This window comes from Thauera sp. (assembly GCF_034003485.1).
Lineage (GTDB): Bacteria > Pseudomonadota > Gammaproteobacteria > Burkholderiales > Rhodocyclaceae > Thauera.
On record NZ_JAVEYL010000011.1, the window covers coordinates 55772 to 109936 of the forward strand.

General features: G+C 66.6%; 57 protein-coding genes (2 of these 57 only partly in view). 24 read left to right on the plus strand and 33 right to left on the minus strand.

Features of this window, described 5'->3' with window-relative positions; all coding sequences use genetic code 11:
• The 10 genes from paaC to paaN all read right to left on the minus strand — a co-directional run.
• Window positions 1-262 carry the 5' portion of a 1,2-phenylacetyl-CoA epoxidase subunit PaaC gene (paaC, locus tag RBT54_RS08040; protein WP_320365937.1) on the minus strand. Its footprint begins 521 nt before the window's first position, so the window shows 262 of its 783 coding nt (coding positions 1-262); the start codon lies at window positions 260-262; its stop codon lies off the left edge, out of view.
• Window positions 262-558 (minus strand): 1,2-phenylacetyl-CoA epoxidase subunit PaaB, encoded by a 297-nt coding sequence (gene paaB / locus RBT54_RS08045; protein ID WP_320365938.1) that lies wholly within the window; start codon window positions 556-558, stop codon window positions 262-264. The genes paaC and paaB overlap by 1 nt, the downstream gene beginning before the upstream one ends.
• Complete coding sequence (gene paaA / locus RBT54_RS08050) at window positions 555-1562, minus strand: 1,2-phenylacetyl-CoA epoxidase subunit PaaA (protein WP_320365940.1); 1008 nt, start codon at window positions 1560-1562, stop codon at window positions 555-557. Before paaA ends, paaB begins: the two co-directional genes overlap by 4 nt.
• Window positions 1563-1673: 111 nt before the next feature.
• Entirely contained in the window at window positions 1674-2459 is a 786-nt protein-coding gene (locus tag RBT54_RS08055; RefSeq protein ID WP_320365942.1) for an enoyl-CoA hydratase/isomerase family protein, read from the minus strand.
• Between the two features lie 16 nt (window positions 2460-2475).
• Window positions 2476-3696 carry a 3-oxoadipyl-CoA thiolase gene (pcaF, locus tag RBT54_RS08060; RefSeq protein WP_320365944.1) on the minus strand — a complete coding sequence of 407 codons (1221 nt, stop codon included), beginning with the start codon at window positions 3694-3696 and terminating at the stop codon, window positions 2476-2478.
• Between the two features lie 10 nt (window positions 3697-3706).
• Window positions 3707-5032: a phenylacetate--CoA ligase PaaK gene (gene paaK / locus RBT54_RS08065; protein WP_320365946.1), complete on the minus strand. Its 1326-nt coding sequence runs from the start codon at window positions 5030-5032 to the stop codon at window positions 3707-3709.
• Window positions 5033-5084: 52 nt separating this feature from the next.
• Window positions 5085-5552 carry a hydroxyphenylacetyl-CoA thioesterase PaaI gene (gene paaI, locus RBT54_RS08070; RefSeq protein WP_320365948.1) on the minus strand — a complete coding sequence of 156 codons (468 nt, stop codon included), beginning with the start codon at window positions 5550-5552 and terminating at the stop codon, window positions 5085-5087.
• Window positions 5545-7083, minus strand: coding sequence for a 3-hydroxyacyl-CoA dehydrogenase PaaH (gene paaH, locus RBT54_RS08075; RefSeq protein ID WP_320365949.1), 1539 nt, complete (start codon window positions 7081-7083; stop codon window positions 5545-5547). Before paaH ends, paaI begins: the two co-directional genes overlap by 8 nt.
• The gene (gene paaG / locus RBT54_RS08080; protein ID WP_320365951.1) at window positions 7080-7877 is read right to left on the minus strand and encodes a 2-(1,2-epoxy-1,2-dihydrophenyl)acetyl-CoA isomerase PaaG; all 798 of its coding nucleotides are present in this window, start codon (window positions 7875-7877) and stop codon (window positions 7080-7082) included. The genes paaH and paaG overlap by 4 nt, the downstream gene beginning before the upstream one ends.
• A 9-nt stretch (window positions 7878-7886) precedes the next feature.
• On the minus strand, window positions 7887-9554 hold the full coding sequence (gene paaN / locus RBT54_RS08085; RefSeq protein ID WP_320365953.1) for a phenylacetic acid degradation protein PaaN: 1668 nt from the start codon (window positions 9552-9554) through the stop codon (window positions 7887-7889).
• Window positions 9555-10086: 532 nt separating this feature from the next.
• Between paaN and paaX the strand changes: the two genes are divergently transcribed.
• Window positions 10087-11019, plus strand: coding sequence for a phenylacetic acid degradation operon negative regulatory protein PaaX (gene paaX / locus RBT54_RS08090; protein WP_320365955.1), 933 nt, complete (start codon window positions 10087-10089; stop codon window positions 11017-11019).
• A gap of 28 nt (window positions 11020-11047) precedes the next feature.
• Here paaX and paaY read toward each other — a convergent pair whose 3' ends face one another.
• Window positions 11048-11671: a phenylacetic acid degradation protein PaaY gene (paaY, locus tag RBT54_RS08095; protein ID WP_320365956.1), complete on the minus strand. Its 624-nt coding sequence runs from the start codon at window positions 11669-11671 to the stop codon at window positions 11048-11050.
• Between the two features lie 63 nt (window positions 11672-11734).
• Between paaY and RBT54_RS08100 the strand changes: the two genes are divergently transcribed.
• The 9 genes from RBT54_RS08100 (at window position 11735) to RBT54_RS08140 (ending at window position 21810) form a co-directional block, all read left to right on the plus strand.
• Entirely contained in the window at window positions 11735-12538 is an 804-nt protein-coding gene (locus tag RBT54_RS08100) for an IclR family transcriptional regulator (RefSeq protein ID WP_320365957.1), read from the plus strand.
• 464 nt (window positions 12539-13002) lie between these two features.
• Window positions 13003-14151 carry an ABC transporter substrate-binding protein gene (locus RBT54_RS08105; RefSeq protein ID WP_320365960.1) on the plus strand — a complete coding sequence of 383 codons (1149 nt, stop codon included), beginning with the start codon at window positions 13003-13005 and terminating at the stop codon, window positions 14149-14151.
• 115 nt (window positions 14152-14266) lie between these two features.
• Window positions 14267-15304, plus strand: coding sequence for a branched-chain amino acid ABC transporter permease (locus RBT54_RS08110; RefSeq protein WP_320365962.1), 1038 nt, complete (start codon window positions 14267-14269; stop codon window positions 15302-15304).
• A complete protein-coding gene (locus RBT54_RS08115) occupies window positions 15301-17094 on the plus strand; it encodes a branched-chain amino acid ABC transporter ATP-binding protein/permease (RefSeq protein ID WP_320365964.1) in 1794 nt (597 codons plus the stop codon). The genes RBT54_RS08110 and RBT54_RS08115 overlap by 4 nt, the downstream gene beginning before the upstream one ends.
• A gap of 14 nt (window positions 17095-17108) precedes the next feature.
• Window positions 17109-17906 (plus strand): ABC transporter ATP-binding protein, encoded by a 798-nt coding sequence (locus RBT54_RS08120; protein WP_320365967.1) that lies wholly within the window; start codon window positions 17109-17111, stop codon window positions 17904-17906.
• A 40-nt stretch (window positions 17907-17946) separates the two neighbouring features.
• Window positions 17947-18549 (plus strand): hemerythrin domain-containing protein, encoded by a 603-nt coding sequence (locus RBT54_RS08125; RefSeq protein WP_320365969.1) that lies wholly within the window; start codon window positions 17947-17949, stop codon window positions 18547-18549.
• Window positions 18550-18823: 274 nt separating this feature from the next.
• Window positions 18824-20107, plus strand: coding sequence for an amino-acid N-acetyltransferase (gene argA / locus RBT54_RS08130; RefSeq protein WP_320366092.1), 1284 nt, complete (start codon window positions 18824-18826; stop codon window positions 20105-20107).
• Window positions 20108-20169: 62 nt separating this feature from the next.
• Entirely contained in the window at window positions 20170-21534 is a 1365-nt protein-coding gene (locus RBT54_RS08135) for a diguanylate cyclase (RefSeq protein WP_413788431.1), read from the plus strand.
• 3 nt (window positions 21535-21537) lie between these two features.
• Window positions 21538-21810: an oxidative damage protection protein gene (locus tag RBT54_RS08140; protein WP_320365972.1), complete on the plus strand. Its 273-nt coding sequence runs from the start codon at window positions 21538-21540 to the stop codon at window positions 21808-21810.
• Window positions 21811-21895: 85 nt separating this feature from the next.
• Here RBT54_RS08140 and phoU read toward each other — a convergent pair whose 3' ends face one another.
• From phoU to RBT54_RS08160, 4 genes are all read right to left on the minus strand, one after another.
• Window positions 21896-22591, minus strand: a complete 696-nt coding sequence (gene phoU / locus RBT54_RS08145; RefSeq protein WP_320366094.1) for a phosphate signaling complex protein PhoU — start codon at window positions 22589-22591, stop codon at window positions 21896-21898.
• Window positions 22592-22678: 87 nt separating this feature from the next.
• The gene (rpiA, locus tag RBT54_RS08150) at window positions 22679-23341 is read right to left on the minus strand and encodes a ribose-5-phosphate isomerase RpiA (protein WP_320365974.1); all 663 of its coding nucleotides are present in this window, start codon (window positions 23339-23341) and stop codon (window positions 22679-22681) included.
• A 27-nt stretch (window positions 23342-23368) separates the two neighbouring features.
• On the minus strand, window positions 23369-24619 hold the full coding sequence (gene glp / locus RBT54_RS08155; RefSeq protein ID WP_320365977.1) for a gephyrin-like molybdotransferase Glp: 1251 nt from the start codon (window positions 24617-24619) through the stop codon (window positions 23369-23371).
• Between the two features lie 130 nt (window positions 24620-24749).
• Window positions 24750-25379 carry a c-type cytochrome gene (locus RBT54_RS08160; RefSeq protein ID WP_320365979.1) on the minus strand — a complete coding sequence of 210 codons (630 nt, stop codon included), beginning with the start codon at window positions 25377-25379 and terminating at the stop codon, window positions 24750-24752.
• A 122-nt stretch (window positions 25380-25501) separates the two neighbouring features.
• Between RBT54_RS08160 and yihA the strand changes: the two genes are divergently transcribed.
• From yihA to RBT54_RS08175, 3 genes are all read left to right on the plus strand, one after another.
• Window positions 25502-26188: a ribosome biogenesis GTP-binding protein YihA/YsxC gene (yihA, locus tag RBT54_RS08165; RefSeq protein ID WP_320366096.1), complete on the plus strand. Its 687-nt coding sequence runs from the start codon at window positions 25502-25504 to the stop codon at window positions 26186-26188.
• A gap of 256 nt (window positions 26189-26444) precedes the next feature.
• The gene (hemB, locus tag RBT54_RS08170) at window positions 26445-27461 is read left to right on the plus strand and encodes a porphobilinogen synthase (protein WP_320365981.1); all 1017 of its coding nucleotides are present in this window, start codon (window positions 26445-26447) and stop codon (window positions 27459-27461) included.
• A gap of 29 nt (window positions 27462-27490) precedes the next feature.
• Window positions 27491-27994, plus strand: coding sequence for a GNAT family N-acetyltransferase (locus RBT54_RS08175; RefSeq protein ID WP_320365983.1), 504 nt, complete (start codon window positions 27491-27493; stop codon window positions 27992-27994).
• A 27-nt stretch (window positions 27995-28021) separates the two neighbouring features.
• Here the strand turns inward: RBT54_RS08175 and RBT54_RS08180 are convergent, their stop codons facing one another.
• The 3 genes from RBT54_RS08180 to bioB are packed head-to-tail and all read right to left on the minus strand — an operon-like array spanning window position 28022 to window position 30624.
• Complete coding sequence (locus tag RBT54_RS08180) at window positions 28022-28672, minus strand: pyrimidine 5'-nucleotidase (protein ID WP_320365985.1); 651 nt, start codon at window positions 28670-28672, stop codon at window positions 28022-28024.
• Between the two features lie 21 nt (window positions 28673-28693).
• Window positions 28694-29623: a methyltransferase domain-containing protein gene (locus RBT54_RS08185; protein WP_320365987.1), complete on the minus strand. Its 930-nt coding sequence runs from the start codon at window positions 29621-29623 to the stop codon at window positions 28694-28696.
• Window positions 29624-29634: 11 nt separating this feature from the next.
• Entirely contained in the window at window positions 29635-30624 is a 990-nt protein-coding gene (gene bioB / locus RBT54_RS08190) for a biotin synthase BioB (protein ID WP_320365989.1), read from the minus strand.
• Between the two features lie 108 nt (window positions 30625-30732).
• Between bioB and RBT54_RS08195 the strand changes: the two genes are divergently transcribed.
• Window positions 30733-31401, plus strand: a complete 669-nt coding sequence (locus RBT54_RS08195) for a ComF family protein (RefSeq protein WP_320366098.1) — start codon at window positions 30733-30735, stop codon at window positions 31399-31401.
• A 20-nt stretch (window positions 31402-31421) separates the two neighbouring features.
• Complete coding sequence (locus RBT54_RS08200) at window positions 31422-31892, plus strand: tRNA (cytidine(34)-2'-O)-methyltransferase (protein ID WP_320365992.1); 471 nt, start codon at window positions 31422-31424, stop codon at window positions 31890-31892.
• A gap of 39 nt (window positions 31893-31931) precedes the next feature.
• On the opposite strand, the gene RBT54_RS08205 is transcribed toward RBT54_RS08200, so the two are convergent.
• From RBT54_RS08205 to RBT54_RS08230, 6 genes are all read right to left on the minus strand, one after another.
• Complete coding sequence (locus tag RBT54_RS08205; RefSeq protein ID WP_320365994.1) at window positions 31932-32924, minus strand: NAD(P)H-dependent glycerol-3-phosphate dehydrogenase; 993 nt, start codon at window positions 32922-32924, stop codon at window positions 31932-31934.
• On the minus strand, window positions 32921-33400 hold the full coding sequence (locus tag RBT54_RS08210; RefSeq protein ID WP_320365997.1) for an SH3 domain-containing protein: 480 nt from the start codon (window positions 33398-33400) through the stop codon (window positions 32921-32923). The genes RBT54_RS08205 and RBT54_RS08210 overlap by 4 nt, the downstream gene beginning before the upstream one ends.
• Before the next feature lie 10 nt (window positions 33401-33410).
• Entirely contained in the window at window positions 33411-33863 is a 453-nt protein-coding gene (gene secB, locus RBT54_RS08215) for a protein-export chaperone SecB (RefSeq protein ID WP_320365999.1), read from the minus strand.
• A 102-nt stretch (window positions 33864-33965) separates the two neighbouring features.
• Window positions 33966-34235, minus strand: a complete 270-nt coding sequence (grxC, locus tag RBT54_RS08220) for a glutaredoxin 3 (RefSeq protein ID WP_320366001.1) — start codon at window positions 34233-34235, stop codon at window positions 33966-33968.
• Between the two features lie 2 nt (window positions 34236-34237).
• Window positions 34238-34654: a rhodanese-like domain-containing protein gene (locus RBT54_RS08225; protein ID WP_320366003.1), complete on the minus strand. Its 417-nt coding sequence runs from the start codon at window positions 34652-34654 to the stop codon at window positions 34238-34240.
• Between the two features lie 32 nt (window positions 34655-34686).
• Window positions 34687-35016, minus strand: a complete 330-nt coding sequence (locus RBT54_RS08230; protein WP_320366005.1) for a metalloregulator ArsR/SmtB family transcription factor — start codon at window positions 35014-35016, stop codon at window positions 34687-34689.
• Between the two features lie 268 nt (window positions 35017-35284).
• Here RBT54_RS08230 and RBT54_RS08235 point away from each other — a divergent pair, with 268 nt between their 5' ends.
• From RBT54_RS08235 to RBT54_RS08250, 4 genes are read left to right on the plus strand one after another with little or no spacing between them, the layout of a single operon-like run.
• On the plus strand, window positions 35285-36625 hold the full coding sequence (locus tag RBT54_RS08235; RefSeq protein WP_320366008.1) for a murein hydrolase activator EnvC family protein: 1341 nt from the start codon (window positions 35285-35287) through the stop codon (window positions 36623-36625).
• Between the two features lie 49 nt (window positions 36626-36674).
• Complete coding sequence (locus RBT54_RS08240; RefSeq protein ID WP_320366010.1) at window positions 36675-38105, plus strand: S41 family peptidase; 1431 nt, start codon at window positions 36675-36677, stop codon at window positions 38103-38105.
• The gene (locus RBT54_RS08245; protein ID WP_320366012.1) at window positions 38083-38532 is read left to right on the plus strand and encodes a hypothetical protein; all 450 of its coding nucleotides are present in this window, start codon (window positions 38083-38085) and stop codon (window positions 38530-38532) included. Before RBT54_RS08240 ends, RBT54_RS08245 begins: the two co-directional genes overlap by 23 nt.
• Before the next feature lie 5 nt (window positions 38533-38537).
• Window positions 38538-39299 (plus strand): molybdopterin-synthase adenylyltransferase MoeB, encoded by a 762-nt coding sequence (locus RBT54_RS08250; RefSeq protein WP_320366014.1) that lies wholly within the window; start codon window positions 38538-38540, stop codon window positions 39297-39299.
• A 9-nt stretch (window positions 39300-39308) separates the two neighbouring features.
• On the opposite strand, the gene ribD is transcribed toward RBT54_RS08250, so the two are convergent.
• From ribD to RBT54_RS08285, 7 genes are all read right to left on the minus strand, one after another.
• Complete coding sequence (gene ribD / locus RBT54_RS08255) at window positions 39309-40406, minus strand: bifunctional diaminohydroxyphosphoribosylaminopyrimidine deaminase/5-amino-6-(5-phosphoribosylamino)uracil reductase RibD (protein ID WP_320366016.1); 1098 nt, start codon at window positions 40404-40406, stop codon at window positions 39309-39311.
• Window positions 40387-40899 (minus strand): transcriptional regulator NrdR, encoded by a 513-nt coding sequence (nrdR, locus tag RBT54_RS08260; RefSeq protein WP_320366019.1) that lies wholly within the window; start codon window positions 40897-40899, stop codon window positions 40387-40389. The genes ribD and nrdR overlap by 20 nt, the downstream gene beginning before the upstream one ends.
• Window positions 40900-40959: 60 nt before the next feature.
• The gene (gene glyA, locus RBT54_RS08265) at window positions 40960-42210 is read right to left on the minus strand and encodes a serine hydroxymethyltransferase (protein WP_320366020.1); all 1251 of its coding nucleotides are present in this window, start codon (window positions 42208-42210) and stop codon (window positions 40960-40962) included.
• 143 nt (window positions 42211-42353) lie between these two features.
• Complete coding sequence (locus tag RBT54_RS08270; protein WP_320366023.1) at window positions 42354-44183, minus strand: TRAP transporter large permease; 1830 nt, start codon at window positions 44181-44183, stop codon at window positions 42354-42356.
• Entirely contained in the window at window positions 44180-44776 is a 597-nt protein-coding gene (locus tag RBT54_RS08275; protein ID WP_320366024.1) for a TRAP transporter small permease subunit, read from the minus strand. The genes RBT54_RS08270 and RBT54_RS08275 overlap by 4 nt, the downstream gene beginning before the upstream one ends.
• Before the next feature lie 143 nt (window positions 44777-44919).
• Entirely contained in the window at window positions 44920-46002 is a 1083-nt protein-coding gene (locus RBT54_RS08280; RefSeq protein WP_320366026.1) for a TRAP transporter substrate-binding protein DctP, read from the minus strand.
• Between the two features lie 126 nt (window positions 46003-46128).
• Window positions 46129-46803: a histidine phosphatase family protein gene (locus RBT54_RS08285; protein ID WP_320366100.1), complete on the minus strand. Its 675-nt coding sequence runs from the start codon at window positions 46801-46803 to the stop codon at window positions 46129-46131.
• 132 nt (window positions 46804-46935) lie between these two features.
• Between RBT54_RS08285 and RBT54_RS08290 the strand changes: the two genes are divergently transcribed.
• Together RBT54_RS08290 and RBT54_RS08295 are read left to right on the plus strand one after the other, a co-directional pair.
• Window positions 46936-47535 (plus strand): TRAP transporter small permease subunit, encoded by a 600-nt coding sequence (locus RBT54_RS08290; protein WP_320366028.1) that lies wholly within the window; start codon window positions 46936-46938, stop codon window positions 47533-47535.
• The gene (locus RBT54_RS08295) at window positions 47532-49175 is read left to right on the plus strand and encodes a TRAP transporter large permease subunit (RefSeq protein ID WP_320366030.1); all 1644 of its coding nucleotides are present in this window, start codon (window positions 47532-47534) and stop codon (window positions 49173-49175) included. The genes RBT54_RS08290 and RBT54_RS08295 overlap by 4 nt, the downstream gene beginning before the upstream one ends.
• A 134-nt stretch (window positions 49176-49309) precedes the next feature.
• On the opposite strand, the gene RBT54_RS08300 is transcribed toward RBT54_RS08295, so the two are convergent.
• Together RBT54_RS08300 and pmbA are read right to left on the minus strand one after the other, a co-directional pair.
• A complete protein-coding gene (locus RBT54_RS08300) occupies window positions 49310-50416 on the minus strand; it encodes a TRAP transporter substrate-binding protein (RefSeq protein ID WP_320366032.1) in 1107 nt (368 codons plus the stop codon).
• 106 nt (window positions 50417-50522) lie between these two features.
• Window positions 50523-51869 (minus strand): metalloprotease PmbA, encoded by a 1347-nt coding sequence (gene pmbA, locus RBT54_RS08305; protein ID WP_320366034.1) that lies wholly within the window; start codon window positions 51867-51869, stop codon window positions 50523-50525.
• Window positions 51870-51933: 64 nt separating this feature from the next.
• Here pmbA and yjgA point away from each other — a divergent pair, with 64 nt between their 5' ends.
• From yjgA to RBT54_RS08320, 3 genes are all read left to right on the plus strand, one after another.
• Window positions 51934-52530, plus strand: a complete 597-nt coding sequence (yjgA, locus tag RBT54_RS08310; protein WP_320366036.1) for a ribosome biogenesis factor YjgA — start codon at window positions 51934-51936, stop codon at window positions 52528-52530.
• 125 nt (window positions 52531-52655) lie between these two features.
• Window positions 52656-53246, plus strand: coding sequence for a molybdopterin adenylyltransferase (gene mog, locus RBT54_RS08315; RefSeq protein ID WP_320366040.1), 591 nt, complete (start codon window positions 52656-52658; stop codon window positions 53244-53246).
• 5 nt (window positions 53247-53251) lie between these two features.
• Window positions 53252-54165, plus strand: partial view of a class I SAM-dependent methyltransferase gene (locus RBT54_RS08320; protein WP_320366102.1) — the 5' portion only. Its footprint extends 304 nt past the window's final position; the window shows 914 of its 1218 coding nt (coding positions 1-914); it begins with the start codon at window positions 53252-53254; the stop codon falls past the right edge of the window.

Sequence of the window (54165 nt, forward strand, 5' to 3'; positions counted from 1 at the left end):
GCGGCAGCTCCAGCAGCGTGTAGTTGCGGAACTCGTGCGGGTCACGGAAATAGGCCAGCTTGTCCTCGGTGGCGTCGCCGCCCTTCATCTCGGCCGCGCGCTGGTAGAGCAGGCGCGCCTGGCCGATGAGGTCGAGGCTGACGTTGGCCAGCGCCATGTCTTCTTCGAGGATGGGGCCGTGCCCGCACCATTCGGCGTTGCGCTGACCGAGCACGACGGCGTTGTCGGCCAGGTGCAGCAGGTAGTCGATCGGCGTGCTCATTACATGTGCCCCACTTCTTCAGGGATTTCGTAGAAGGTCGGATGGCGGTAGATCTTGTCGGCGGCGGGGTCGAAGAGTTCGCCCTTGTCGTCCGGGTTGCTGGCGGTGATGGAGACCGAGGGCACCACCCAGATGCTCACGCCTTCCTGGCGGCGGGTATAGACGTCGCGCGCCATGTGCAGGGCCTGGGCGGCGTCGGCGGCGTGCAGGCTGCCACAGTGCTTGTGCTCGAGGCCTTGCTTGCTGCGGACGAAGACTTCCCAGAGCGGCCAATCCTTGAGTGCGGGGGTGTTCATGCTGCCTCCTTCAGTGCGCGTTCTTTTTGTTTGCTGGCATAGGCCTGGGCCGCGTCGCGGACCCACTGGCCATCGTTGTGAGCCTTGACCCGGGTGGCCAGGCGCTCCTTGTTGCACGGTCCGTTGCCTTCGACGGTGTTCCAGAACTCGGCCCAGTCGATCTGGCCGTAGTCGTAGTGGCCGCGCGCCTCGTTCCATTTCAGGTCGGGGTCGGGCAGGGTCACGCCCAGCACCTTGGCCTGCGGCACGGTGGCGTCGATGAACTTCTGGCGCAGGTCGTCGTTGCTGATGCGCTTGATGCCCCAGCGCATGCCTTGCGCGCTGTGCGGGCTGTCGGCGTCCGGCGGCCCGAACATGGCGAGGCACTTCCACCAGTAGCGGTTGACCGCGTCCTGCACCATGGCCTTCTGTTCGGCGGAGCCCTTCATCATCACCAGCAGGGCTTCGTAGCCCTGGCGCTGGTGGAAGGATTCTTCCTTGCACACGCGAACCATGGCGCGCGCATAGGGGCCATACGAGCAGCGGCACAGCGGGACCTGGTTCATGATCGCCGCGCCGTCGACCAGCCAGCCGATCACGCCGACGTCGGCCCAGTTCAGGGTCGGGTAGTTGAAGATCGAGCTGTACTTGGCCTTGCCGGAGTGCAGGCCGTCGAGCATCTGCTCGCGGCTGGTGCCCAGGGTTTCGGCGGCGGAGTACAGGTAGAGGCCGTGGCCGCCTTCGTCCTGGACCTTGGCGATCAGGATGGCCTTGCGCTTGAGGCTCGGCGCACGCGAGATCCAGTTGCCTTCGGGCAGCATGCCGACGATCTCGCTGTGGGCGTGCTGGCTGATCTGGCGCACCAGCGTCCTGCGATACGCGTCGGGCATCCAGTCCTGCGGTTCGATGCGGCCATCGGCATCGATGCGGGCCTCGAACGCGGCCTCCTGGTCGCTCGGCGCATTCGCGACCGAAGCCAGCTTCTTACCGGACTCGTCCGGCATGTCCATTGCTTGGGTATACATGTGTTTCCTCCTGGCAAACACCGCTCCGGGAAATACCGGGGCGGAACGCGGGACGTTGATGCGGCCCGCCCTCTCCTCAATGCTCCGCCGCGCGCAGGGCGCGACGGGTATTCATGCCATCCATGCCGGCGCGCGCTTGTCGAAGAAGGCCGCGAAACCTTCGCGGGCCTCCGCCGTGGCGCGTTGGCGGGCGATGCGGGTGGCGGTTTCCTCGCCGACGGCGTCGTCGATCGGGCGCCCGGTGAGCGCGGCGATCAACTGCTTGGCGGCGAGCTGGGCTTGCGGCCCGCAGGCGAGCAGGGCCTGGACCAGGCGGTCCACCGCGGCGTCGAGCTCATCCAGCGTGACCACCTCATTGACCAGTCCCATGGCTTTGGCCTCCAAGGCGCCGAAGCGTTCAGCGCTCTGGAAGTAACGCAGCGCATGACGCGGGCCGATGGCGCGCAGCACGTAGGGGCTGATGACCGCGGGGATGATGCCGAACTTGACCTCGGAGGTCGCGAAGCTGGCGTCGTCGGCCGCAATCGCCATGTCGCAAGCCGCCGCGAGGCCGGTGCCACCGCCGAGCGCGGCGCCCTGCACACGGGCGATGGTCGGCTTCGACAGCCCGGACAGCGCGCGCAGCATGGCGGCGAACTTGCGCGAATCGGCGAGGTTCTCGGCCTCGGTGCTGTCGGCGGCGCGGCGCATCCAGTTGAGGTCGGCGCCGGCCGAGAAGTGCTTGCCGCGGCCGGCCAGCACCACGACCCGCACCGCGGCGTCGGCATCGAGCTCCGTGCAGGCGGCGGCGAGCTCGGCGATCAACTGCTCGTTGAAGGCGTTGAACACCTCGGGGCGGTCCATCCAGATGGTGGCGACCGCGCCGCGGCGTTCGATGGCGAGGGTTTCGTAGCTCATGTCGCTGTCCCGTGCCTCAGACGCGCTCGATGATCATGGCGATACCCTGGCCGACGCCGATGCACATCGTGCATAGCGCGTAGCGACCATTGCGCCGCTGCAGCTCGTACGCCGCGGTGGTGACCAGGCGCGCGCCGCTCATGCCCAGCGGGTGGCCCATGGCGATCGCGCCGCCATTGGGGTTCACGCGGGCTTCGTCGTCGGCGAGGCCGAGGTCACGCAGCACGGCGAGGCCTTGTGCCGCGAAAGCCTCGTTCAGTTCGATCACATCCATCTGATCGAGCGTGAGCCCGGCCTTGGCCAGCACCTTGCGCACCGCGGGCGCGGGGCCGAAGCCCATGATGCGCGGCGGCACGCCGGCGGTGGCCATGGCGACGACGCGGGCGCGCGGCGTCAGGCCATGCTTCACGGCGGCGGACTCCGAAGCCAGCACCAGCGCGCAGGCGCCGTCATTGACGCCCGAGGCGTTGCCGGCGGTGACGCTCAGGTCCGGGCCATTGACGCCCTTGAGCCTGGCCAGCATCTCGAGCGTGGTTTCGGGACGCGGGTGTTCGTCGGTGTCGAACACGATTGGCTCGCCCTTCTTGCGCGGGATCTCCACCGGCACCAGCTCGTCCTTGAAGCGGCCGGCGGCGTTCGCGGCGGCCCAGCGCTGCTGCGAGCGCAGCGCGAAGGCGTCCTGATCGGCGCGCGAGATGTTGAACTCGGCGGCGACGTTGTCCGCGGTCTGCGGCATCGAGTGCGTGTCGTAGAGCTTCTTCATCTGCGGGTTGGGGAAGCGCCAGCCGATGGTGGTGTCGTAGATCGCAGCCTGGCGCGAGAAGGCCGACTCGGCCTTGCCCATCACGAAGGGCGCGCGCGACATGCTCTCGACGCCGCCGGCGATCATCAGCTCGGTCTCGTCCGACTTGATCGATCGCGCGGCCAGACCGATCGCGTCCATGCCCGAGCCGCACAGGCGGTTGACCGTGGTGCCGGGCACTTCGATCGGCAGCCCGGCGAGCAGGCCGGACATGCGGGCGACGTTGCGGTTGTCCTCGCCGGCCTGGTTGGCGCAGCCGTAGATGATGTCTTCCACCGCGGCCCAGTCGACCTGCGGGTTGCGCGTCATCAGCGCCTTGAGCGGAACGGCGCCGAGGTCGTCGGCGCGCACGGCGGCCAGGGTGCCGCCGTAGCGGCCGATCGGGGTGCGGATGGCGTCACAGATAAAGGCTTGGGTCGTTGAGGCTAGAGTCATCGTGCGCTCCTCAGAGCTGCTTCGGGCGCTGGTCGATGACGCGGCGAGCCTTGCCGGTCAGCGTGCGCGGAATGGTGTCGAATTCCATCACGTTCACCTTGGTGGTGATGCCGATGATGGTCTTGATGTGATGCTGCAGTTCGCGCGCGATGGTCTCGGTCTCGGTGCGGCTGAGTGATCCCGACAACTCGCGTTGCACCTCGCAGCGGATCTCGACGTTGTCCATGTGGCCATCGCGGGTGAGCACGATCTGGTAGTTCCCGGACAGACGCTTGTCGCGCAGGATCTGCTCCTCGATCTGGGTCGGGAACACGTTCACGCCGCGGATGATCAGCATGTCGTCGGAGCGCCCGGTGATCTTGCCGATGCGACGGAAGGAGCGCGCGGTCGGCGGCAGCAGGCGGGTGAGGTCGCGGGTGCGATAGCGGATGACCGGGAAGGCTTCCTTGGTCAGCGAGGTGAACACCAGCTCGCCTTCCTCGCCGTCGGGCAGGACTTCGCCGGTTTCGGGGTCGATGATCTCGGGGTAGAAGTGGTCTTCCCAGATCACCGGGCCGTCCTTGGTCTCGATGCATTCGCAGGCCACGCCCGGGCCCATGACTTCGGTGAGGCCGTAGATGTCGATGGCGTCGATGCCGAGCTTGCGCTCGATCTCGGCGCGCATGCCTTCGCCCCAGGGCTCGGCGCCGAAGACGCCGATCTTCAGCGAGATTTGATCCGGGGTGATGCCCAGACGCTCGAATTCCTCGGCGATCACCAGCGAGTACGAGGGCGTGACCATGATCGCGTCGGGGCGGAAGTCCATGATCTGCTGAACCTGCTTCTCGGTCTGGCCGCCGGACATCGGCACCGCGGTGCAGCCGGCACGCTCGATGCCGTAGTGCGCACCGAGGCCGCCGGTGAACATGCCGTAGCCGTAGGCGTTGTGCACCATGTCGCCGGCGCGCACACCAGCGGCGCGCAGCGAGCGGGCGACGACGTCGGCCCAGTTGCCGAGGTCGTTCAGGGTGTAGCCCACGACCACCGATTTGCCGGTGGTGCCGCTCGAGGCGTGCAGGCGGGCGACCTTGTCGCGCGGTACGGCAAAGAGGCCGAAGGGGTAGTTGTCGCGCAGATCCGTCTTCGTCATGAAGGGGAACTTGGCGAGGTCGGCGAGCGACTTGAGGTCGTCGGGGTGCACGCCCGCTTCCTCGCAGCGCTTGCGGTAGGGGGCGACGTTGTCGTAGGTGTGACGGATCGACCACTGCAGGCGCTGCAGTTGCAGGGCGGAAATTTCGTCGCGGCTGGCGGTCTCGATCGGGTCGAGGTCGCCGGGGCGGGGGCTCTTCACTGGCATGTTGTTCTCTCCTCCTTCTCTCTCTGGGTGTGTGCGGCCGTTAAGGCCCGCTTCAGACCGTCTCTGCGGCGAGTCCGGCGATCACCTCGCCGGCAATGCGGTAGCTCTTGCCACGGAACAGGGCGATGGTCTTGCCGGCGCTGTCGCGCACGGTGATGTCATAGACGCCGGTGCGGCCCGACAGTGCGCGCTCGACCGCTTCGGCCTGCAGCGTGTCGCCTTCGCGCCCCGGGGCGACGAAGTCGATGTTGCAGCCCGAGGCCACGGTGTTGCGGTTGTAGGCGTTGCAGGCGTAGGCGAAGGCGGTGTCGGCGAGGCTGAAGATGAGGCCGCCGTGGCAGATGTGATGGCCATTCACCATGTCACCGCGTACCAGCATGCTGAGCGTGGCGGTGCCGGGGCCGACGGCCTCGATGCGGATGCCGAGCGCCTGGGCGGCGCGGTCGCGCGACCACATCGCGGCGGCGACGGCCTCGGCCAGCGCCTGCGGATCGGTGGGGATGTCGTGCTTGTCAGTCATGGATCTTCTTTCCGGCAAAGACGCGCTGCTGGATCAGCGGCGAGACGCGGTAGCGATCCTCGCCGTAGAAGCGGGCGAGGTTGGCGAGCACGGTGCAGATGGTCGGCAGACCGACGCGATCGGCCCATTCCAGCGGCCCGCGCGGGTAGTTCACGCCCAGCTGCATGGCGGAGTCGGCCGCAGCCGCATCGCAGACGCCCTGGTTCACCGCGTCGGCGGCTTCGTTGGCGAGCATCGCGACCGTGCGCATCACCGCCAGGCCTGGCGTGTCGCCGAGGCGACAGACCTCGAAGCCGGCGGCCTGGAGCAGGCCGATCGCCGCGCCCAGGGCCGGGGCCCAGCAGTTGATCGAAGCACCGACCGCGATGCGGGTGGCGCTGGCATAGTCCTGCGCAAGGTCGATCAGCACCACGTTGTCGATGCAGGTCTCGGCCGCGCGCTGGGTGGCGGTGCGCCCGTCGGTGACGAAGATGACGGCGCCGCCGACTTCGGCGATCCGGCCATCAATGGCCTCGCCCCAGGTATGGGCGATATTGCGCTCGAACAGGCGGTCGGCGATCGCATGCACCGCAGCCGAATGGCCGTGCAGCACGATCTCGGCGGGTGCGTTCTGCGCCACCGCGACCTGCGGCTCGGGGCGAGGTACGCCTTCGCGGTAGTCGTAGAAACCACGGCCGGACTTGCGGCCGTAAAAGCCAGCATCAACCAGCTCCTGCTGGATCAGCGACGGGGTGAAGCGCGGATCGTTGTAGAAGGCGTTCCACACCGAGCGGGTCACGGCGAAATTCACGTCGTGGCCGATCATGTCCATCAGCTCGAACGGTCCCATGCGGAAGCCGCCGGCGTCGCGCATCAGTGCGTCCAGCGTGGCGCAGTCGCCGCCGCCCTCATTGAGGATACGCAGCGCCTCGGCGTAGTAGGGGCGGGCGACGCGGTTGACGATGAAGCCCGGCGTCGAGCGCGCATGCACCGGCGTCTTGCCCCAGGCCGCGGCGGTGGCGAACAGGGTGTCGGCAACCGCGCGGTCAGTGGCGAGGCCGGAGACGATCTCGACCAGTTTCATCAGTGGCGCGGGGTTGAAGAAGTGCAGGCCGGCCAGGCGCTCGGGGCGCTTGAGCGCGGCGCCGATCGAGGTCACCGAGATCGACGAGGTGTTGGTGCCGAAGATGCAGTCGGCGCCGACGATGTCCTCGAGGTCGCGATACAGCTTCTGCTTGGCCTCGAGGTTCTCGACGATAGCCTCGGTCACCAGCGCGGCGTCGGCCAGATCGGCCAGTTGTTCGACGGCGATCAGGCGTGCGCCGGCGGCCTGTGCGGCGTCGGCGCTCATCCTGCCCTTGTCGGCGAGCTTGCCGAACTGGGCGCGGATGCCATCGATCGCCTTGGCGGCGGCGCCGGGGCGGTTGTCAAGCAGCTTGACCACGTGGCCGGCGGTGGCCGCCACCTGGGCGATGCCGGCACCCATGGCGCCGGTGCCGACCACGGCGATGACGGAGGAGGTGGGGAGGGCTTGCGGGTTCGTCACGCTCATTCCCCGGTGAACTTCGGTGCGCGCTTTTCCATGAAGGCGGCTACGCCCTCGGCGTAGTCCGGGCTCCAGCCCAGTTCGCGCATGAAACCGCCTTCGAAGGAGAGCTGTTGCTCGAGCGTGTGGCCCGGCGCCGCGTGCATGGCCTGTCGCGTGCGCACCAGCGCCTTGGTCGGCATTGTGGCGAGTTGCGCGGCCATGGCGTCGACCTTGGCCGCGAATTCGGCGTCGTCCCAGGCGGCCCAGATCAGGCCCCAGTCGGCGGCCTTCTCGGCGGGCAGCTTGTCGGCCAGCATCGCCAGGCCGATGGCGCGCGCCATGCCGACGCGCTGCGGCAGGAACCAGGTGCCGCCGGTGTCGGGGATCAGGCCGATCTTGCTGAAGGCCTGCAGGAAGGAGGCCGACCTTGTCGCCACCACCAGGTCGCAGGCCAGCGCCACGCTCGCACCGGCACCGGCGGCGATGCCGTTGACCGCGGCGATGGTGGGCACGCGCAGGTTCTGCAGGCGCAGCACGAGCGGCTTGTAGTTCTTCTCGACGACGTTGCCGATGTCGGGCATCGGCCCGCCGGGCTGCATCGCCATGTCCGGGTCGGCCAGGTCCTGGCCGGCGCAGAAGGCGCGGCCGGCGCCGGTGAGCACCAGCACGCGCACCGACTTGTCGGCCTGGATGGCGTCCAGCGCGTCACGCAGTTCTGCATGCATGTCGCCGGTGAAGCTGTTGAGCTTGTCCGGACGGTTCAGCGTCAGGCGGGCGATGCCCGCGTCCACGGTGAAGAGAATGTTCCTGTATTCCATGGGAGATCCTCAGGCGTGGTAGCGACGCTGGACGACGCGGAAGCGGTTGGCGACGAAGGCGGAGTCGGAGTACGACGCGTTGGCTGCGGGGTTGCCGCCGGTGCCGTGGTAGTCGGAGAAGGCCGCCGACTGATTCACGAAGATGGCACCGGTGAGGTTGATCGACAGCGCGACCTTGCTGCGCCAGGTGGCCTCGGTCATGGCATCGATGACGTCCTGCCTGGTGGAGTACAGCCCGACGGTGAGTGCGCCGTGGGTGCTGACCACACGCTCGGACAGTGCGACCGCCGCTGCGGTGTCGGCCACCTTGACGATGAAGCTGATCGGGCCGAAGCGCTCTTCCATGTAGGCCTTCTCGTCGCTGGCGTCGCAGGCGAGCAGCACCGGGGTGCGCACGGTGGCGCCCGGGAAATCGGGGTTGTCGAGCTTGGTCGAGGCGAGCACGACCTTGCCCAGTGCGCCGCTGTTGGCGATGTCGATGCGCTCGGCGGTGTCGGCGGACTGGATCGCACCGAGCACGGCGTGGGCGACCTCGGGCTTGGACAGGAAGCGCTCGATCGAGCGGGCGAGGTCGGCGCAGAACTCGTCGTAGCTCTTGTGGCCGTCGTCGGTGTCGATGCCGCCGGCGGGCACGAAGACCGCCTGCGAGGTCGTGCACATCTGGCCGGAATACAGCGACAGCGTGAAGGCGAGGTTGTTGAGCATCGCCTTGTAGCTGTCCGTGGAGTCGATGACGATGTTGTTCACACCGGCCAGCTCGGCATACACCTGAGCCTGGCGGGCGTTATCGATCAGCCACTGGCCGAACACGTTGCTGCCGGTGAAGTCGACCGACTTGACCGCCGGGTGGGTGGCGAGCTTCTGGGTGACGCTGCGTTGGGTGGCGACGCACAGGCTCACCAGGTTGGGGTCGATGCCGTTCTCGGCGAGCACGGCGCGGATGGTGCGCACGGTGATCGCGGCGGGCAGGATGGCGTTGCTGTGCGGCTTGACGATCACCGCGTTGCCGGTGGCGAGCGCGGCGAACAGGCCGGGGTAGGTGTTCCAGGTCGGGAAAGTGCCGCAGCCGATCACCAGGCCGACGCCGCGACCGACGATCTGGAAGTGCTTCTTCATCACCAGCGGCGGGTTCTTGCCTTGCGGCTTTTCCCAGGTGGTCTCGGCGGGGACGAAGCTCTGCTCGCGCCAGGCGTAGGTGACGGCCTCGAGGCCGCGATCCTGCGCATGGGGGGCGCCGGCCTGGAAGGCCATCATCCAGCCCTGGCCGGTGGTCATCATCACGGCGTGGCCGAGTTCGAAGCTCTGCTTGTTCAGGCGGGTGAGGATCTCGAGGCAGATGCCGGTGCGGCCGTCGGCGCCCACCGCCTGCCAGCCCTTCATGGCCTCGAGGCCGGCGGCGATCAGCGCGTCCGGGTCGCACACCGGGTAGCTGACGTCGAGCGCGACGCCGTATGGAGAGGTTTCCCCGCCGTGCCAGCCGGTCTGTCCAGGCTGATCGAGTTCGAACTGCTTGCCCAGGTGCGCTTCGAAAGCACGTTTGCCGTCATCGGGCGCGGTTTCACCGTAGAGCTTGGGGCTGGGCATCTCGGGAAAGGGCGTCCAGTAGCCGCGCGTCGCAATCGCGTTCAGCGCGCCATCGAGGGTGTCACGGTGCTTTTCAAGAAGGGGGTGGCTCATTCGTCTCTCTCCGGGCGGGTTGTTCTGCGTCAAACGATACAAAGTGAGTTGGACTTGGTCAAGGTGATGTATCGATGTAAAACGGCAGAAAGTGATTGAATTCTGACATAAGAAAAAGCTTCTGCAAATCAAAATCTGTTTTAAATCAGAAAATTAAGATCGTATGAAGCTGGGAGGTGTCGATTGTTTGTTCGCAATAGAATTTTTCTATCGATGTTTTTCCGGCAAAAAACGATACTAAAATCTTTCAAAACATCGAGTTCCGGTATCGGGTTGATTGGCGCCGAGTGCCTTTGCTGGAAGGAGGCAGGACCGAGAGGCTGACTGAGCGTGGCGTCCCCTGTCGAGCGGGGTGTTTCACCAGTGGTTGTGCTTGGAGTGAACAAATGACAGGGATGGAGAAATGACGGGGCGAGGCGGGGTCCTGGCGAGTTCCAATGGCCGGTTGGCTATGCGCAAGCCCCTGAAACCGATAGACTTCGCGCCCGCCACCGTAACCCACTCCAGCGACGCCGTGTCCAGCCCTGTGCAAATGATCCTCGATGAGTACCGTCGGCAAGATCGTGTGCATGCGGGTTCCCTGATCATCTCGGTGCTTGGTGACGCGGTCATGCCGCGGGGTGGTCGTGTCTGGCTGGGGAGCCTGATCCGCCTTCTGGAGCCGCTCGGTCTCAATGAGCGCCTGGTGCGCACAGCGGTGTTTCGCCTCGTGCGCGACGAGTGGCTGACGAGCGAGCGCTCGGGGCGGCGCACCGATTACCTGCTTACCCCATCGGGCGAACAGCGCATCGACGAGGCCTCGCGCTTGATCTACGCCGCCGCCATGCCGCAGTGGGACCGGCGCTGGCGACTGATCGTCACCGTTGGCGAACTCTGCGCCAAGGATCGAGATCGTCTGCGCAAGGCTTTGCTCTGGCATGGTTTTGGCTCGCTCAACAGCGATTGCTTCGTGCACCCGAGTGTCGACCTGATCGCCGTTTTCGACGCGCTGGTGGCCGAGGGTCTCGGGGGGCTGCGCGATCGGCTCAAGCCGCTGATCGCGGCCGACGCAGCGCTCGGCATGGCTGCGAGCGACGCCGCGATGGTGCGTTCGGCCTGGGATCTCGAGCAGTTGGCGGACACGTATCGTGACTTCGTCGCGCGCTATCGCCCCGTGCTCGGTCAGTTGCGCGACGGCGGTTTCGAGACCGCGGACGAGACCGCCTTCCTGTTGCGCGTGTTGCTGATTCACGACTACCGCCGCCTGCTGCTGCGCGATCCGTCCCTGCCCGGCGTGCTGCTGCCGCCCGACTGGCCGGGGCAGAAGGCGCGCCTGCTGTGCAGCGAGCTCTATCGTCGGCTGCTGGTGGCGTCCGAGCGTCATCTCGACGCCTGCCTCCAACTCGCCGATGGCGTCATCCCCGAGGCCTCGGTGCGGCTGCACGAGCGCTTCCGCGACACCGATCTGCTCGCGCTGCCTGCCTGAGTCAACGCGCTTCGCACCAGCGGGTGCCTTAGCTCTCACGCTTTCGGGTTGCGACCAGTGGCACCACATCGGGCATTTCGATGCGCTTGCGGTCGGGTTCGATTTCGGTCAGCGGCACCGTTTCGTGCAGGGTCGCGAGGCAGCGCCGGGTCAGGTCCTGGTAGGTGGCGGTGCCCTGGCTTTTCCAGCGGATCTCGTCCTCGCTGAGCGGCCTGATCACCTTTGCGGGCACCCCGGCGACGAGCACGCGCGGCGGAATCTCGACGCCCGCCTTGACGAAGGCGGAGGCGGCGATGATGGCTTCCTCGCCGATCACCACGTTATCCATGATCACCGCGTTCATTCCGACCAGCGCGTTGCGCTTGATGCGACAACCGTGCAGCACCGCGCCGTGACCGATGTGCCCGTCTTCCTCAACCACCGTGTCGGTGCCGGGAAAGCCATGCATGACGCAGGTGTCCTGGAGGTTTGCACCACGCTCGAGGATGAGGCGGCCAAAGTCGCCGCGCAGGCTGGCGCAGGGGCCGACATAGCAGCCCGGGCCGATGATGACGTCGCCGATCAGGATCGCCGAGGGATGGACGTAGGCGGTCGGATCGACCACCGGGACGATGCCATCGATGGCATAGACTTTCAGTTCGGGCTTGGGCATGCGCGCGCTCCGGGGTTTGTGTTACATATAAATAAACGATTTCTTCGATAAGGAACAGTCTCGATGAGCACGGTGAACGACGAGCTTGAGGGAAAGCACGGGGTCCAATCGCTCGAGGTGGGCATGAGCATCCTGCGCGCGATGGCGACGGGAAGGCGCTCGATGATGCTCAAGGATATCGCTCTGGCCGCCGGGATGCCGCCCTCGAAGGCGCACCGCTACCTCGTCAGCCTGATCCGTAGCGGTCTGGTCGAGCAGGACCGGCTGACCTCGCGTTACGACCTTGGCCCCTTTGCGCTCAACCTGGGTCTCGTTGCGCTCGATCGCATCGACCGGATTCGTCTCGGCCTGACTGCGATCACCGATCTGCGTGACGAAACCAACGAGACGGTCTCCCTCACCGTGTGGAGTGATGCTGGTCCGGTCGTCGTGCGCTGGGAGCGTCCGCGCCGCCTGATCACGGTCAACGTGGTCACCGGTACGCATCTCAGCCTGCTGCGCTCGGCGGGTGGCCGGGTGTTTGCCGCCTGGTTGCCGGAGCGCCAGACCGAGGCGCTGATCCGCCGCGAACTCGAGTCCGGCAAGGCGCCTGCCGGTGTGACCACGTTCGATGAGGCGCGGGCCCTGCTGGCGAAGGTCCGGGAAGAGGGGCTAGCCGTCATCACGGACGAAGACTACTTCGCGCACGGTGTCGAGGCCGCTGCGGCGCCCGTGTTCAACTTCAAGAACGAGATCACCATGGCGATTGCGCTCGTCGGTGTCGAGGGTTCGATGGATCTTTCTCCTGACGGCCCGACGCTCACCGCGTTGCGGCGTACCGCGGACGACCTCTCGCGACGATTGGGTGCCACGCTGGCGCAGGATTGACCTTGTCTGTCCGCACGGGTGGGCGAGATGGAGCCTGGATCGATGCCCGAGTGGGCGAATCGACCAGGCTCTTGTTCTTTGCGGTTCCTGTATTGCATCCGTCTCGCGTGCTACGGTTGCAGTGCCGTGCGATGGTGGCCGTGGCGGCTTCTGTTGGTGTCACCCGTCTCGGCTGCCCGCCCGCCGTGGGCGGCGTCCGTGGCCGGGCGGCGGGGACATCGAGGATCCAGGCCAGGTAACTCTCAAGCGATACAAAATTATCGCTTGACGCGATGTTTTGTATCATTTCTAATAAGAGAAACAACTTCTGTAATTCAGAATTTTGTTGGATTCACTTTGCTGTTCGTGCGGTGAAGGCCAGCAAAGGTTGTGCAGATCAAGCGCTGGCGTCCGGGCAGCGCAGCGAGACCGACCCGGTACGGGTCCCCGGCTCATGTATCAGCACCAATAACGGAGGAGACACCATGAAACTGCGTCACACCCTGCTGGCCGCCATCGGCCTTGCCTTTGCCGCCACTGCCGCCCAAGCCGAAATCAAGGTCGGCGTCGTGCTGTCGGCAACCGGTCCTGCCGCTTCGCTGGGCATCCCGGAAAAGAACTCGATCTCGCTGCTGCCGACCACCATCGGTGGCGAGACCGTGAGCTACATCGTGCTCGACGACGCCTCCGACACCACCACCGCGGTCAAGAACGCCCGCAAGCTGGTCGCCGAGGACAAGGTCGACGTGATCATCGGCTCCACCACCAGCCCGGCCTCGCTGGCGATGATCGACGTCGCCGCCGAAACGCAGACGCCAATGATCTCGATGGCCGCCTCGGCACGCATCGTCTCGCCGATGGACGACAAGAAGCGCTGGATCTTCAAGACCCCGCAGAACGACCAGCAGATGGCATCGGCGATCATCGAGCACATGAGCGCCAACAACATCAAGAAGGTCTCCTTCATCGGCTTCGCCAACGCTTACGGCGAAGGCTGGTACGAGCAGTTCAAGAAGCTGGCCGAGGGTGCCGGCATCGAAATCGTTGCCAACGAGCGCTTCAACCCCGCCGACACCTCGGTGACCGGTCAGGCGCTCAAGCTGATGTCGGTCAAGCCGGACGCGGTGTTCATCGCGGGTTCGGGCACGCCTTCGGCGCTGCCGCAGAAAACCCTGCGCGAGCGTGGCTACAAGGGCCCGATCTACCAGACCCACGGTGTCGCGAACAACGACTTCCTGCGCATCTGCGGCAAGGACTGCGAAGGCACGCTGCTGCCGGTGGGCCCGGTGCAGATGGCGCGTAGCCTGCCGGACAGCCATCCGGTCAAGGCAAGCGCGCTCACCTACGTCGAGAAGTACGAGGCGGCCAACGGCGCCGGTTCGGTGTCGAGCTTCGGTGCCTATGCCTGGGATGCGGGCGTGCTGCTGCAGGCGGCGGTGCCCAATGCGCTCAAGGCCGCCAAGCCGGGTACGGCCGAGTTCCGCAGCGCGCTGCGCGATGCGCTCGAGGGCGTCAAGGAAGTCGCCGGCGCCACCGGCATCTACTCGATGAGTGCCGAAGATCACCTCGGGCTCGACGATCGCTCGCGCGTGATGATCGAGATCCGCAACGGCACCTGGTCGCTGCTGAAGTAAGCATCCCTAACCCGCGGCGGGGCGCACTGCGTCCCGCCGCGCGTGCGTCCGGCACTGCCGGAGCATCCATACAAATGCGGCGATGGGCACTTCATCGCCGGGACGAGGCTTTTCCATGGACATGTCAATTGCACTGATCCTGGGCCAGGACGGCATCACCAACGGTGCGATCTACGCGCTCTTGGCGCTGGCGCTGGTGCTGGTGTTCGCGGTCACGCGGGTGATCTTCATCCAGCAGGGCGAGTTCGTTGCCTATGGGGCGCTGACGCTGGCGATGATGCAGTCGGGCGCGCTGCCGGCCACCGTCTGGCTGCTGGTGGTGATGGGCGTGCTGGTGACGGTGCTCGACGGTGCCCGTGCGCTCAAGGCCGGGCAGGGCCGCCGCGCCGCCGCGGTGGCGGGCTGGAACCTGGCGTATCCGCTTGCGCTCGCCGGGCTGCTGTCGGCGCTGCCGGCCAACACCCTGCCGCTGGCGCTGCAGGTGCTCCTGACGCTGGCGATCGTGGTGCCGATGGGGCCGATGATGTATCGCCTGATGTACCAGCCGATCGCCTCCGCCCCGGTGCTGATCCTGCTCATCGTCTCGGTGGCGCTGCACATCACGATGGTGGGCCTGGGCCTGCTGTTCTTCGGTGCCGAAGGTCAGAGAACGCCGTCCTTCAGTGACGCCAGCTTCGAGCTCGGCCCGCTGATGGTGTCCGGGCAGACGGTCTGGGTGCTGGTGGTGTCGGTGCTGCTGATCGTGGCGCTGTACCAGTTCTTCGAGCGCACGCTCTACGGCAAGGCGTTGCGCGCGACCGCGATCAACCGCGTGGGCGCGCAGCTGATGGGGATCTCGCCCACGCTCGCGGGCAAGCTCACGTTCTTCCTCGCCGCCTTCATCGGTGCGCTCTCCGGGGTGCTGATCGCCCCGATCACCACCATCTACTACGACACCGGCTTCCTCATCGGCCTCAAGGGCTTCGTCGCCGCCATCATCGGTGGCCTGGCGAGCTACCCGCTCGCGGCGGCGGGCGCACTCGTGGTGGGGCTGCTCGAAGCCTTCGCCTCGTTCTGGGCCAGCGCCTACAAGGAAGTCATCGTCTTCACCCTGATCATTCCCGTGCTGCTGTGGCGCTCGCTCACCAGCCGTCACGTGGAGGAAGAAGAATGAGAACCGACCGTCTGGTGCTGGGGGCCTTCGTCGCCCTGTTGCTGGTGGTGCCGGCGATCCTGTCGCCGTACTACGTCACCTTGTTGAACTACATCGGCCTGTACGCGATGGTCGCGTTGGGCCTCGTGCTGCTGACCGGCGTGGGCGGGCTCACGAGCTTCGGCCAGGCCGCCTTCGTGGGCCTGGGGGCCTACACTACCGCCGCGCTCACCACCGCCACCGATCTGCCCGCGTGGATCGCCTGGGTCGGGGCCTCGCCCTGGCTCACGCTGATCGCAGGCCTCTTGATCACCGCCACGGTGGCGATCGTCCTGGGCTCGCTCACGCTCAAGCTCTCGGGCCACTTCCTGCCGCTGGGCACCATAGCCTGGGGCATCAGCCTGTATTTCCTCTTCGGCACCATGCAGAGCCTGGGCGGGCACACCGGCATCAGCGGCATCCCGCCGATCGAGCTCTTCGGCTGGAAACTGGACGAAGGCGGCGAGATCTACTACCTGATCTGGGCCTTCCTGCTGCTGGCCATGCTCACCACGCACAACCTGCTCGACTCGCGCGAAGGCCGCGCCATCCGCGCGCTCAAGGGCGGGCGGGTGATGGCCGAGGCGATGGGCGTGGATACGGCGCGGGCGCGCATGGTGATCTTCGTCATCGCCGCGCTCTTGGCCTGTGCCTCGGGCTGGCTATACGCGCACATGCAGCGCTTCGTCAATCCGACCCCGTTCGGTGTGCACATCGGCATCGAGTACCTGTTCATGGCGGTGGTCGGCGGTGCCGGCTACGTGTGGGGCGCGATCGTCGGCGCGGGCGTCATCACCGTGCTCAAGCAGTGGCTGCAGGACTGGCTGCCGAGCATCCTGGGCGCGAGCGGCAACTTCGAGATGATCGTGTTCGGCATCCTGATGGTGCTGGTGCTGCACCGGGCGCGCGAAGGCCTGTGGCCGATCCTGAAGAAACTGGTGCCGATGCGTGCGATCCACAAGACCATCGATGCCAACGCCGAGCCGCTGCCGCGGCGCACGCTCCCCAAGGCAGGCGAGCTGATCCTCGAGGCCAAGGACGTCACGCGCAAGTTCGGTGGTCTGGTCGCCAACAACAACATGAGCCTCGAAGTGCGCGCGGGCGAGATCCTCGCGCTGATCGGCCCCAACGGCGCGGGCAAGAGCACCATGTTCAACCAGATCTCGGGCGTCGACACCCCGACCTCGGGCGAGGTGCTGTTCCTGGGCAAGCCGGTGGCGGGCCACGACTCGCGCGAGATCGCGCGCATGGGCATGAGCCGCACCTTCCAGCACGTCAAATTGCTGCCCACGATGAGCGTGCTCGAGAACGTCGCCATCGGCGCCCACCTCAGGAGCGGCAAGGGCGTGCTCAGTTCGGCGTGGCGCATGGACCGTGCGGAAGAGGCGCGCATCCTCAAGGAGGCTGCGGCCCAGATCGAGCGCGTGGGGCTCACCGAGCACATGTTCGACGAAGCCGGCAGCCTGGCGCTCGGCCAGCAGCGCATCCTCGAGATCGCGCGTGCGCTGTGCGCCGACCCCTGCCTGCTGCTGCTCGACGAGCCCGCGGCCGGCCTGCGCTACAAGGAGAAGCAGGCGCTGGGCGACCTGCTCAAGCGGCTGCGCGCCGAAGGCATGGCGACCTTGATCGTCGAGCACGACATGGACTTCGTGATGGGCCTGGTCGATCGCGTGGTGGTGATGGAGTTCGGCCAGAAGATCGCCGAGGGCCTGCCCGACGAGATCCAGAAGAACCCGGCGGTGCTCGAAGCCTATCTGGGCGGCGTGGAGTGAGCGAGGAGAACGCGATGACACAACAGCAAACGCAAGCCGGCAGCCTGCCTTCCAACGCCAGCGCGAAGAACCCGGTGCTCGAGATCAAGGACCTCTCCGTATCCTACGGCAAGGTCGAGGCGCTCACCGGCGCCAGCCTCACCGTGGGCGAGGGCCAGATCGTCACCGTGATCGGCCCCAACGGCGCGGGCAAGACGACGATGCTCTCGGCGATCATGGGCGTGCTCGGCTCCAAGGGGCAGGTCGCCTTCGACGGCACGCTCGAAGTCGTGCCCGAGGTCGAGCGCATGGTCGCGCGCGGCATGACCCTGGTGCCCGAGAAGCGCGAGCTCTTTGGCGAGATGAGCGTCGAGGACAACCTGGTGCTGGGCGCCTTCCAGCGCTATCGCATGGGCAAGCGCGACCACGGGCAGACGCTCGAGGAAGTGTATGCGCTGTTCCCGCGCCTGAAGGAGCGTCGCGACCAGCACGCCGGCACCATGTCGGGGGGCGAGCGCCAGATGCTCGCCGTGGGCCGCGCGCTGATGGCCAAGCCCAAGCTGCTGATGCTCGACGAGCCCAGCCTGGGGCTGGCGCCACTGATCGTGCGCGAGATCTTTCGCATCATCGGCGAACTCAGAAGAAGAGGCGTGTCGATCCTGCTCGTCGAGCAGAACGCACGCGCCGCGCTGCAGGTGGCCGACTACGCCTACGTGCTCGAGACCGGCCAGATCGCGATGGAGGGCCCGGCGCACACCCTGGCCGACGATCCGCGCGTGATCGAGGCCTACCTGGGCTTTGGCGGCAAGCATCAGGCGATGCTGTCGACCTGAACCCGCCCCCTCATCGGTACGAACAGAAAAGGACCTCCCCATGGACGCAATGCGCATCCTGATGGACGAACACCAGTCGCTGGCGGCGATCATCCACGCCATCCGCCACATGATCAGCGAGATCGGCGCCGGGCGCCTGAAGCCCGACCACAAGCTGCTCGAGGCGATGGTGCATTACCTGGACGCCTACCCCGAGAAGCGCCACCACCCCAAGGAAGACGAATTCCTCTTCGGTCCGCTGCGCGCGCGCACCCACGACGCGGACGCCGCGCTCGACAGGCTCGAGGCCGAGCATGCCCAGGCCGAGGCCCGCATCGCGGTGCTCGAGGCTGCGGTCAAAGGCTATGCGCAGGACCCCGTCGGCGGCTTCGAGGCCTTCAGGACCGCCTTCAACGCCTACGCCGAGTTCTACCGCACCCACATGATGACCGAGGAGCGCGAGGTGCTGCCGCTGATCCGCAAGCACTTCACCGCCGAGGACTGGGACCGTGCCAACGCCGGCTTCATCGCCGACGACCCCCTGAGCGGCAGCCGCGCCACCGCGAAGGACGGCGACGAGAACTTCGCGCACATCTTCTCGAAGCTCGTCGCTGCCGCGCCGGCGCCGATCGGGCTCGGGGCCGGGCCGTACAAGGAAGGTTGAACGCCGGATCCGCGTCACGGGGCAGTACGCTCACCGCGAATCCCCGATCGCACCGCAGGATCACTCAGGTTGCGCGGCTGTACGGGCCTAACTTCAGTGAACGATCCGGGCTAGAATCCCTCATCGATTCCAGTTTGCCGGGCGTGCAGGTGCGCCCGGTTCCAGCAGCGGTGAATGCGTGAGCGCCGAAAAAAACAGTTCCAGTCCGGAGTCCTCTCCGCCTTCCTCGACCGTCCCGCGGGTAGATGACACCACCGCCCAGTTTGTCGCCTGGGTGCGCGGTGCGGCACCCTACATCCACGCTTTTCGCGGCCGCACCTTCGTGGTCGGCTTCGGCGGCGAGGTTGCCGCGGGCGCGCGTGCCCAGAGTCTGGCCTACGACTGCAATCTGCTCGCAGCGCTCGGCATCCGCCTGGTGCTGGTTCACGGCGCGCGGCCTCAGATCGATGTCGAGCTTGCGCGTCGTGGCCTGGAGTCACGCTTCCACCACGGCTTGCGCGTCACCGACGCCGATGCCCTCGAATGCGTGAAATCCGCCATGGCCGTTACCCGCTTCGAGGTCGAGGCGCTGCTGTCCCAAGGCCTGCCCAACACGCCGATGGCGGGGAGCTACATCCGCGTCACCGGGGGCAACTTCATCACCGCGCGCCCCGTCGGCATTGTGGACGGCGTCGATTACCAATACACCGGTGCGGTGCGCAAGATCATCGCCGAGGAGATCAACGCCGACCTCGACCAGCAGAACGTGGTGCTGATCACGCCGCTCGGCGTGTCGCCTGCGGGCGAGATCTTCAATCTCGCAATGGAAGAGGTGGCCGAGGCGGTCGCGATCGCGCTCAAGGCCGAGAAGCTGATCTACCTGTGCGATGCGCCCGGCCTGCTCGATGAGGCCGGGCAGCTCGTCGAGTCGGTGACCGCCGACGAGGCGCAGGGCAAGCTCGAGACTGGCGAAGGCCTCACCGAAGACCTGCACCTGTTCCTGCCCTGCGCAATACGCGCGGTGCGCAAGGGCGTGGCGCGCTGCCATCTCATTGATCACGACCTCGACGGCGGCCTGCTGCTGGAGTTCTTCACTCATGCCGGCGTTGGTACGGTAGTGTCGCGCGACCCGCTGTTCCGCCTGCGTGAGGCCACGGTCGACGATGTCGGTGCGCTGGTGGCGCTGATCTCGCCGATGGAAGCCGACGGCACGCTCGTGCGGCGCGGGCGTGAACTGCTTGAACAGGAGATCGAGCGCTTCACCGTCGTCGAGCACGATGGCGTGCTGGTGGGCTGCGCTGCGCTGTATCCGTTCAGCGAGGACAACGCTGCCGAACTCGCCTGCCTTGCGGTGACGCCCGAATACCGTCGCGCGGGCCTCGGTGATCAGCTGCTCAAGCGCATCGAGCGTCGCGCCCGCGTGCAGCGTCTCGAGCGCCTGTTCGTCCTCACCACGCGCACCGCGCACTGGTTCCGCGAGCGTGGCTTCAGCGAGATCGGCCCGGAGGCCCTGCCGCGACAAAAGCGCGAACTGTACAACTTTCAGCGTCGCTCCAAGGTTTTCGTCAAAGCGCTATGAAGTGGGGTCGAAAGCCTGCCAGTCCCAGTGAAGCCGACCTGCTGGGGGAGATCGCCGAAGGTGTGCATGGCATCGAGGCGGTTTTCGACGCTGCCCTTCGGCTGCGCTGGATCAGTCCTTCGATCGAACGCATGACCGGTTTCACCCCCGCAGCGTGCGTGGCGGCCGAGAGCGCTTTTGATCTGCTGGTGTTCGAGTCCGATCGTGACTTCTGTCGGCGGATGGTCAGTCAGGTGCTCGCAGACGGGCTCCCGCAGGACTTCGAGCTCCGTCTCACCACCCTGGACGGGCGCGCTGTCTGGGTTGCGGCCCACTGGCGTCGACGTAAGGAGGGCGTGGGGGAAGGGGGGGTGCGCCTGTCGGCCGAGGACATCGGGGGGCGTAAGCAGACCGAGTACACCCTGCTCGAGACGGTCGCGGAATTGCGCCGGGCGCAAGCACTACGCGAGCACTACCTGCTGCGCAGCAACGATGAGCGTCAGCGGCTCGCCGCCCTGCTGAACCTGATCCGCCTCGGCATCCTGTTCATGGACCAGGATCGCCGCGTGCTCTATCACAACCGCGCGATGCTCGAGATCTGGGGATATCCGCCGGACGCCCAGCTGGTGGGCTGCCGCGAGGCCGTGCTCAAGGACAACGCGGCAGCAGTCGTGGTCGACCCGGAGACGTACTTCGCCCATATCGACGAAGCAGTGCGCGAGCGCAGTGTGGCAAGCGAGGAATACGAAATCCGCTTCGTTGATGGCCGCATCGTCACCGATCGCTCGGCGATCGTGCGTGGTGGGGACAATGCGCGCAGCATCGGACGGCTGTGGATCTACGAGGACGTGACGGTCGCGCGCCGGATCTCTGATCGGCTGGTGGAACTGGCCGAGCGCGACGAATTGACCGGACTCTACAACCGCCGCCGTTTCCATGAGGAGCTCGAGCGCACGCTGGTCGATGCGGCCCGGCGCGGGGCGCAGGTCGGCCTGCTGTCATTCGATCTTGATGGCTTCAAGCCGGTGAACGACTCCTTCGGCCACCAGGCTGGTGACGAGGTTCTCATCGGTCTCGCGCAGGCTGTGGGGCGGATCGTGCGCCGCAACGAGATGCTCTGTCGCGTCGGCGGCGACGAATTTGCCTTGCTGGTGCCTGGTAGCACCGCCGAAGGCCTGCTCGAGCTTGCGCACCGTCTGGTCGAGACGGTGGCGGCGTCGAGCTTCCGGTTTGCGGGCACCACGGTAGGGGTCACCGCCAGCGTGGGTATTGCCCGTTTCCCGGACAACGCGGCAGATGCGGAAACGCTCATCGCCGCCGCCGACGAAGCGCTTTATCTTTCCAAGAGCGAGGGCCGGAACCGGGCGACCGTGTCGACGAGGCGATGCGGTGAATCGGCTAGAATGCTGGCTTCGAGCTCCGATGAACATGAAAGCAGAGAGGATTGAAACATGGCTCGCATGGTTAACTGCGTGAAACTGGGCCGCGAGGCCGAAGGCCTTGACCTGCCCCCGGTCCCGGGCGCGCTCGGCAAGCGCATCTTCGAAAACGTGTCCAAGGAGGCCTGGCAGCAGTGGGTCAAGTACCAGACCATGCTGATCAACGAGAACCGGCTCAACCTGATGGATGCGCGTGCGCGCAAGTACCTCGCCGAGCAGATGGAGAAGCACTTCTTCGAAGGCGGCGCCGATCAGGTTGCCGGCTACGTTCCGCCGCAGCAGTAAACCCGCGCCTGGCGCCGCGGCACCAACGAAAAAGGGGATGCAATCGCATCCCCTTTTTTGCACCGTGCCGCGGATCGGGCAGGGTTCAGCGCTTGTCCCCGAGCGCGGCCTGCGACTTCTCGAAACGCACGTCCTCGCCATGGGCCACATAGACGACGTGTTCGGCGATGTTCATCGCGTGGTCGCCGATACGCTCGATCGACTTGGCGATGAAGAGCATCTCCAGGCTGTTCGAGATCGTGCGCGGGTCTTCCATCATGTAGGTGATGAGCTGGCGCATGATGCCCTTGAAGCCGCTGTCGACTTCGGCGTCCTTGCGCCGCATCTCATCGATGCTGTCTGCATTCACGCGCGCAAAGGCGTCGAGCGCGGTGCGCAGCATCTCGATCGCGGTGTCGGTCGCTTGCGACAGACCGATGCGCGGCGTGAACTTGACCTCGGACTGGTGCAAGCGGCGTGCGGCCTTGGCGACCTTCTTTGCCTCGTCACCGATGCGCTCGAGATCCGATGCGGCCTTGATCGTGGCGAGCACCATGCGCAGGTCGCCCGCGGCCGGCTGCTGCCGGGCAATGATGTGGGTGCAGGCGTCGTCGAGTTTGACCTGTGCGAGGTTGACCGCCTTGTCGCCCTGGATGACCGCTTCGAGCAGTTCGATGTCACCACTGCGCAGTCCGTCGAGCGCCTTCGTCACCTGGGCTTCCACGAGACCGCCCATCTGCAGCACGCCGCGGCGGATTTCTTCCAGTTCGGTGTCGAACTTCCTGAGAGTGTGTTCGGTCATTTTTGCCATGATCTATCCGTAGGAAGCGTGCACGCTAACAGGTCATTGTTAAGATTTTGTTGCGTGAAACGGATCTGAAACCGCGGCTCAGCCTGCCTGCAGTCGTTCCACGCCGCCAGCACCGGCCAGCAGCAGTACATCGGCGCCACGGGCGGCGAAGAGGCCGTTGGTGACGACGCCGACGATCTGATTGATGTGCGTCTCCGTCGTTACCGGATCGGTGATCTGCAGTCCGTGGATGTCGAGGATCAGGTTGCCGTTGTCGGTCACGAAGCCCTCGCGCACCCTGGGCTCGCCACCGAGTCGGCGCAGTTCGCGCGACACGTGGCTGCGCGCCATCGGAATCACCTCGATCGGCAGCGGGAAGCGGCCAAGTATCTCCACCCGCTTGCTGGCGTCGCAGATGCAGATGAAGCGCTCGGAGACGGCAGCGACGATCTTCTCGCGCGTCAGCGCGCCGCCACCGCCCTTGATCATCGCGAAGCCGCCATCGATTTCGTCCGCGCCGTCGACATACACGGGCACGGACTCGATGTCGTTGAGATCGAAGACCTCGATGCCGTGCGCGGCGAGCCGGCGCGAGCTGGCCTCGGAACTGGAGACCGCGCCGCGGATGCGATCGCGCATGCCGGCCAGTGCGTCGATGAAGTGGTTGACCGTCGAGCCGGTGCCGACGCCGACGATGCTGCCATCAACGATGTAGTCGAGTGCCGCGTGCGCCGCGGCCTTCTTGAGTTCGTCCTGGGTCATGGGGTAGGTCGTGCAGGTTAGGGGCGCTCAGACGAGGCCGTGGAAGGGTTGGACGCAGACCGTGTCGCCCGGTTGCACTGCGGTGCAGTCCTCGGGCAGCACGACGAAACAGTCCGCTTCGGACATCGAGCGCAGCACGCCCGAGCCCTGCGCGCCGGCGAGCGTGACCGACAGGCCGTCAGCGCCGCGCTGCAGGCGGCCACGCAGGTATTCGACGCGGCCGGACTGCTTGCGCAGCGCAAAGCCGGCGCGCACCGGGAAACACTCGGCGGCTGGCAGCGGATTCACGCCCATCAATTTCAGCAGCGCGTCCTGGACGAACTGATAGAAGGTCACCATGACCGCCACCGGATTTCCGGGCAGCCCGAAAAGCACCGCATTGCCGATGCGCCCGAATGCCATCGGGCGACCGGGCTTGATGGCGAGCTTCCAGAACGCCACCTCGCCCAGGCGCGACATCATCTCGCGGATGAAGTCGGCCTCGCCGACCGATACGCCACCGCTGGTGATGATCACGTCGGCGGCCTGTGCGGCGTCGCGGAAGGCGGCCTCGAGCGCCTCGGGACGGTCGGGGATCACGCCCATGTCGACGAGCTCGCAGCCCAGGCGCGACAGCGCGCCGAAGAGCGTGTAGCGGTTGCTGTCATAGACTTCGCCCGGCCCGAGCGGGCGGCCGATCGAGGCGATCTCGTCGCCGGTGGACAGGATGGCGACGCGCAGCCGGCGGCGCACCGCCACCTCGGCGATACCGAGGGAGGCGATCAGTCCGAGCTCGGCCGGGCCACAGCGGCTGCCCGCGGCGAGCGCCACGCCACCTTCGGTGAGGTCCTCGCCCGCACGGCGCAGGTTCTGCCCCTTCTTCTGGCCGACGGGGATGAAGACCTGGTCGTGCTCGCGGCGGGCAATTTCCTGCACCACGATGGTGTCTGCACCCTGCGGGATGGAGGCGCCGGTCATGATTCGCGCCGCCTGGCCGGGGCCGACGATTCCGGAAAAGGGGCGGCCCGCGAACGCGGTGCCGACGACGCTCAGTACCGTCTCGCCGTTCGCCCCCAGATCCTGCGCACGCACCGCGTAGCCGTCCATCGCCGAGTTGTCGTGCGCAGGCACGTTGTAGGGGGCGATGATGTCCTCGGCGAGCACGCGCCCGAGCGCACCGCGTACGGCGACGCGCTCCCAGCCGGCGATCGGCTGCAGCTTGTCGAGGATGGCGGCGCGCGCTTCATCGACGGGTAGGAAGCTGCGGCTGCTGCCGGTGTCTGCGGAAGTGGTGGTCATGGGGCGGACTCCCGGCTGCAGGCCGCTGCGCCGACGTCGAGTGTCTGCGTCGGAGCGACCTCCAGCTTTACCGAATCAGAATGAACAAGGCGGCCGTAGCCGCCCTGTCGTGTTGCAAGCTCAGGCGCGATCAGCGCAGTCCGGCAGCATAGTCCGAAACGGCCTTGATTTCCGGATCGGTCATCTTGATGGCGATCATGCGCATCATGCTGTTCGGATCGTTCTGGCGCACGCCGTCGCGGAACGCCTTCATCTGTACGTCGATGTAGTCAGCGAACTGTCCCGACAGCCGCGGATACTGCGCGGGCATGCCAGCACCGGCGGGGCCGTGGCAGCCGGCGCACGCGGGTACGCCCTTCGAGGCGATGCCAGCGCGCCAGATCTGCTGACCGAGTTCGATGGTCTCGAGGTTCTTTGCGGGCTCGGGCTGCAACTCGAAGGACGAGTAGTACTTCGCCAGGGCGCGCATGTCCGCTTCCTCGAGGCCGGCAACCATGCCGCCCATGATCGCGTTCTCGCGCACCGGCGGATTGCCGTTCCAGCCCTTGAACTCACGCAGTTGCTTGAAGAGGTAGTCTTCATGCTGACCGGCGATCTTGGGGTTGGCCGCCAACTGGCTGTTGCCATCAGCCATGTGACAGGCGGCGCACAGCGTCTCGGCGGTCTGTTTCGCCTTGTCGAGATCCGGAGCCTGGTCCTGGGCCTGAAGGCTGCCGGCAACCAGCAGCAACGACGAGAGCAGCAGGGAACGCTTGATCATGATGTCCTCGGAAAGCCGTGAGTGATTTTTTCAAACGAGGTATTCTAATACACGAAAGCCGAATTGCGCGATGCGATGAGGGCTTTCTCCCGCAGCCAACCGGTTTTTCACCGACTTTTTTCATGCCTCTGTTCCGCAACGCACAATTCGAGATTTCAATCGCCAAGCCGTCCGGCTTGCTTCCGCCCTCAGGCCCGGAGATCGCGTTCGCGGGACGCTCCAATGCCGGCAAGTCGAGCGCGATCAACACGCTTGTGGGGCACGTGCGGCTCGCCTTCGTCTCCAAGACGCCGGGGCGCACGCAGTTGATCAATTTTTTCCGCCTCAATTCCGGTGCGCTGCTGGTCGACCTGCCCGGCTACGGCTACGCCGCCGTGCCCGAGAAGATCCGGCGCCAGTGGCAGGGCCTGATCGAATCCTATCTGAAGCACCGCGAGAGCCTCATCGGCCTGGTGCTGATCATGGATTCCCGTCGCCCGCTCACGGCACTTGACCGCCAGATGATCGACTGGTTCGCGCACTCCGGCCGGCCGATCCACGTGCTGCTGACCAAGAGCGACAAGCTCTCGCGCGGTGCGGCCGCGGCGGTGCTGCAGGAGGTTCGTCGCGCGCTGCAGCCGCTCGGGCCGCAGGTCACGGTGCAGCTTTTCTCGAGCCTGAAGAAGAGCGGGGTGGAAGAGGCGGAGGCCGTGATTGGCGGCTGGCTGACGGGTGAGATCGCGCCGGCCCCGGCTGCCGACGAAGCGGAGCCCGCGCCTGAAACCGATCCTGCGACCGACAAAACAAAAGCCCCCGACCAGGGGACGTAGTCGGGGGCAAAAATGCCTCACCGGGCGTGAGGCACCCGCTCAGGGAGGTGAAGCGGGAGATGGCCCAAGAAGCGGGCCGCCGGAGCGGCCGGGCACCATCTGCTTGCTAAGATGCAGGCGCCACCCTGAAAGTTCCACGCGCGCGCTGCGCAATCTGCGTTCTGCCCCCTCGTTATCGGTCCGCGTCGCCTGCGGGCGAACGGACTTCATGATTCACCGATCTCCAATCGACGACCTGATAGAGACAGAGACCACGATGCGACCCACTGGAACCTTTCCCTCAATCCGCATGCGCCGCATGCGCCGCGATGACTTTTCCCGCCGCCTGATGCGCGAGCATGTGCTGACCGCGAACGACCTGATCTATCCGGTGTTCGTGCTCGATGGCCAGGCGCGCACCGAGGCCGTGCCCTCGATGCCCGGCGTCGAGCGCGTGTCGGTCGACAATCTGCTGCGCGTGGCCGAAGAGGCGCTGAAGCTCGGCGTGCCCGCACTCGCGCTGTTTCCGGTGATCGAGGCTTCCGGCAAGACCGACGGCGCCGAAGAGGCCTGGAACCCCGAGGGCCTGGTGCCGCGCACCGTGCAGGCGCTCAAGGCACGCTTTCCGGAGCTGGGCGTGATCACCGACGTGGCGCTCGACCCCTACACCAGCCACGGTCAGGACGGCCTTATCGACCCCGCCGACCCGCGCGGTTACGTGATGAACGACGAGACCCTGGAGGCGCTGGCCAAGCAGGCGCTGTGCCATGCCCAGGCGGGCGCCGACGTGGTCGCGCCGTCCGACATGATGGACGGCCGCATCGGCCGCATCCGCAGCGAGCTCGACCGTGCCGGCCACATCCATACCCGCATCCTGGCCTACTCGGCCAAGTACGCGTCGAGCTTCTACGGTCCGTTCCGTGACGCGGTGGGCTCGGCGGGCAACCTCGGCAAGGGCAACAAGTACACCTACCAGATGGACCCGGCCAACAGCGACGAGGCGATCCGCGAGGTCGCGCTCGACATCGCCGAGGGGGCCGACATGTTCATGGTCAAGCCCGGCATGCCCTACCTCGACATCGTGCGCCGCGTGAAACACGAACTGCAGGTGCCGACCTACGCCTACCAGGTGAGCGGCGAGTTCGCGATGCTCAAGGCCGCCGCCGCCAACGGCTGGCTGGACGAGAAGGCGTGCGCGCTCGAGGCGCTGCTCGCCTTCAAGCGCGCCGGCGCCGACGGCATCCTGACCTATTTCGCGCTTGACGCAGCGCGCTGGCTGAAGGCCGGCGCCTGATGGCAGGCGTCGGCTGCGCGCCGGCGCCCGTGTCGCGACTGACTTTGCGGCCGTTGGGCGCCGCCGATCTGCCCGCCGTGCTGACGGTTCAGCGTGCTGCCTACGGCGAGGGCTACCAGGAATCTGCGACTGTGCTCGGCCGCAAGCTTGAGCTCGCGCCGCAGGCGTGCTGGCTCGCGCATGCGGGCGAGGAAGCAGTTGGCTACGTGCTCGCCCACCCGTGGGACGATACCGGTGCGCCCCCGCTTCATGCGCCGCTTGCCGCACTGCCGGCGGCGGCCGACCGTGGCTTCGTGCATGACCTTGCGGTATCGCCCACTGCGCGCGGACTCGGTGTGGCATCGGCGCTGTTCGCGTGCGTGCGGGACTGGTCGAATGTCGCTGGCTATCGCGGCATGCGCCTGGTCGCGCTTGCCGATGCAGTGCCGTTCTGGGTGCGCCACGGTTTCAGCGCACTGCCGGCGGCGTTGCCAGCAGGCTACGGAGATGGTGCCTGTCTGATGGAGCGTTCGCTCCACGATCTGCAGGCCTGATACGCGCGGCGAGTGCTGGCGAAGGCCTCAGCGCGCGAGCAGGCGCCCGAGCTGGCGGCGCAGGCCGAGGATATTCGGGATGCGCAGATCCACATAAGCCGGCGTGCGCAGTCCGCCGCCCACCAGCACCGTGCGCATGCCCAGGCGCTTGGCGGTGCGCAGGTTTACCGCAGAGTCCTCCAGCATGATGCACTGCTCGGGGCGCAGGCGCTGCGCGTGGAGCAGGCTGCGGTAGGCGCGGATGCCGGGCTTGGGTTGGTAGGCGAGATCCTCGATCCCGACGACGTCCTCGAACAGCCGGTTGATGCCCATGACGGCCAGCACCGCCCGCGCGTAATGGCGTGGCGCGTTGGAGAACACGATCTTGCGCCCGGGCAGGCGCCTCAGCATGCTGCGCAGCGCGCGCTCGAACACCATCATCTCGTGCAGGCGGTCAAAGCGATGGGTCTCGACCAGGAAGTGGTCGGGATCGGTGCCGTGGTGGCGCATCAGGCCCAGCATCGTTGCGCCGTAACGATGCCAGTACTGCATGCGCAACGCATTGGCCTCGTCGAGCGGGAGCCCCAGGTGCAGCTCGAGGTAGCGCGTCATGCTGCGGTTGATGTGCGGAAAGATGTGCGGGCTGGCGTTGTGCAGCGTGTTGTCCAGGTCGAACAACCAGACTGGGGCGTTGGGCATCGTTGTCTTTCGCGTTCAGGGTCAGCGCGCCGGCGGACGGGGCTGGAAGCGGACGATGCTGCGTCCGTCGTCGGTGGTTTTCGGCGCGGCCTTCCAGGCATGGCCCTGGATGATCTCGAAGGTGGCGGGCAGGCGGCCGTCACGGCGCAGGCGTTCGTAAGCGGTGCGTGCCTCGGCCCACTCCTGGCGTCCCGACAGGCCGCGCGGCCGGCTGGTGGCGGCATTGGCGCTGCCGCTGCGGCGTAGGTCCTGCAGCAAGGTGTCGAGGTCGGGGTAGGTCAGGGTGACGATCTCCATGTCCATGACCGGGTCGGTGAAGCCGGCCTGGACCAGCGCATCGCCGATGTCGTGCATGTCGATGAAGCGATGCACGCGCTCGCCGCGACGGTTCGGCAGCGCGGCGCGCAATTCGCGCAGCGTGTCCGGTCCGAGGGTGGAGAACATCAGCAGGCCGTCGACTTCGAGGGTGCGGTGGATCTCGCGGAAGGTGGGCAGCGGATCGTCCAGCGCCGGCAACATCAGGTTCGACCACACCAGGCCGAGACTGGCGCGTGCGAGGGGCAGCGCGTCGGACTGCGCCACCAGGTGCGGCAGCGGTGCCGGGGCCGCGGACAACAGGCGGCGGAACAGGCCGCCGCTGCGCGCGGGGCGGAGCCGAGCGTCTGCGCCGGCAACCATCGCGGGTGAAAAGTCGGCGGCGATGAGGGTCGCGTCGGGAAAGCGCTCGGTGAGCCGCGGCAGGTCGGCGCCGGTGCCGCAGCCCAGGTCGAGCACGCGGCGCGGGGTGACGCGGATGTAGTCGAGGCGCTCGTCCATGCGTCGGGCGATCTCGCGCGCGAGCAGGTCGGCGCTGTCGCAGGTGGCGGCGGCGCGTTCGAAGCGCCGGCGCAGCAGGTGGCGATCGAGTGCGAAGCTTGTGCAGTGCGTCTCGTCGCCAGTGTGTTCGGGCATGGGGTCGGGGCTCAGATCGCGCGCAGGCCGAGGCGCTCGAACAGGCGGTCGTCGCGGTCGGCGTCGGGGTTGTCGGTGGTGAGCAGGCGTTCGCCGTAGAACATCGAGTTGGCGCCGGCCATGAAGCACAGCGCCTGCAGCTCGTCGCTCATCTGCTCGCGACCGGCGGAGAGGCGCACGTAGCTCTTCGGCATGGTGATGCGTGCGGCGGCGATCGTGCGCACGAACTCGAAGGGGTCGAGTGCGCCCGCACCGGCCATCGGCGTGCCCGGGATCTGCACCAGGTTGTTGATTGGCACCGACTCGGGCGGCGTGGGCAGGTTGGCGAGCTGGGCGATCAGCGCGGCACGCTGGGCGCGCGATTCACCCATGCCCACGATGCCGCCGCTGCACACGTTGATGCCGGCCGCGCGCACCTCGTCGAGGGTGTCGAGGCGGTCCTGCATGGTGTGGGTGGTGATCACCTGGCCGTAAAACTCGGGGGCGGTATCGAGGTTGTGGTTGTAATAGTCGAGGCCGGCCTCGGCGAGGCGCTCGGCCTGGCCGTCCTTGAGCATGCCCAGCGTCACGCAGGTCTGCAGGCCGAGCTTCTTGACCTCGCGTACCATGTTCAGCACCGGTTCGAGGTCCTTGTCCTTGGGCCCGCGCCACGCGGCGCCCATGCAGAAACGGCTCGCGCCCCTGGCCTTGGCGGCGCGTGCGTTTTCGAGCACCTCGTCGATCGGCATCAGGCGTTCGCGTTCGAGTCCGGTGTCGTAGCGCGCCGATTGCGAGCAGTAGCCGCAGTCTTCCGAGCAGCCGCCGGTCTTGATCGAAAGCAGGGTCGAGCGCTGGACCGCGTTGGGATCGAAATTTTCGCGGTGCACCATCTGGGCGCGGGGCACGAGGTCGAAGAAGGGCAGTTCGAAGAGCGCCTGAACCTCGGCGACGGACCAGCGCTTGTGCCCGGTGGGCCGCGGCGTGGCCAAATTGCGGTCGAGCGTGGCTGAAGTCGTTGTCATTTAAGGCGTTCCGGGCTGTAATTACGAGGCACGCATGTTCTTCCATGGACTCAAATCTTGTCAAATTCCCCGCGTTCCCTTCACGCACTGTGGCTGCATCTTGCGGACGTGCTCGCGCCGCAGGATTGCTTTGTGTGCGGTGCAGAATCCGCGGGCGACGCCGTATGCGAGGCCTGCGCGGGTGCGCTGCCGGATCGCCCGCAGACCGCCTGCCCCCGTTGCGGTCTGCCCGGGCTCGGTGGCGGGTGCTGCGCCGCCTGCGAGCGCGACAAGCCGGCCTACGATGCAACGCTCGCGCTGTACGACTTCGTTTTTCCGGTCGATGCCATGGTGCATGCGCTCAAGTACCGACACCGCTTGTCGATGGCGTCGTTCTTCGGTGCGGCGCTGGCAGCGCGTGCGCAGGACTTCGGTGCGCAGGCCGACCTCATCCTGCCGATGCCGCTGCATCCGCGCCGGCTTGCCGAGCGCGGCTTCAACCAGGCGCTGGAGCTTGCGCGACCGCTGGCGCGCGCGCGCGGCCTGCCGCTTGGGCTGGCGGTGGTGCGCAAGATGAGGGACATTCCGGCGCAAGCCGGGCTCGACCGCGAGGCGCGCCTGCGCAATCCGCGCGGCGTCTTCGAGTGCGATGTGAGCCTGCACGGGCAGCGCGTGATCGTGGTCGATGACGTGATGACGACCGGCGCCACGCTTGGCGAGCTCGCTCGCACGCTCAAGCGCCAGGGGGCGAGCTGGGTCGGTAATCTCGTGGTGGCGCGTACGCCGGCCCCTTACTGAATCTTTCCGTACCTTTGCCAATGTTCGAAATCGTCCTTTACCAGCCCGAGATTCCACCCAATACCGGCAACATCATCCGCCTTGCCGCCAACACCGGCTCGAACCTCCACCTGGTGGCGCCGCTCGGTTTCGATCTTTCGGACAAGCAGCTTGCGCGCGCGGGCCTGGATTATCACGACCTGACCTGCGTCACCGTGCACCCGGACTGGGCGCACTGCCGTGGGGTACTCGCCGGCCGTCGCATGTACGCACTCACCACGCGCGGCAGCCGCCGCCATGACCGCGTAGCGTACCAGCCTGGTGACGCCCTGCTGTTCGGTCCGGAGAGCCGCGGCCTGCCTGCGGAGCTGCTGGCGGGGTTTGCGGACGATGCGCGCATCCGCATTCCGATGCGCCCGACCAACCGCAGCGTGAATCTGTCCAATGCGGTGGCGGTGGTGGTGTACGAAGCCTGGCGCCAGCACGGATTCGCGGGCGCGACGGACGTCTAGGAGATTGTGCCGGATCGCCCGCTGCGGGCGGTCCGCGCCTCACTCTTCGCGCGGGTCGCGCGCGAGCAGGCGCTCGACGGCGCTGCGTGCGTTGAGGCCGTGGTGGAGCAGGGCGTCGACGGCCTCGCACACCGGCATCTCGACGCCATGGCGGTGCGCGAGCTGAACCACCTCGCGTGCGGTGGACACGCCTTCGGCCACATGACCGAGTTCGCGCAGGATGTCGGTCAGGCTCTTGCCTTCGGCCAGCGCGAGTCCGACACGGCGGTTGCGCGAGAGGTCGCCGGTGCAGGTGAGGATGAGGTCGCCCATGCCGGCAAGCCCCATCAGGGTCTCGGTGCGCCCGCCGAGATCGCGCGCGAGGCGGGCGATCTCGGCCAGGCCGCGGGTGATCAGGGCGGCGCGGGCGTTGAGCCCGAAGCCCATGCCATCGGAGACGCCGGCGGCGATCGCCATGACGTTCTTCACCGCGCCGCCGACTTCGCAGCCGACGAGGTCGGTGTTGGCGTAGATCCGCAGGCGCGGCTGGTGCAGCATGGCGACCCAGTGATGGGCAAACGTGGCATCGCGTGCGGCGAGCGTGACCGCCGCCGGCAGGCCACGTCCGACCTCGGCAGCGAAACTCGGGCCGGTGAGTACGCCGCTGGGCGCGTCCGGGCCGAGCTCCTCCGCGATGATCTCGTGCGGAAGGCGGCCGGTGCCAGCCTCGAAGCCTTTGCACGCCCACAGCAGGGGCGTGCCGGGGCGGATGCGCTGCAACTGGCGGACGGTTTCGCGCAGGCCGGCAAGCGGGGTGACCACGAGGTGGAGGTCGCCCTGCTCCGCAGCAGCGCGGAAATCGCCCTGGATGCCGAGCGAGTCGTGCAGCCGCACGCCGGGCAGATAGCGGCGGTTCTCGCGCAGGTGGGCGATTTCTTCCAGGTGCGGGCGGTCGCGACCCCAGAGATTCACCTCATGGGTGTTGCAGAACGCCTGGGCGAGCGCCGTGCCCCAGGCGCCCGCGCCGAACACGGCGATGCGGCAGCGGCTCACAGCCCCCAGACCTCGCTCGCATGGATGTAGCCTTCCAGCCCCTGGCCGTGCCGGACGCGTGCCCAGCCCAGCGCGGGCGGGCCGACGACCTCGAGGACGACATTCCGGGTGGCTTCGAAGGCAGGGGCGGCGGTCGATTGCGGCTCGCGGCGGATGGTCGCACGCTCGGCGGTGACCATCACCGTGCGCCGGTTGCTCAGCGCGCTCTGCTCGACCCAGTTGAGCGCGCCGCCGGGTTCGCGCACACGCGCCCATCCGTCCTGGGTGACGATGATCTCGACCGGCGTGCCGGGCCGCAGGCGAAACAACTGCCGCCCCTGGGGCGACGGCGCATCGCGTGTGATTAGCGACGGGCCGGCGGAACGGTATTCGATGCCCTGCGCGACCAAGGAACCCGAGGCCGCACACAGCACGACGACAGCCAGGGCGAGGCGCCCGGGCAATGGTATTGCGGTGATGCGGCGCTCGGGGTTCATGCTGGCTGGCTCACTGGACGGGGACGTCGCCGGTAGCCTGCTGACGCTGGGCCTGGTAGAGCGATTCGAAATTCACCGGCGACAGCAGCACGGGCTGGAAGCCGGCACGCGTCACCGCGTCGGAAACGGCTTCGCGAGCATAGGGGAAGAGGATGTTCGGGCAGCCGATCATCATCACCGGCTCGAGGTCGCCCTCGGGGATGTTGCGGATCTGGAAGATGCCCGCCTGGGCCACTTCGACCAGGAAGAGGTTGCGGTCTTCGCCGACCTTGGCGGTGACGGTGACGGTCAGGGTCACTTCATACACGCCGTCCTCGACCGCCTGACCAGAGGTGCGCAGTTGCACGTTGATCTGCGGGGTTTCGCGCTCGAGGAAGATCTGAGGCGCACCCGGGACTTCCAGCGACAGGTCCTTGACGTAGAGCTTTTCGATCGAGAAGACGGGTTGGTTGTTTTCAGCCATGAAAGCGCATCCGGTTAGATTTGAAGTCGGGTTTGGAGTCGGTACTCAGCTCGGTCGCGGCCTGATGAGCGCGCCGCGTCGTTAAAGCAGTTACAGCCGGACTCAGGCCGGCTCGCCGCGCAGCAGCGCGTCGAGCTTGCCGGCGCGTTCGAGCGCGAATAGGTCGTCGCAGCCGCCGACATGGTAGTCGCCAATGAAGATCTGGGGAACCGTTCGCCGTCCGCTTGCACTGATCATTTCTTCGCGACGGCCTGGCTCGAGATCCACGCGGATCTTCTCCACGCCGGTCACGCCCTTGTGCTGCAGCAGCTGCTCGGCGCGGATGCAGTAGGGGCAGGTGGCGGTGGCGTACATGCGGACGTGGGGCTGCATGGTCATTTCCTCTTGCGGCTCACTGGCTGGCCCGCCTTCTGCCATTCCATCATGCCGCCGCGCAGGTTGAAGACCTTGGTGAAGCCTGCCTTCTTCAACGCATTGCCCGCGTTGTTCGAGCGGGCGCCAGTGGCGCAGCACAGGATCACCGGATGATCCTTCCACTTTTCCATTTCCTTGCTGCGGCGATCGATTTCGCCGGCCGGGATGTGCCGTGCGTTGGGGATGTGTCCCTGGGCGTACTCGCCCTGCTCGCGCACGTCGATGATGATCGCGTCTTCACGGTTGATCAGCATCGTGGCTTCTACCGACGAGAGCTGGCTCTTGTCGCCACGGTTGCGGATGAGGTCGGCCATGAGCCAGGCGCCCGAGACGGCGGCCAGGGCGGCCCAGTACCAGTTCTGTTGCAGGAATTCCACGGAAGAAGGTGCTCCGGTTGGGGTGGTGGGGATCAGTGCTCGTCTGGCTCGACACCGCAGAAGACTTCGCGCATGAGCACGATCAGCTGCAGGGTGCGTTCGTCGCAGACGCTGTAATACACGCGGTTGGCGTCCTTGCGTGTTTGTAATACGCCCTTGTCGCGCAGGATTGCGAGGTGCTGGGAGATATTGCTCTGCGACGTCCCCACCGCCTCGACGATATCCTGGACACACTCTTCACCGCCGCCGAGCACGCAAAGGATCTTGAGGCGCAAGGGGTGGGCGATCGCCTTGAGCGCGCGTGCGGCGGTTTCGATGTGCTCATGCTTGTCGATGAGCGCGGTGATGTCGTCTTTGTTCACGATGGGGCCGGATCGGGCAAAGCAATAGTATAAAATATTGCGTTGCCCCGATGCAGGCGATCGTACCCGACAGTGTCCGGCCTCGCATCGTTGATCAAGCGGAAGCCCCATGCACGGAATCACCCCATCTTGCCTTCAAGCGCCCGCCCGCACCCGGGGAGGGGGCGCCATTGTGCTGGGCGCGAGGTTTCCGGATGCGCGCAACCGCGGCTGCGCCCGTGGCGTGGCGCAGGCTTGAGTGTTGCTGGACGCGGGGACCTTGCACGGCATGCTGCATCGACACACCGGGACTGCGCTTGTCGTGATCGTCGCGTTGCTCTGCGGCGCGACGCCCGAAGCGGTCCTGGCCCAGCCTGCGGGCGAGATTGCGGAGCGGCGCTCTGATCTCGACGATCTCAAGAAGCGGATTCGCGACCTGCAGCGGGACATGGCCCGTACCGAGGCCAGCCGATCCAGTGCGACGAAATCGCTGGCGGACTCCGAGCGCGCGGTGTCCCGCGTGGTGCGCGAGCTGGCCAAGCTCGAGGCCGAGCGCCGTGATGCCGAGAAGAAACTCGCGCTGCTCGAGGGCGAACAGCGCGAGACCGTGGCGCGCATCGACGCTCGCCGTGACGAGCTTGCCGAGTGGCTGCGCCGTCACTACCTGCAGGGCGGCGCCGACAGCATGGCGCCGCTGCTCTCTGCGCAGGACCCCAATCAGCTCGCTCGTGATGCGCATTACCTCGAGCACCTCGGACGCGCACGGCTTGAGCTGATCGACGGCCTTCGCGCCGACCTCGACCAGACCCGGCGCCGTGCCGAGGAGATCCAGTCGCGCCGCGACCGGCTTGCTGCGCTCGAGGGCGAGCAGCGCAGCCGGCGCGGCGAACTGCAGGCAGAGCAGGCTCGGCGCAAGCAGGCGCTCGCCGAGGTGTCGCGCCAGCTGCAGGCGCAGAAAAAGCAGGTGGGGACGCTGCAGCAGGACGAGCAGCAACTCGCAAAGGTGATCGACACCCTCGTCAAGCGTGCGCGCGAGGTCGCTGCCCGCGAGGCCGCGCGTCGGCTGGCAGCGCAACGCGAAGCCGAACGGCGCGCAGCGGAGGTGCGTGCGGTGCAGGAGCGCGCCGCCCAGGCGCGTGCGCCCGAGCGCCCGGCAAGCCCGCGCCCGCGCGCAGCGGAGCCGGTGGTCGGCGAGGTGCGCGATGCCGCCGGGCCGACGCCGACCGGTGTGCGTTTCGGCCAGTTGCGCGGGCAGCTGCGTTTTCCGGTGCGCGGAGAACTCGTCGGCCGTTTCGGTGCTCCAAGAGCAGATGGTGGCACGACCTGGAAGGGTGTTTTCATCCGCGCCGGGTCGGGGGCCGATGTTCGTGCGGTGGCGGGGGGGGAAGTCGTCTTTTCCGACTGGCTGCGCGGCTATGGCAACCTCATCATCGTTGATCACGGAGGTGATTACTTGTCGATCTATGGCAACAACGACGCCTTGTTGAAAGAGGTGGGCGAACGGGTGGGTGGGGGCGACGCCATCGCCAGCGTGGGCGCCGGCGGGGTCGGCAACGAATCGGGTTTATACTTTGAAATCCGTCATCAGGGGCAGCCGCTCGACCCGATGCAATGGGTGCGGCTCAACTAGTCATGGCGGGACGGCCGGCAATGAAAGCCGGCGCACCACTGGAGTTCTCATGCGCAGCAGCAAGCTGAAACAGTTCGGCCTCGTGATGACCGGCATGGTTGCCGGGATCATGATCAGTCTCAATTTTTCCGCCAACGCCGATCGCAGCACGCAGGTGCCGCTGCCGGTAGAGGAGTTGCGTGCCTACGCCGACGTCTTCAATGCGATCAAGCAGGGTTACGTCGAGCCGGTGGAAGACAAGAAGCTGATCACCGATTCGATCAGCGGCATGCTGTCCGGACTCGATCCGCACTCGGCCTACCTCGACGCCGAGGCCTTCAAGGACCTGCAGGTGGGGACCCAGGGCGAATTCGGCGGGCTCGGCATCGAGGTCGGCATGGAAGACGGCTTCGTCAAGGTCATCTCGCCGATCGAGGATACGCCCGCCTTCCGCGCCGGCGTGCTCGCGGGCGACCTGATCGTCAAGCTCGACGATACCCCGGTCAAGGGCATGAGTCTGAACGACGCCGTCAAGCGCATGCGCGGCAAGCCCCGCACCGACATCGTGCTCACCATCATGCGCAAGGGCGAGTCACGACCGGTCGTCATCACGCTGACGCGTGAGGTGATCAAGGTGCAGAGCGTGAAGTCCAAGGTGATCGAGCCCGGCTACGCATACCTGCGCATCGCGCAGTTCCAGGAGAACACCGCAGCGGCAGTCGTCGAGCACCTGAACAAGCTCGGCGCTGAGGGGCCGGTGCAGGGGCTGGTACTCGACCTGCGTAACGATCCGGGTGGGCTGTTGCATGGCGCCGTGGGCGTGTCCGCCGCCTTCCTGCCGACCGATACGCTGGTGGTGTCCACCGATGGCCGCACCGAGGATGCCAAGCGCGAGTATCGTGCAACGCCCGCAGACTATCTGCGCGGCACACGCGACGACTTTCTGCGCAGGCTGCCCGACATGGCGAAGGACGTGCCGATGGTCGTGCTCGTCAATGCCGGCTCGGCGTCGGCCTCCGAGATCGTCGCCGGCGCGCTGCAAGACCACAAGCGCGCGAAGGTGCTCGGCACGCAGACCTTCGGCAAGGGTTCGGTGCAGACCATCCTGCCGCTCAACAACAGCACGGCGATCAAGCTGACCACGGCGCGTTATTACACGCCGAACGGGCGCTCGATCCAGGCCAAGGGCATCGAGCCCGATATCGTGATCGAGGAAACCGCCAACGGCTCGAGCCGTCGCGTCCGCGAGGCCGACCTGCTGCGCCACCTCGGCAACGACAAGGAAGTAGAAGCCGCCAAGAGCGAAGCGGATGCGAAGGCCGCAGCCGCAGCGCCGGGCGTGGAAGAGGCCGAGGCCGAGCCTACGCGCTTTGAGCTTGCCGGCGAAAACGACCACCAGCTGCAACAGGCCATCCGCCTTCTCAAGGGTGAGCAGATCGTCCAGAATGGAACGAAACCACAAGCTGAGGAGGGGAATGATGCGGAGGGAGACCGCCTATAAGCTCGCCGGCAGGCATCACGACCGTCCGCTGCCCGGGGCGGACATCCACAAGCAGCGTGAGCTTCGTTTCAAGCTGCTGCCTCCCGGGCAAGTCGAGCACGCCTGGAAGGCCCTTCAACTGCTGAAGGGCCTGCAGATAGAACGAGCCGACGATCCGCTCACCATCGTCGTGCGCTATTCCGTTCTCGATTACTCGCTCGAGACACTCGAGGAGGCGCTGCGGGACGCCGGCTTCGCGCTCGAGAACTCGCTCTATGTGAAGCTGGTGCGGGCTCTTGTCTATTTCAGCGAAGAAACCCAGCGCCACAACCTGCTTTCGCCCGAGCGCCTGATCAAGCAGTCGAACGAGGTGTACATCCAGGCCTGGGACCACCAGGTGCATGGTGATCACGACGACACACCGCTCGATTTGCGCGAATACAAGTAATCCTGATGAACGACGACCAGCTCCTGCGCTACAGCCGCCACATCCTGCTGCCCGAAATCGACGTCGAGGGTCAGCAGGCATTGCTTGATGCGCGGGCGCTGATCATCGGCGCGGGCGGGCTGGGCTCTCCGGCCGCCATGTATCTCGCTGCGGCGGGCGTCGGTACGATCGCCATCGCGGATGACGACACCGTCGATCTGACCAATCTTCAGCGTCAGATCCTGCATTCCGCAGATATGGTGGGCGCTCCCAAGGTGGTCTCGGCGCGGGCGACCCTGCACCGGCTCAATCCGCAGACCCGCATCGAACCGATCCAGCGCAGGCTGGCGGGCGAGGACCTGGCGGCCGAAGTCGCGCGCGCCGACGTGGTGCTCGACTGCAGCGACAACTTCGCCACCCGCCACGCGATCAACCGCGCCTGTGTGCGCCACCGCAAGCCGCTGGTTTCCGGCGCGGCGATCCGCTTCGACGGCCAGGCGGCGGTGTTCGATCTGCGCCGACCCGACAGCGCCTGCTACCACTGCCTGTTCCCCGAGGGGGAAGACGTCGAGGAGGTGCGCTGCGCGGTCATGGGTGTGTTTGCGCCGATCGTGGGCATCATCGGCACGACGCAGGCGGCCGAGGCCTTGAAGCTGATCATCGGCTGCGGGAAGTCCCTCGATGGCCGGCTGCTGCTGCTCGACGGGCTGGCAATGGAGTGGCGCAGCGTGTCGCTCGGCCGCGATCCGGGCTGCGCGGTCTGCGCCCGAGCGGCACATCCCGCCTGAGAGCCTGCTTCAGCCAGCGGCGCGCAGGCGCGCAATCAGCCGCAGGTCGGGTCCGATCGTGCGCAGGTCACGAATTTCGAGGCGCGTCGCACCCTGCAATGAAGCCAGGTCGGGCAGGTTGAAGAGCCCCTGCGCGGCGTCACCCACCAGCATCGGCGCGAGATAGAGCAGCAACTCATCCACACAGCCCTCGCGCATCAGCGAACCATTGAGCTTGAAGCCAGCCTCGACGTGCACCTCGTTGAGGCCAAGAGTGCCGAGTGCGGTCATCAGCCCCGGGAGGTCGACCTTGCCAGCGCTGTTCGGCAGCACCAGCACCTCGTGGCCGCGTTCGCGCAGGGTACTGGTCCGTAACGCGTCGGTGCTGGCGGTGGCAACGAGAATGGGCTCGCCCTGCAGGATGCTGGCTTCGGGAGAGACGGCGAGCGTGGCGTCGACCAGCACCCGCAAGGGCTGGCGCGAGCAGGGGATGGCGCGCACGGTCAATTGCGGGTCGTCTTCGCGCACCGTGCCGATCCCGGTGAGGATGGCGCAGGCCCGTGCCCGCCAGCGATGGCCGTCGGCGCGCGCAGCGGGCCCGGTGATCCACTGGCTGACGCCGTTGCTCAGTGCGGTCTTGCCGTCGAGTGTAGCGGCCGCCTTGAGGCGCACCCAGGGACGGCCGCGGCTCATGCGCGATACGAAGCCGATGTTGAGCTCGTGGGCCTCGGCCGCGAGCAGTCCGTGCTCGGTGACGATGCCGGCGGCACGCAGGCGCGCGAGGCCTCGTCCCGCCACCAGCGGATTCGGGTCTTCCATGGCGATGACGACGCGGGCGACGCCAGCCTCGATCAATGCGTCGGCACACGGCGGGGTGCGCCCATAGTGCGAGCACGGCTCGAGGGTGACGTAGGCGGTGGCGCCGCGGGCGATCTCGCCGGCCTGGCGCAGGGCGTGGATCTCCGCGTGCGGCTCGCCGGCGCGGGCGTGCCAGCCCTCGCCGACGGTGCGGCCGTCCTGCACCAGTACACACCCGACCCGCGGGTTGGGTGAAGTCGTGGTCAGGCCGTTGGCAGCAAGCTGCAGCGCACGCGCCATTGCCGCATGGTCAGCCGCCGAAAAGGTCATGCTCGGGGTCCGGCTCGGGCTTGCCAGTCTTGCTGCGTCGCGGACGACTCTGCACCTCGCGGATCACTTCGGAGAATTCGTCCACATCAGCGAAGTTGCGGTACACGGACGCGAAGCGGATGTAGGCGACCTTGTCGAGTTTCTTGAGCTCCTTCATCACCAGCTCACCGATCTTCTCGCTCGGTACCTCCTGCTCGCCCATCGCAAGCAGGCGGGCCTCGATGCGGTCAACAGCGGCGTCAATCGCCTCGATGGTGACCGGCCGCTTGCGCAGCGCCAGCTTCATGCTGCCGGCGAGTTTGGCGTGGTCGAACTCGGTGCGGTTGCCGTTACGCTTGACGATGTGCGGCATCTTGAGGTCGATGCGCTCGTAGGTGGTGAAGCGCTTGTCGCACTTCACGCAGCGACGGCGACGCCTGACGACGTCGCCGTCCTCGTTCTCGCGCGTATCGGTGACCTGGGTGTTGGGGTCAGCGCAGAAGGGGCATTTCATGGCCGGTAGGCAGTGGCGGGCGGAGCGGACCACATGTTGGCGTTCGCCCCGCCGGATGCCTTACTTGCCGTAGACCGGGAACTTCGCGCACAGCTCGGCCACCTGGCCGCGCACGCGCTCGATCACCGTCTGGTCTTCCGGCGCGTCGAGCACGTCGGCGATCAGGTGAGCGATCTTCTCGGCCTCGATCTCGGTGAAGCCACGGGTGGTCATTGCCGGCGAGCCGAGACGAATGCCCGAGGTGGTGAAGGGCTTCTCCGGGTCGTTCGGGATCGAGTTCTTGTTTACGGTGATGTGGGCGCTGCCGAGCACGGCTTCAGCGGCCTTGCCGGTGATCTTCTTGTTGCGCAGATCGACCAGGAAGACGTGGGACTCGGTGCGTCCGGAGACGATGCGCAGGCCGCGCTCTTCGGACAATACGCGCGCCATCACGCGGGCGTTGGCGATCACCTGTTCCTGGTAGTTGCGGAACTCGGGCGTGGCCGCTTCCTTGAAGGCCACCGCCTTGGCAGCGATCACGTGCATCAGCGGGCCGCCCTGCAGGCCGGGGAAGATCGCCGAGTTGAGCGCCTTTTCGTGCTCGGCCTTCATCAGGATGATGCCGCCGCGCGGGCCGCGCAGGGTCTTGTGGGTGGTCGAGGTAACGACGTCGGCGTGCGGCACCGGGTTGGGGTAGAAGCCCGCGGCGATGAGGCCGGCGTAGTGCGCCATGTCGACCCAGAAGATGGCGCCCACGTCCTTGGCCACCTTGGCAAAGCGCTCGAAGTCGATGCGCAGGGAGTAGGCGGAAGCGCCGGCGATGATGATCTTCGGCTTGTGCTCGTGCGCCAGGCGCTCCATCGCGTCGTAGTCGATCTCTTCCTTCGCGTTCAGTCCGTAAGCGACGACATTGAACCACTTGCCAGACATGTTGAGTGGCATGCCGTGGGTGAGGTGGCCGCCTTCGGCCAGGCTCATGCCCATGATGGTGTCGCCCGGCTTGGCGAACGCCATCAGCACGGCCTGATTTGCCTGCGAACCGGAGTTCGGCTGAACGTTGGCAGCTTCGGCGCCGAACAGCGACTTGAGGCGCTCGATCGCCAGTTGCTCGGCCACATCGACGTGCTCGCAACCACCGTAGTAGCGCTTGCCCGGATAACCTTCGGCGTACTTGTTGGTGAGCTGGGAGCCCTGGGCTTCCATCACCGCGTGGGAGACGTAGTTTTCGGAGGCGATCAGTTCGATGTGGTCTTCCTGGCGCTTGTTTTCGGCCTGGATGGCGGACCACAGTTCGGGATCGACTTTGGCGAGGGAGTCTTGCGAGGAGAACATGGCGTGCCCGTCTGAAATGGGAGAGGGGGAATCGGGAGGAGGGGAATCGATCGATTCGAGCCCCGAATTCTATCACGCGACCGTGCCCGAAAAGGCAGCGCGCGCCGCTCGGGCGCGCGCTGCGGTCGGAGAGGGGCAGGCGCTTACCAGCCGCGCTGCTGGGTGCCGAGGCCGTCGCCGCTGCCGGTCGGCGCGGCCTCGCCTGCCGGTGCGGTCGTGCCTTCGTCCGTGGGCGTGCTCGCACCGTCGGCGGGGCTCGGCGCGGCCGGCGCGTCGGTCGAGGCGCCTCCGCCCCAGCTGTCGGACTGCTGCTGGCCCCAGCCGCCGTCGCCGCCGCCCTGGACGTTGATCTCGATGGTGTCGAGGTCCACCTCGACCTTCTTGTCCAGGCTGAAGGTCACCAGACCCGGGAACACGATCAGTGCGACCACCATGATGATCTGCATGATCACGAACGGGATCGAGCCGCGGTAAATGTCCATCGTCTTCACCCCGGCCACGAGCTTGCTGGTCACGCGGTCGGTGTAGTCCTTGGCTGGCGCCACGCTGCGCAGGTAGAACAGCGCGAAGCCGAAGGGCGGGGTCAGGAACGAGGTCTGCAGGTTCATCGCGAGCAGCACGCCGAACCACACCAGGTCGATGCCCATCTTGTCGGCTACGGGCGCAAGCAGCGGGATCAGGATGAAGGCGATCTCGAAGAAGTCGATGAAGAAGCCGAGGAAGAAGATCATCGTGTTCACGAACACCAGGAAGCCGATCTCGCCGCCGGGCAGCTTGTCGAACAGGTGCTCGACCCAGATCTGGCCGTCGACCGCGGTGAAGGTGAAGCTGAAGATCGTCGAGCCGATGAGGATGAACAGTACGAAGCAGGACAGGCGGGCAGTGGCCTCGAGCGCATGCTTTAGCAGCGGCATGCTGAGCTTGCCACGCACCAGCGCCATCGCCATCCCGCCGACTGCACCCATCGCGCCGCCTTCGGTCGGCGTCGCCACGCCGAGGAAGATCGTACCGAGCACCAGGAAGATCAACGCCAGCGGCGGGATCAGCACGAAGGTCACGCGCTCGGTGATGCGCGACAGCAGGCCCATGCCGGTCAGCTTGTTGACCACTGCGGCGAAGAACGCGAACAGGGTGCCGCCGGTGAGCGCGACGACGATGGTCTCGTCCAGCGCCGGCTTGACCTCGGTGCCCGCGAATGTGCTCAGGATCTCACCGTAGTAGAGGCCGAAGGCGACCGAGACGATGGTGACGAAAAGGCCGAACACGCCGAGCGAGCGCATCCCCGAGCTGCCGTCCGGCTCGCGGTAGGTGCGCGCTTCCGGCGGCAGGGCCGGAACCAGAGCGGGCTTGAAGATCGCCAGGCCAATGATGAACAGCGCGTACATGGCGATCAGCGCGAAGGCGGGGATGAAGGCGCCCTTGTACATGTCGCCGACGCTGCGGCCGAGCTGGTCGGCGATCACGATCAGCACCAGCGAGGGCGGTACGATCTGCGCCAGCGTGCCGGAGGCAGTAATCGCGCCGCTCGCGATGGCCGGACTGTAGCCGTAGCGCAGCATGATCGGCAGCGAGATCAGGCCCATCGAGATCACCGAGGCGGCGACCACGCCGGTGGTCGCCGCGAGCAGCGCGCCGACGAAGATCACCGCCAGCGCCAGGCCACCGCGGATCGGGCCGAACACCTGGCCAACGGTGTCGAGCAGGTCCTCGGCCATGCCGCTGCGCTCGAGGATCAGGCCCATCAGCGTGAAGAAGGGAATCGCGAGCAGGGTGTCGTTCTGGACGATGCCGAAGACGCGCAGCGGTAGCGCCTGGAAGATGCTCGGCGAGAGCAGGCCCGCCTCCATGCCGAGGAAGCCGAACAACAGGCCGCAGGCGGCGAGTGCGAAGGCGACCGGGAAACCGGTGAGCAGGAACAGCATCAGCGACCCGAACATCATTTCGGGCGCATGGGCGGCGAAGAATTCGATCATTTCTGCACCTCGCCGGCCGTGTCACGAGGGGCGTGGGCCGCGTCTTTCGACTCGTTGCCTTCGTGTGCGCCATGCAGCAGCGGGTTGGGTGCCTTGCCCTGCAGGAAGGCGAAGCGCTTGATCAGCTCGGAGATCGCCTGCAGTCCGAGCAGCGCAAAGCCGAGCGGCACCAGGGCGTACACCGGCCAGCGGATCAGGCCGCCCGAATTGGACGACATCTCGCCCGAGACGTAGGCGCCCTTCACCACGGGGAGGGCAAAATCGATCATGAACCAGCACATCGGCAGCACGAACACGATGATGCCGGCGATGTCGATGAACATGCGGGTGCGCATCGACAGCCTGCTGGCGACGACGTCGATCCGTACGTGGGCGTTCTGCAGGAAGGTGTAGCCGGCGCCGAGCAGGAAGACTGCGCCGAACAGGTACCACTGGATTTCGAGGAAGGCGTTCGAGCCGATGTTGAAGGCCTTGCGTGCGATTGCGTTACCGGCGCTGATCAGCGTCGCGGCCAGTACCAGCCAGATGATGAACTTGCCGAAGAACCGGCTCACGGCATCGATGATGCGTGACAAGCGGAGGAGGGTGTCCATGGGGATCGCCTGGAACCTTGCGTGCACAAAAATGCCGAGCGGGGCGGGTGGCGCGCTCGGCGATCGGGTGTTGAGGGAGCTGCGGACAAGACGGTGAAAGAGCCGCCGGGAGGGCGGGGTGGCCTCCCGGCGGTGCGTTCCGCTTACAGCTTCTGGGATGCCAGGTATTGAGCGTAGTTGCCTTCGGCCACCGACTCCCACTGCACCTGGTCGGCCAGGAAGCGGCTGTAGTCGGGGTAGACCTTCTTCCAGTTGGCGTTCTTCTCGTTCAGCTCGGCATAGACCTCGCGCGAGGCCTTGAAAGCGGCGTCCATGAAGTCCTTCGGGAAGCGCGACAGCTTTGCGCCCTCAGCGACCAGTTGCTTGAGTGCGGTCGGATTGCGGGCGTCGTAGCGTGCCTGGCAGCCCACGTGCGCGGCTGCAGAGGCCTGCTCGACGATGGCCTTGTACTCGGGCGAAAGGCTGTTCCACTGCTTGTCGTTGATGTACACCGAGAACTGGGTGCTGCCTTCCCACCACGCCGGGAAGTAGTAGTTCTGTGCGACCTTGTGCAGACCCAGCTTGAGATCGTCGTAGGGGCCGATCCACTCGGCGGCGTCGATCGTGCCCTTCTCCAGCGCCTGGTAGATCTCGCCGGCCGGGATGTTCTGCGGCACCGCGCCCAGCTTCGCGAGCACGCGGCCGCCGAAGCCGCCGACGCGGAACTTCAGACCTTCGATGTCCTTGACCGATTTGATTTCCTTGCGGTACCAGCCGCCCATCTGCGCGCCGGTGTTGCCGCAGGGGAAGTTCACGATGTTGAACTGGGCGTAGAACTCGCGCATCAGCTTCATGCCGTTGCCTTCGTACATCCACGCGGTCATCGCGCGCGAGGTCATGCCGAAGGGAATCGTGCAGTCGAAGGCGAAGGTCTCGTCCTTGCCGAAAAAGTAGTAGGGCGCGGTGTGGGCGCACTCGATCGTGCCCTGCTGCACCGCGTCGACCACGCCGAAGGCGGGCACCAGCTCGCCTGCCGGGTGGACCGAGATCACGAACTTGCCGCCGGTCGCGTCGGAGACGTTCTTGGCAAACGCCTCGCTCGCACCGAACACAGTGTCGAGTGACTTCGGGAAGCTCGAGGCAAGGCGCCAGCGGATCTGCTGCTGGGCGTGGACGAGGGCCGGGGCGGTGCCGGCAGCCAGAATGCCGGCCATGCCGGCGCCCTGCAGAAATTTACGACGTTGCACAGTGTCTCCTTGTCGCGTGAGTGGAATCCAAAGCTTCGATCACATGATAGGGAGCGTCGATCCCGGGTCGCAATCCACGGAAAACCCTAATATTGGCTGCATCCGGCATTATTGACGACGATGTCATCAATTTCCGGGCAGCTCGTCGAGCGCGCCCTGCAGATGGCTTTCGTCGGCCCAGGCAATGAGTTTCCAGCTTCCGGCGGTGTGCTCGATCCAGTTCAGCGCCGCATTCGGAATCGCGAATTCACGTGCGCTCTGCAGTGCTTGTCCGGTGGCCAGGCGATGCGCGATGTCGAGCACACCGCCGTGGGTCACGACAACCACCGTTTCCCCGACGTGCTGGCGTGCGATGTCTTCGAGCGCCGCGTGCACGCGGGCAGCGAGCGCCTTCAGGCTCTCGCCGTCGTCGGGCAGGGCGAAATGCGGGTCGCGCGCCTTGAAGCGACGGAAATGCTCCGGGTGGCGGTCTTCGGCCTCGTCGAAGGTCAGGCCCTGAAAATGGCCGTAGTGGCGTTCGCGCAGGCGCGGGTCGTGCTTCAGAGGCAGGGCATGAGCGCGGGCGATGGCGGCCGCGGTCTGGCGCGCGCGCTCGAGGTCGCTGCTGTAAAGCCCCGAAAATTGCAGGCCGGCGCGCGCGAGGCTGCGCGCAGTGGCTTCCGCCTGGCTCAATCCGGTCTCGTTGAGGGGAATGTCGATATGACCCTGCAGCCTGCGCTCGGTGTTCCAGGCGGTCTCGCCGTGGCGCACGAGGCAGATCCGGCATGCGTTGGTGGAGATTGGTGTTTGTTTTGATTTCATCGTTTTTAGACGACCGTGGCAGCGCGGGATCGTGCCTCGGTATGGAATAATTAGACGTTTCTGATTTTTCATGCGCGCCCATGCCGGGCGCCGGGACGGCTTTGCGCTGTCCTTCGTCGTGGAGTTTTCCCCGTGTCCTCTCTGCTGCGCTTATCCCGGTTGATCGACTGGATCAACGAACGGGTCGGCCGTAGCGTGATGTGGCTGGTGCTGATCGCGGTCGTGATCAGTGCCGGCAACGCGCTCGTCCGCAAGCTGTTTAACACAAGTTCGAATGCCTTGCTCGAGATCCAGTGGTACCTGTTTGCGGCGATTTTCATGCTCGCAGCGGGCTACACTTTCCTGCGCAACGAGCACGTGCGCATCGACATCCTGACCAGCCGGCTGTCGCCGCGCGGGCAGAACATCGTTGATGTGATCGGCATCCTGTTCTTCCTGCTGCCGATGGCGGTGCTGATCCTCTGGCTGTCTTGGCCGATCGTGGTGAATTCGGTGCAGTCGGGCGAGATGTCGCAGAACCCGGGCGGCCTGATCCGCTGGCCAGTGAAGATGCTGCTGCCGGCCGGACTGGCGCTGCTCGTGCTGCAGGCCATCTCCGAGCTGATCAAGCGCGTCGCCTTCCTGACCGGGCACGGGCCCAACCCGCTGCGCAGGAAGTCCTCGGGAGCAGGGACCGAAGACCTCGTCGCCGCGATCAAGGCGCAGAGCGACAAGGCGAGGGCGGGGCAATGACCGAATTCATCATCGCCAACATGGCGCCGCTGATGTTCGCGTCCATGATCCTGTTCCTGCTGTTCGGTTTTCCGGTGGCGTTCGCGCTCGCTGCCAACGGCATTCTGTTCGGGCTCATCGGCATCGAGCTCGGCCTGCTGCACGGCGCGCTGTTCCAGGCGCTGCCCGAGCGCATCTTCGGCATCATGGCCAACGACACGCTGCTGGCCGTGCCCTTCTTCACCTTCATGGGCCTGATCCTCGAGCGCAGCGGCATGGCCGAGGACCTGCTCGACACCATCGGCCAGCTCTTCGGCCCGATCCGCGGTGGCCTGGCGATCGCGGTGATCTTCGTCGGCGCGCTGCTGGCGGCGACTACCGGCGTGGTGGCGGCGTCGGTGATCTCGATGGGCCTGATCTCGCTGCCGATCATGATGCGCTACGGCTACGATCACCGGCTTGCCACCGGCGTCATTGCGGCCTCGGGCACGCTGGCGCAGATCATTCCGCCCTCGCTGGTGCTGATCGTGATGGCGGACCAGCTTGGTCGCAGTGTGGGCGACATGTATCAGGGGGCGTTGCTGCCCGGTCTCATCCTGACCTCGATGTACGTGGGCTACGTGGTGCTGGTGGCGATCTTCCGCCCCTCCTTTGCGCCAGCGATGCCGCTCGAGGCGCGGACCCTGCGCGAGGCCGACGGCGCGAGCGGCATGCGTTCGCTCGCGGTGCTGACCGTAGCAGCGGTAGGCGGTGCGTGGCTGTTTGCAGGCCAGGTTTACCGCGCCGATGCGCCGCGTGACGAGCTCATCGTCGTGTCCTCGATGGTCGGCATCGGCATTGCCTTCGTGGCGGCGATGGCGAACCGCCTCTTCGGCATCGGCCTGCTCTCGCGCATGGCCGAGCGCGTGACCTTCGTGCTGATCCCGCCGCTCGGGCTGATCTTCCTCGTCCTCGGCACCATCTTCATCGGCGTTGCGACGCCGACCGAGGGCGGCGCCATGGGGGCGCTGGGCGCGGTGCTGATGGCGGTTGCGCGCAGGCGGCTGTCGATGACGCTGCTCAAGCAGGCGATGGACTCGACCACCAAGCTGTCGTGTTTCGTGCTCTTCATCCTTATCGGCTCGAGCGTGTTCGGCCTCACTTTCCGCGGCGTCGATGGCGACCTGTGGGTCGAGCACCTGATGACCTCGCTGCCCGGCGGGCAGACCGGCTTCCTGATTGCGGTCAACGTGCTGGTGTTCGTGCTCGCGTTCTTCCTCGACTACTTCGAGCTCGCCTTCATCATCGTACCGCTGCTCGCACCGGTGGCCGACAAGCTCGGCATCGACCTGATCTGGTTCGGCGTGCTGCTCGCGGTCAACATGCAGACCTCGTTCCTGCACCCGCCCTTCGGCTTCGCGCTGTTCTTCCTGCGTTCGGTCGCATCCGAGAAGGTGAAGACGGCGTCGATCTACTGGGGCGCGGTGCCGTTCGTGATCATCCAGCTCATCATGGTCGGCCTGATCATCGCCTTCCCGGGGCTGGTTTCCTACGGCGACGGCGGCGCGAAGGCGGTGGAGCAGCAGGAACTCAACCTCGATGAGTTGCTGCATGGCGGCGGCGGGGCGGCCCCTGCCAACGACAGCAACTCGGACCTGATGCGCCAGCTGCAGGGCAACTGAGCGGTCGGGGCTTGGGCAAGGAAGCCGGGTGCAACCCGGTTTTCTTGTGGGCGCCGCAGTGGTTCCGCTTGTGTGATGAGCAAAAAAAAGCCCGCGACTCGCGCGGGCTTTTCGATCAAGCGACTTTATCGCCCTCAGCGCACCGACTGCATGAAGCGGTCGAAGCCGGCTTCGGCGACGCTGAACCAGGCGTTCTGCGACTTGCGATACTTCTCGAACTCGGTGTAGATCTTGGCCCAGGCCGGGTTCTTGGCAGATTCCTCGGCGTACAGCTCGCGCGACACGTCGTAGGCCTTCTTCATGATCTCGTTGGAGAAGTTCTGCAGCTTCACGCCCTGCGCCAGGAGGCGGGCGAGCGCCTGCGGGTTCTTGTGGTCGTAGGTCGCGGTCATCAGGATGTGCGCCTCGCGCGCAGCGGCACGGAAGGCGGCCTGGTATTCCTTGGGCAGCTTCTCCCACTCGGCCTTGTTCACGTAGAAGTGCACGGCCGGACCCGGCTCCCACCAGCCCGGCGAGTAGTAGTGCGGCGCCACCTTGTAGAAGCCGAGCTTCTCGTCGTCGTAGGGAGCGACCCATTCGGCGGCGTCGATCGTGCCCTTCTCGAGCGAGGGGTAGATGTCCGAGCCGGCGATCTGCTGCGGGATCGCACCCATGCGCGACAGGATCTCGCCGCCAAGGCCGGCGATGCGGATCTTCAGGCCCTTGACGTCTTCCAGCGTGTTGATCTGCTTGCGATACCAGCCGCCCATCTGCACGCCGGTGTTGCCACCGAGGAAGGAGTAGACGTTGTAGGCGCTGTAGAACTCGTCGAGCAGTTCCTGGCCACCGCCGGCAATCACCCAGGCGTCCATCTGGCGAGCGTTGAGGCCGAAGGGCACGGCCGTGCCGAAGGCGAAGGTCTTGTCCTTGCCGACGTAGTAGTACGAACAGGAGTGGCACATCTCGACGGTGCCCTGCTGCACGGCGTCGAGCGCCTGCAGGCCGGGAACGATCTCACCGGCAGGGAATACGCGGATGTCGAACTTGCCGCCGGTGATCTCGCGCAGACGGCTGGCCAGCAATTCGGCACTGCCGAACAGCGTGTCGATGCTCTTGGGGAAGCTCGAAGTCATGCGCCACTTGATTTCGGGCAGACCGGTCTGCACGGCGGGGGCGGCGACCGCGGCGGTCGAGGCAACGCCTGCAGCGGCGCCGGCGGCCAGGCCTACGCCTGCTTTCTTGAGGAATGAACGACGTTCCACGGTTTCTCCTTGCGGTTGCGTGTGAAATATAGGGGATCGATTATAGACCCCGCTCTGCCAAGGGTGAGAGGCTTGCCGCCCGTTGATCCTGGTATCCGGAAAGCGCTCAGCGGCCAGCGACTTTCATGCGTTCGATCAGCACCGACCCGCACAGCTTCGCGCCTCGCGGCAGGGCATCGTTACCCACCGCGACGATGTTGCGGAACATGTCGCGCAGGTTGCCGGCGATGGTGACCTCTTCGACGGCGTGCTTGATCTTGCCCTTCTCTACCCAGAAGCCTGCCGCACCACGCGAGTAATCGCCCGTGACGTAATTCACGCCGTGGCCGAGCAATTCGGTGACCAGCAGGCCCTTGTCCATCTGCTTGATGAGGCCGGCGAGGTCGTGCTCGCCCGGCTTGACGATGAGGTTGTGCGAGCCGCCGGCGTTGCCGGTGGTCTGAAGGCCGAGCTTGCGGGCGGAGTAGGTCGACAGGAAATAGCCGTTCAGCACGCCATCGGTGACCACCTCGCGGTCGCGGGTGACGACGCCGTCGCTGTCGAAGGGGCTGGAGCCGAAAGCCTTCTTCAGATGCGGGCGCTCGGCGATGCTCACCACCGGCGAGAACACCTGCTCGCCGAGGCTGTCGAGCAGGAAGCTCGACTTGCGGTAGAGCGAGCCGCCGCTCACCGCCTGCACGAAGTTGCCGATCAGCGCCACCGCCAGCGCGGCGTCGTAAAGCACCGGCACCTCGCAGGTGCGGATCTTCTTCGCGCCCAGGCGGGCGAGCGCGCGCTCGCCGGCGAGGCGGCCGATGTCTTCGGGCGACATCAGCTCGGCGGGGTCGCGGCGCGAGTCGTACCAGTACTCGCGCTGCATCGCATCGTCTTCACCGGCAATCACCGAGCACGACAGGCCGTGGCGGGTGCTGGCGTAGCCGCCGATGAAGCCATGGCTGTTGGCGGAAATGAAGTGCGACTGCTGGATCGAGGCGTTGGCGCCTTCCGAGTTGCTGATCCTCGGGCTGACCGCAAACGCGGCGTCTTCGCAGCGGCGCGCGAGCGCGATCGCCTGGCCGACGTCGATCTGCCAGGGGTGGAACAGGTCGAGGTCGGGCATGTCCTTGGGCTTCGCCATCAGCGCCGCATCGGCGAGGCCCGCGCAGGGGTCGGGCGCGGTGAAGCGGGCGATCGACAGCGCCGCCTCCACCGTGGCCTTGAGCGCCTTCTTGGAGAAGTCCGAGGTGCTCGCGTAGCCGCGCTGCTGGCCGACATAGACGGTGACGCCCACGCCCTTGTCGCGGTTGTACTCGATGGTGTCGACCTCGCCCTTGCGCACCGCAACCGATTGGCCGAAGCCTTCGGAGACGTCGGTCTCGCAGGCGGAGGCGCCGTGCTTTTTCGCGTGCTTGAGGATGTCGGTGGCGATTTCGGCGAGATGTGCCTGGGAAAAGGAGAAGCCTTGGCTGGACATGGGCGGGCCGGGTGCGTGCAAAGGCTATAATCTTAACCCGATCAAGCCAGACCCCCCGCACGCAATGCGCCCAGATTCGCGCCGTCAAGACCAATCCGCCCCCGATGACGAGGACGACTTCCTCGAGCCGCCGAGCAAGAGCAGCCGCAAGCGCGACATGCACGCGCTGCAGGATCTCGGCGAACGGCTCGTCGCATTGTCACCCGAGCGCCTGAAGAAGGTGCCGCTGCCCGATGCGCTGTACGACGCGATCCGCGCCGCGCAAGGCTTCAAGATGGAAGCCCGGCGGCGCCAGCTTCAGTACGTCGGCAAGCTGATGCGCAAGGTCGACCCCGTGCCGATCCAGGCCCAGCTCGAGATCTTCGCCGGCAACTCCGCCGCCGAGACTGCCAAGATGCACCGCCTCGAGCGCCTGCGCGAGCAGTTCCTCGAGGACGAGCAGACCATCGGTACCATCGCCGAGACCTGGCCCGAGGCTGACCTGCAGTACTTGCGCACGCTGCGCCGCAACGCGCTCAAGGAGCGCGAAGCCGCCAAGCCCCCAAAGTCCTTCCGTGAAATTTTCCGGGTCCTGCGCGATCTGCAAAGCGCGCAGGACGCCGCCGAGGAAGCGGCGGCAGAGGCTGCAGCGGCCGCCGAGGCCGAGCGTGCTGGCGAATGAGGCCGAGCGCGCTCGGCCCGCGGGGCGAAGCGTCCGTCGGCGTCGCTGCGTGAGCGCAGCGCGCGCCGTACATTCAGATCCGCATGGCGGCCCCATCCGAACCCACCCGAGCAGAGACCGACCTCATGAGTGAACACACCCGCATCGGCCTGGTGTCGATCAGCGACCGCGCCTCCGAAGGCACCTATGAAGACCAGGGCATCCCCGCGCTGAAGGACTGGCTGGGCAAGGCGCTGACTTCGCCGTGGACCGCCGAGGCCCGGCTGATTCCCGACGAGCGTGCGCTGATCGAGCATACCCTGGTCGATCTCGTCGATATGGCCGGCTGCAATCTTGTGCTCACCACCGGCGGTACCGGTCCGGCGGTGCGCGACGTCACCCCCGAGGCCACGCTCGCCATCGGCGACAAGGAAATGCCCGGCTTCGGTGAGGAGATGCGCCGGATCAGCCTCAACTTCGTACCCACGGCGATCCTGTCGCGCCAGGTCGCGGTGATCCGCGGCCAGTGCCTGATCATCAACCTGCCCGGCCAGCCCAAGTCGATCCGCGAGACGCTGGAAGGTGTGCGCGACGCCGACGGCAGCGTGCGCCACGTCGGCATCTTCGCCGCGGTGCCCTACTGCATCGACCTCGTCGGTGGCCCCTACATCGAGACCGATGACGCGGTGATCAAGGCCTTCCGGCCGAAGCACGCGATCCGGCCGAAGCAGGCGTGAACGCGGTGAGCGCGCCGGCGGAGCTGGCCTGGGAAGAGACGACGGGCGACGGCACGTCGCACGCCGGTCACGCCCGCTGGCGCTCGGAGAGCGGTCAGGCGCCGCCGCGCCGCGTGGTGGTGGCCGATGACACGATGAAGGCCGACACCGCCTGGCGCCTGGCCTGCGAGGGCACCGCGCTGCTGTGGCGCGGTGACTACCACAACGCCCGCCTGTTGCTGCAAGCGATGGCTCGCCGCGCCGACGCCCGCCCGCGCAAGCGCGCAAAGGCGCCGGCGTCCACCGCCGAGGCCTTCCACCTGCACCGCATGGCGCAGGCGCAGCGTGCACGCACGCTCGGCATGCTGCTGATTCCCTTCGAGGCCGGTGCACAGATCCCATTGCGGCGCGCGCCCGCGGTGGTGGAGGTGCTTGCCGAGGCGGTCGCCGCCACCCCGGATGCGGATCTCGCCGAGGCGCCCTTCGTGATGTCGCTGCGCGAACTGCTCGGCCTGATCGGCGCCCACGAGTGGCGGCGCAAGGGCGTCCTGGTGCCGGCGCTCGGCGATCGCATCCATCCCTGGTATGGCGTGTATTCGCCGATCCGCGGCGAGTATCTCGACCTCGTCGCGCGCACGCCGCTACCGTCGGCCACGCTCGCTTTCGACATCGGCACCGGCACCGGCGTCATCGCCGCGCTGCTGGCGCGCCGCGGCGTGCGCAAGGTGGTCGCCACCGATGTGTCGCCGCGGGCGCTCGGCTGCGCGGGCGAGAATCTCGAGCGCCTGGGTATGCTCGCCGGTGCCCCGGGTGCTGCGGCCACGTCCGCGGCTGGAGTCAGAGCGGGGTGTATCGAGCTGATGCAGGCCGACCTCTTCCCGCCCGGCCGCGCGCCCCTGGTCGTGTGCAACCCGCCCTGGGTGCCGGCCAGGCCGAGCTC

What these genes read in the sequence shown, in the direction of transcription:
- paaB (WP_320365938.1), bottom strand. Translation starts at nt 558, where the DNA reads ATGAACACCCCCGCACTCAAGGATTGGCCGCTCTGGGAAGTCTTCGTC.
- RBT54_RS08240 (WP_320366010.1), top strand. Translation starts at nt 36,675, where the DNA reads ATGCGCAGCAGCAAGCTGAAACAGTTCGGCCTCGTGATGACCGGCATG.
- secB (WP_320365999.1), bottom strand. Translation starts at nt 33,863, where the DNA reads ATGGCTGAAAACAACCAACCCGTCTTCTCGATCGAAAAGCTCTACGTC.
- paaK (WP_320365946.1), bottom strand. Translation starts at nt 5,032, where the DNA reads ATGCCAGTGAAGAGCCCCCGCCCCGGCGACCTCGACCCGATCGAGACC.
- pmbA (WP_320366034.1), bottom strand. Translation starts at nt 51,869, where the DNA reads ATGTCCAGCCAAGGCTTCTCCTTTTCCCAGGCACATCTCGCCGAAATC.
- ribD (WP_320366016.1), bottom strand. Translation starts at nt 40,406, where the DNA reads ATGACCTTTTCGGCGGCTGACCATGCGGCAATGGCGCGTGCGCTGCAG.
- paaI (WP_320365948.1), bottom strand. Translation starts at nt 5,552, where the DNA reads ATGACTGACAAGCACGACATCCCCACCGATCCGCAGGCGCTGGCCGAG.
- RBT54_RS08140 (WP_320365972.1), top strand. Translation starts at nt 21,538, where the DNA reads ATGGCTCGCATGGTTAACTGCGTGAAACTGGGCCGCGAGGCCGAAGGC.
- RBT54_RS08110 (WP_320365962.1), top strand. Translation starts at nt 14,267, where the DNA reads ATGGACATGTCAATTGCACTGATCCTGGGCCAGGACGGCATCACCAAC.
- paaX (WP_320365955.1), top strand. Translation starts at nt 10,087, where the DNA reads ATGATCCTCGATGAGTACCGTCGGCAAGATCGTGTGCATGCGGGTTCC.
- RBT54_RS08210 (WP_320365997.1), bottom strand. Translation starts at nt 33,400, where the DNA reads ATGAACCCCGAGCGCCGCATCACCGCAATACCATTGCCCGGGCGCCTC.
- hemB (WP_320365981.1), top strand. Translation starts at nt 26,445, where the DNA reads ATGCGACCCACTGGAACCTTTCCCTCAATCCGCATGCGCCGCATGCGC.
- RBT54_RS08120 (WP_320365967.1), top strand. Translation starts at nt 17,109, where the DNA reads ATGACACAACAGCAAACGCAAGCCGGCAGCCTGCCTTCCAACGCCAGC.
- RBT54_RS08250 (WP_320366014.1), top strand. Translation starts at nt 38,538, where the DNA reads ATGAACGACGACCAGCTCCTGCGCTACAGCCGCCACATCCTGCTGCCC.
- glp (WP_320365977.1), bottom strand. Translation starts at nt 24,619, where the DNA reads ATGACCACCACTTCCGCAGACACCGGCAGCAGCCGCAGCTTCCTACCC.
- paaH (WP_320365949.1), bottom strand. Translation starts at nt 7,083, where the DNA reads ATGAGCGTGACGAACCCGCAAGCCCTCCCCACCTCCTCCGTCATCGCC.
- paaG (WP_320365951.1), bottom strand. Translation starts at nt 7,877, where the DNA reads ATGGAATACAGGAACATTCTCTTCACCGTGGACGCGGGCATCGCCCGC.
- RBT54_RS08295 (WP_320366030.1), top strand. Translation starts at nt 47,532, where the DNA reads ATGACCGAATTCATCATCGCCAACATGGCGCCGCTGATGTTCGCGTCC.
- phoU (WP_320366094.1), bottom strand. Translation starts at nt 22,591, where the DNA reads ATGACCGAACACACTCTCAGGAAGTTCGACACCGAACTGGAAGAAATC.
- RBT54_RS08235 (WP_320366008.1), top strand. Translation starts at nt 35,285, where the DNA reads ATGCTGCATCGACACACCGGGACTGCGCTTGTCGTGATCGTCGCGTTG.
- paaY (WP_320365956.1), bottom strand. Translation starts at nt 11,671, where the DNA reads ATGCCCAAGCCCGAACTGAAAGTCTATGCCATCGATGGCATCGTCCCG.
- RBT54_RS08105 (WP_320365960.1), top strand. Translation starts at nt 13,003, where the DNA reads ATGAAACTGCGTCACACCCTGCTGGCCGCCATCGGCCTTGCCTTTGCC.
- RBT54_RS08115 (WP_320365964.1), top strand. Translation starts at nt 15,301, where the DNA reads ATGAGAACCGACCGTCTGGTGCTGGGGGCCTTCGTCGCCCTGTTGCTG.
- pcaF (WP_320365944.1), bottom strand. Translation starts at nt 3,696, where the DNA reads ATGACTCTAGCCTCAACGACCCAAGCCTTTATCTGTGACGCCATCCGC.
- mog (WP_320366040.1), top strand. Translation starts at nt 52,656, where the DNA reads ATGAGTGAACACACCCGCATCGGCCTGGTGTCGATCAGCGACCGCGCC.
- RBT54_RS08185 (WP_320365987.1), bottom strand. Translation starts at nt 29,623, where the DNA reads ATGCCCGAACACACTGGCGACGAGACGCACTGCACAAGCTTCGCACTC.
- RBT54_RS08180 (WP_320365985.1), bottom strand. Translation starts at nt 28,672, where the DNA reads ATGCCCAACGCCCCAGTCTGGTTGTTCGACCTGGACAACACGCTGCAC.
- yjgA (WP_320366036.1), top strand. Translation starts at nt 51,934, where the DNA reads ATGCGCCCAGATTCGCGCCGTCAAGACCAATCCGCCCCCGATGACGAG.
- RBT54_RS08125 (WP_320365969.1), top strand. Translation starts at nt 17,947, where the DNA reads ATGGACGCAATGCGCATCCTGATGGACGAACACCAGTCGCTGGCGGCG.
- RBT54_RS08275 (WP_320366024.1), bottom strand. Translation starts at nt 44,776, where the DNA reads ATGGACACCCTCCTCCGCTTGTCACGCATCATCGATGCCGTGAGCCGG.
- RBT54_RS08055 (WP_320365942.1), bottom strand. Translation starts at nt 2,459, where the DNA reads ATGAGCTACGAAACCCTCGCCATCGAACGCCGCGGCGCGGTCGCCACC.
- bioB (WP_320365989.1), bottom strand. Translation starts at nt 30,624, where the DNA reads ATGACAACGACTTCAGCCACGCTCGACCGCAATTTGGCCACGCCGCGG.
- paaA (WP_320365940.1), bottom strand. Translation starts at nt 1,562, where the DNA reads ATGTATACCCAAGCAATGGACATGCCGGACGAGTCCGGTAAGAAGCTG.
- RBT54_RS08100 (WP_320365957.1), top strand. Translation starts at nt 11,735, where the DNA reads ATGAGCACGGTGAACGACGAGCTTGAGGGAAAGCACGGGGTCCAATCG.
- paaN (WP_320365953.1), bottom strand. Translation starts at nt 9,554, where the DNA reads ATGAGCCACCCCCTTCTTGAAAAGCACCGTGACACCCTCGATGGCGCG.
- RBT54_RS08160 (WP_320365979.1), bottom strand. Translation starts at nt 25,379, where the DNA reads ATGATCAAGCGTTCCCTGCTGCTCTCGTCGTTGCTGCTGGTTGCCGGC.
- grxC (WP_320366001.1), bottom strand. Translation starts at nt 34,235, where the DNA reads ATGCAGCCCCACGTCCGCATGTACGCCACCGCCACCTGCCCCTACTGC.
- RBT54_RS08285 (WP_320366100.1), bottom strand. Translation starts at nt 46,803, where the DNA reads ATGAAATCAAAACAAACACCAATCTCCACCAACGCATGCCGGATCTGC.
- RBT54_RS08245 (WP_320366012.1), top strand. Translation starts at nt 38,083, where the DNA reads ATGCGGAGGGAGACCGCCTATAAGCTCGCCGGCAGGCATCACGACCGT.
- rpiA (WP_320365974.1), bottom strand. Translation starts at nt 23,341, where the DNA reads ATGACCCAGGACGAACTCAAGAAGGCCGCGGCGCACGCGGCACTCGAC.
- glyA (WP_320366020.1), bottom strand. Translation starts at nt 42,210, where the DNA reads ATGTTCTCCTCGCAAGACTCCCTCGCCAAAGTCGATCCCGAACTGTGG.
- nrdR (WP_320366019.1), bottom strand. Translation starts at nt 40,899, where the DNA reads ATGAAATGCCCCTTCTGCGCTGACCCCAACACCCAGGTCACCGATACG.
- yihA (WP_320366096.1), top strand. Translation starts at nt 25,502, where the DNA reads ATGCCTCTGTTCCGCAACGCACAATTCGAGATTTCAATCGCCAAGCCG.
- RBT54_RS08270 (WP_320366023.1), bottom strand. Translation starts at nt 44,183, where the DNA reads ATGATCGAATTCTTCGCCGCCCATGCGCCCGAAATGATGTTCGGGTCG.
- RBT54_RS08200 (WP_320365992.1), top strand. Translation starts at nt 31,422, where the DNA reads ATGTTCGAAATCGTCCTTTACCAGCCCGAGATTCCACCCAATACCGGC.